The organism is Nonomuraea fuscirosea (assembly GCF_003001935.1).
GTDB lineage: Bacteria > Actinomycetota > Actinomycetes > Streptosporangiales > Streptosporangiaceae > Nonomuraea > Nonomuraea fuscirosea.
Window position 1 is genome coordinate 1 of sequence record NZ_PVNG01000040.1, and the last position, 57,081, is coordinate 57,081.

48 protein-coding genes and 12 pseudogenes (1 of these 60 only partly in view) are annotated in these 57,081 nt (G+C 66.4%); 24 read left to right on the forward strand and 36 right to left on the reverse strand.

Features of this window, described 5'->3' with window-relative positions; genetic code table 11:
* Window positions 1-550: 550 nt before the first annotated feature.
* Window positions 551-715 (reverse strand): response regulator, encoded by a 165-nt coding sequence (locus B0I32_RS61920; protein ID WP_358361619.1) that lies wholly within the window; start codon window positions 713-715, stop codon window positions 551-553.
* Between B0I32_RS61920 and B0I32_RS61245 the strand changes: the two genes are divergently transcribed.
* The gene (locus B0I32_RS61245) at window positions 636-866 is read left to right on the forward strand and encodes a hypothetical protein (protein ID WP_281262679.1); all 231 of its coding nucleotides are present in this window, start codon (window positions 636-638) and stop codon (window positions 864-866) included. The two genes, B0I32_RS61920 and B0I32_RS61245, sit on opposite strands and share 80 nt — an antisense overlap.
* 14 nt (window positions 867-880) lie before the next feature.
* On the opposite strand, the gene B0I32_RS53015 is transcribed toward B0I32_RS61245, so the two are convergent.
* From B0I32_RS53015 to B0I32_RS53045, 7 genes are all read right to left on the reverse strand, one after another.
* The gene (locus B0I32_RS53015) at window positions 881-1,321 is read right to left on the reverse strand and encodes a sensor histidine kinase (RefSeq protein ID WP_146178668.1); all 441 of its coding nucleotides are present in this window, start codon (window positions 1,319-1,321) and stop codon (window positions 881-883) included.
* Window positions 1,322-1,763: 442 nt separating this feature from the next.
* Window positions 1,764-3,146, reverse strand: coding sequence for a purine-cytosine permease family protein (locus B0I32_RS53020; protein ID WP_106252840.1), 1,383 nt, complete (start codon window positions 3,144-3,146; stop codon window positions 1,764-1,766).
* On the reverse strand, window positions 3,143-4,570 hold the full coding sequence (locus B0I32_RS53025) for an aldehyde dehydrogenase family protein (protein ID WP_106252842.1): 1,428 nt from the start codon (window positions 4,568-4,570) through the stop codon (window positions 3,143-3,145). The genes B0I32_RS53020 and B0I32_RS53025 overlap by 4 nt, the downstream gene beginning before the upstream one ends.
* Complete coding sequence (locus B0I32_RS53030; protein WP_106252843.1) at window positions 4,567-5,541, reverse strand: Gfo/Idh/MocA family protein; 975 nt, start codon at window positions 5,539-5,541, stop codon at window positions 4,567-4,569. The genes B0I32_RS53025 and B0I32_RS53030 overlap by 4 nt, the downstream gene beginning before the upstream one ends.
* A 13-nt stretch (window positions 5,542-5,554) precedes the next feature.
* Window positions 5,555-6,565 carry a TetR family transcriptional regulator gene (locus B0I32_RS53035; RefSeq protein ID WP_106252845.1) on the reverse strand — a complete coding sequence of 337 codons (1,011 nt, stop codon included), beginning with the start codon at window positions 6,563-6,565 and terminating at the stop codon, window positions 5,555-5,557.
* Window positions 6,566-7,262: 697 nt separating this feature from the next.
* Window positions 7,263-8,153: a hypothetical protein gene (locus B0I32_RS53040; protein WP_146178669.1), complete on the reverse strand. Its 891-nt coding sequence runs from the start codon at window positions 8,151-8,153 to the stop codon at window positions 7,263-7,265.
* Between the two features lie 81 nt (window positions 8,154-8,234).
* Entirely contained in the window at window positions 8,235-8,471 is a 237-nt protein-coding gene (locus B0I32_RS53045) for a hypothetical protein (RefSeq protein WP_106252848.1), read from the reverse strand.
* Between the two features lie 474 nt (window positions 8,472-8,945).
* Here B0I32_RS53045 and B0I32_RS53050 point away from each other — a divergent pair, with 474 nt between their 5' ends.
* Window positions 8,946-9,428 (forward strand): hypothetical protein, encoded by a 483-nt coding sequence (locus tag B0I32_RS53050; RefSeq protein WP_106252850.1) that lies wholly within the window; start codon window positions 8,946-8,948, stop codon window positions 9,426-9,428.
* 326 nt (window positions 9,429-9,754) lie between these two features.
* Window positions 9,755-9,898, forward strand: a pseudogene (locus B0I32_RS61925) (group II intron maturase-specific domain-containing protein); the annotation flags it as partial.
* Window positions 9,899-10,149: 251 nt separating this feature from the next.
* On the opposite strand, the gene B0I32_RS53060 reads toward B0I32_RS61925, so the two are convergent.
* From B0I32_RS53060 to B0I32_RS53075, 4 genes are all read right to left on the reverse strand, one after another.
* Window positions 10,150-11,355, reverse strand: a complete 1,206-nt coding sequence (locus tag B0I32_RS53060) for an aminopeptidase (protein ID WP_106252854.1) — start codon at window positions 11,353-11,355, stop codon at window positions 10,150-10,152.
* Complete coding sequence (locus B0I32_RS53065; protein WP_106252855.1) at window positions 11,352-12,467, reverse strand: MFS transporter; 1,116 nt, start codon at window positions 12,465-12,467, stop codon at window positions 11,352-11,354. Before B0I32_RS53065 ends, B0I32_RS53060 begins: the two co-directional genes overlap by 4 nt.
* A complete protein-coding gene (locus B0I32_RS53070; RefSeq protein ID WP_219912492.1) occupies window positions 12,464-12,985 on the reverse strand; it encodes an ArsR/SmtB family transcription factor in 522 nt (173 codons plus the stop codon). The genes B0I32_RS53065 and B0I32_RS53070 overlap by 4 nt, the downstream gene beginning before the upstream one ends.
* Window positions 12,986-13,734: 749 nt before the next feature.
* Window positions 13,735-14,694 (reverse strand): LysR family transcriptional regulator, encoded by a 960-nt coding sequence (locus B0I32_RS53075; RefSeq protein WP_219912493.1) that lies wholly within the window; start codon window positions 14,692-14,694, stop codon window positions 13,735-13,737.
* 63 nt (window positions 14,695-14,757) lie between these two features.
* Between B0I32_RS53075 and B0I32_RS53080 the strand changes: the two genes are divergently transcribed.
* On the forward strand, window positions 14,758-15,675 hold the full coding sequence (locus B0I32_RS53080) for an EamA family transporter (protein WP_219912494.1): 918 nt from the start codon (window positions 14,758-14,760) through the stop codon (window positions 15,673-15,675).
* Between the two features lie 136 nt (window positions 15,676-15,811).
* Here the strand turns inward: B0I32_RS53080 and B0I32_RS53085 are convergent, their stop codons facing one another.
* Both B0I32_RS53085 and B0I32_RS53090 read right to left on the reverse strand, forming a co-directional pair.
* Entirely contained in the window at window positions 15,812-17,659 is a 1,848-nt protein-coding gene (locus tag B0I32_RS53085) for a PucR family transcriptional regulator (RefSeq protein ID WP_106252868.1), read from the reverse strand.
* A gap of 146 nt (window positions 17,660-17,805) precedes the next feature.
* A complete protein-coding gene (locus tag B0I32_RS53090; RefSeq protein WP_245956692.1) occupies window positions 17,806-18,825 on the reverse strand; it encodes a DUF4331 family protein in 1,020 nt (339 codons plus the stop codon).
* 742 nt (window positions 18,826-19,567) lie between these two features.
* Between B0I32_RS53090 and B0I32_RS53095 the strand changes: the two genes are divergently transcribed.
* Window positions 19,568-19,822, forward strand: coding sequence for a SigE family RNA polymerase sigma factor (locus tag B0I32_RS53095; protein ID WP_106252870.1), 255 nt, complete (start codon window positions 19,568-19,570; stop codon window positions 19,820-19,822).
* Between the two features lie 466 nt (window positions 19,823-20,288).
* Here the strand turns inward: B0I32_RS53095 and B0I32_RS61510 are convergent.
* Window positions 20,289-20,417: pseudogene (locus tag B0I32_RS61510) on the reverse strand (IS630 family transposase); the annotation flags it as partial.
* Between the two features lie 426 nt (window positions 20,418-20,843).
* On the opposite strand from B0I32_RS61510, the gene B0I32_RS53105 reads away from it, so the two are divergent.
* The 3 genes from B0I32_RS53105 (at window position 20,844) to B0I32_RS53115 (ending at window position 23,443) form a co-directional block, all read left to right on the forward strand.
* Window positions 20,844-21,542 (forward strand): SDR family oxidoreductase, encoded by a 699-nt coding sequence (locus B0I32_RS53105; protein ID WP_106252871.1) that lies wholly within the window; start codon window positions 20,844-20,846, stop codon window positions 21,540-21,542.
* Between the two features lie 261 nt (window positions 21,543-21,803).
* On the forward strand, window positions 21,804-22,322 hold the full coding sequence (locus tag B0I32_RS53110; protein ID WP_106252873.1) for an IS630 family transposase: 519 nt from the start codon (window positions 21,804-21,806) through the stop codon (window positions 22,320-22,322).
* A 296-nt stretch (window positions 22,323-22,618) separates the two neighbouring features.
* Window positions 22,619-23,443: an SDR family NAD(P)-dependent oxidoreductase gene (locus B0I32_RS53115; protein ID WP_146178671.1), complete on the forward strand. Its 825-nt coding sequence runs from the start codon at window positions 22,619-22,621 to the stop codon at window positions 23,441-23,443.
* A gap of 174 nt (window positions 23,444-23,617) precedes the next feature.
* On the opposite strand, the gene B0I32_RS53120 is transcribed toward B0I32_RS53115, so the two are convergent.
* Entirely contained in the window at window positions 23,618-24,325 is a 708-nt protein-coding gene (locus B0I32_RS53120; protein WP_106252877.1) for a winged helix-turn-helix transcriptional regulator, read from the reverse strand.
* Between the two features lie 226 nt (window positions 24,326-24,551).
* On the opposite strand from B0I32_RS53120, the gene B0I32_RS61250 reads away from it, so the two are divergent.
* The gene (locus B0I32_RS61250) at window positions 24,552-24,680 is read left to right on the forward strand and encodes a hypothetical protein (RefSeq protein ID WP_281262680.1); all 129 of its coding nucleotides are present in this window, start codon (window positions 24,552-24,554) and stop codon (window positions 24,678-24,680) included.
* 307 nt (window positions 24,681-24,987) lie between these two features.
* Window positions 24,988-25,575, forward strand: coding sequence for a dihydrofolate reductase family protein (locus B0I32_RS53130; RefSeq protein ID WP_181308788.1), 588 nt, complete (start codon window positions 24,988-24,990; stop codon window positions 25,573-25,575).
* A 494-nt stretch (window positions 25,576-26,069) separates the two neighbouring features.
* Here B0I32_RS53130 and B0I32_RS53135 read toward each other — a convergent pair whose 3' ends face one another.
* Entirely contained in the window at window positions 26,070-26,666 is a 597-nt protein-coding gene (locus tag B0I32_RS53135; protein WP_106252881.1) for a hypothetical protein, read from the reverse strand.
* Window positions 26,667-26,731: 65 nt separating this feature from the next.
* Here B0I32_RS53135 and B0I32_RS53140 point away from each other — a divergent pair, with 65 nt between their 5' ends.
* Window positions 26,732-27,337, forward strand: coding sequence for a TetR/AcrR family transcriptional regulator (locus B0I32_RS53140; RefSeq protein ID WP_106252883.1), 606 nt, complete (start codon window positions 26,732-26,734; stop codon window positions 27,335-27,337).
* 1,465 nt (window positions 27,338-28,802) lie between these two features.
* Window positions 28,803-30,023: pseudogene (locus B0I32_RS53155) on the forward strand (IS30 family transposase).
* Between the two features lie 77 nt (window positions 30,024-30,100).
* Here the strand turns inward: B0I32_RS53155 and B0I32_RS53160 are convergent.
* The 3 genes and pseudogenes from B0I32_RS53160 to B0I32_RS61930 all read right to left on the reverse strand — a co-directional run bounded on the left by B0I32_RS53160 (window position 30,101) and on the right by B0I32_RS61930 (window position 33,349).
* Window positions 30,101-30,664 (reverse strand): hypothetical protein, encoded by a 564-nt coding sequence (locus B0I32_RS53160; RefSeq protein ID WP_146178672.1) that lies wholly within the window; start codon window positions 30,662-30,664, stop codon window positions 30,101-30,103.
* A gap of 836 nt (window positions 30,665-31,500) precedes the next feature.
* The gene (locus tag B0I32_RS53165) at window positions 31,501-31,713 is read right to left on the reverse strand and encodes a hypothetical protein (RefSeq protein WP_106252889.1); all 213 of its coding nucleotides are present in this window, start codon (window positions 31,711-31,713) and stop codon (window positions 31,501-31,503) included.
* A gap of 1,269 nt (window positions 31,714-32,982) precedes the next feature.
* Window positions 32,983-33,349, reverse strand: a pseudogene (locus B0I32_RS61930) (winged helix-turn-helix transcriptional regulator).
* A 110-nt stretch (window positions 33,350-33,459) separates the two neighbouring features.
* Here B0I32_RS61930 and B0I32_RS57130 point away from each other — a divergent pair.
* The 4 genes and pseudogenes from B0I32_RS57130 to B0I32_RS61935 all read left to right on the forward strand — a co-directional run.
* Window positions 33,460-33,897 (forward strand): SDR family NAD(P)-dependent oxidoreductase, encoded by a 438-nt coding sequence (locus tag B0I32_RS57130; RefSeq protein ID WP_146178674.1) that lies wholly within the window; start codon window positions 33,460-33,462, stop codon window positions 33,895-33,897.
* Window positions 33,898-35,095: 1,198 nt separating this feature from the next.
* On the forward strand, window positions 35,096-36,301 hold the full coding sequence (locus B0I32_RS53180; RefSeq protein ID WP_219912495.1) for a DHA2 family efflux MFS transporter permease subunit: 1,206 nt from the start codon (window positions 35,096-35,098) through the stop codon (window positions 36,299-36,301).
* Window positions 36,302-36,437: 136 nt separating this feature from the next.
* Entirely contained in the window at window positions 36,438-36,617 is a 180-nt protein-coding gene (locus B0I32_RS57135; protein WP_146178675.1) for a hypothetical protein, read from the forward strand.
* Window positions 36,618-36,744: 127 nt separating this feature from the next.
* Window positions 36,745-36,891: pseudogene (locus B0I32_RS61935) on the forward strand (hypothetical protein); the annotation flags it as partial.
* Between the two features lie 59 nt (window positions 36,892-36,950).
* Here B0I32_RS61935 and B0I32_RS53190 read toward each other — a convergent pair.
* Window positions 36,951-38,090 carry an aminotransferase class I/II-fold pyridoxal phosphate-dependent enzyme gene (locus B0I32_RS53190; RefSeq protein ID WP_106252896.1) on the reverse strand — a complete coding sequence of 380 codons (1,140 nt, stop codon included), beginning with the start codon at window positions 38,088-38,090 and terminating at the stop codon, window positions 36,951-36,953.
* 523 nt (window positions 38,091-38,613) lie between these two features.
* Window positions 38,614-38,719: pseudogene (locus B0I32_RS59345) on the reverse strand (transposase family protein); the annotation flags it as partial.
* Between the two features lie 1,013 nt (window positions 38,720-39,732).
* On the opposite strand from B0I32_RS59345, the gene B0I32_RS53205 reads away from it, so the two are divergent.
* Window positions 39,733-39,951 (forward strand): hypothetical protein, encoded by a 219-nt coding sequence (locus tag B0I32_RS53205; protein WP_106252898.1) that lies wholly within the window; start codon window positions 39,733-39,735, stop codon window positions 39,949-39,951.
* A 262-nt stretch (window positions 39,952-40,213) separates the two neighbouring features.
* Here the strand turns inward: B0I32_RS53205 and B0I32_RS59350 are convergent.
* Window positions 40,214-40,555, reverse strand: a pseudogene (locus tag B0I32_RS59350) (imine reductase family protein).
* A 173-nt stretch (window positions 40,556-40,728) separates the two neighbouring features.
* On the opposite strand from B0I32_RS59350, the gene B0I32_RS53215 reads away from it, so the two are divergent.
* Window positions 40,729-41,109, forward strand: a complete 381-nt coding sequence (locus tag B0I32_RS53215; protein WP_106252900.1) for a hypothetical protein — start codon at window positions 40,729-40,731, stop codon at window positions 41,107-41,109.
* A gap of 73 nt (window positions 41,110-41,182) precedes the next feature.
* Here the strand turns inward: B0I32_RS53215 and B0I32_RS53220 are convergent, their stop codons facing one another.
* A complete protein-coding gene (locus B0I32_RS53220) occupies window positions 41,183-41,809 on the reverse strand; it encodes a winged helix-turn-helix transcriptional regulator (protein WP_106252901.1) in 627 nt (208 codons plus the stop codon).
* Between the two features lie 89 nt (window positions 41,810-41,898).
* Here B0I32_RS53220 and B0I32_RS53225 point away from each other — a divergent pair, with 89 nt between their 5' ends.
* Window positions 41,899-43,317: an MFS transporter gene (locus B0I32_RS53225; RefSeq protein ID WP_219912497.1), complete on the forward strand. Its 1,419-nt coding sequence runs from the start codon at window positions 41,899-41,901 to the stop codon at window positions 43,315-43,317.
* Window positions 43,318-43,413: 96 nt separating this feature from the next.
* Here B0I32_RS53225 and B0I32_RS53230 read toward each other — a convergent pair.
* Window positions 43,414-44,677: pseudogene (locus B0I32_RS53230) on the reverse strand (IS701 family transposase).
* Between the two features lie 406 nt (window positions 44,678-45,083).
* Between B0I32_RS53230 and B0I32_RS53240 the strand changes: the two are divergent.
* Window positions 45,084-45,626, forward strand: coding sequence for a TetR/AcrR family transcriptional regulator (locus tag B0I32_RS53240; protein ID WP_181308794.1), 543 nt, complete (start codon window positions 45,084-45,086; stop codon window positions 45,624-45,626).
* A 144-nt stretch (window positions 45,627-45,770) separates the two neighbouring features.
* On the opposite strand, the pseudogene B0I32_RS53245 reads toward B0I32_RS53240, so the two are convergent.
* Window positions 45,771-46,916, reverse strand: a pseudogene (locus B0I32_RS53245) (ISL3 family transposase); the annotation flags it as partial.
* Window positions 46,917-47,668: 752 nt separating this feature from the next.
* Between B0I32_RS53245 and B0I32_RS57140 the strand changes: the two are divergent.
* Complete coding sequence (locus B0I32_RS57140) at window positions 47,669-47,851, forward strand: hypothetical protein (RefSeq protein WP_146178676.1); 183 nt, start codon at window positions 47,669-47,671, stop codon at window positions 47,849-47,851.
* A gap of 676 nt (window positions 47,852-48,527) precedes the next feature.
* Here the strand turns inward: B0I32_RS57140 and B0I32_RS61515 are convergent.
* The 6 genes and pseudogenes from B0I32_RS61515 to B0I32_RS57145 all read right to left on the reverse strand — a co-directional run.
* Window positions 48,528-49,113, reverse strand: a pseudogene (locus tag B0I32_RS61515) (helix-turn-helix domain-containing protein); the annotation flags it as partial.
* 287 nt (window positions 49,114-49,400) lie between these two features.
* Complete coding sequence (locus B0I32_RS53255; protein WP_106252906.1) at window positions 49,401-50,246, reverse strand: IS4 family transposase; 846 nt, start codon at window positions 50,244-50,246, stop codon at window positions 49,401-49,403.
* On the reverse strand, window positions 50,137-50,544 hold the full coding sequence (locus B0I32_RS61940) for a transposase domain-containing protein (protein ID WP_106252908.1): 408 nt from the start codon (window positions 50,542-50,544) through the stop codon (window positions 50,137-50,139). The genes B0I32_RS53255 and B0I32_RS61940 overlap by 110 nt, the downstream gene beginning before the upstream one ends.
* Before the next feature lie 205 nt (window positions 50,545-50,749).
* Entirely contained in the window at window positions 50,750-50,992 is a 243-nt protein-coding gene (locus B0I32_RS58525; RefSeq protein WP_245956695.1) for a hypothetical protein, read from the reverse strand.
* Window positions 50,993-51,376: 384 nt separating this feature from the next.
* The gene (locus tag B0I32_RS53270) at window positions 51,377-52,261 is read right to left on the reverse strand and encodes an NmrA family NAD(P)-binding protein (protein ID WP_106252910.1); all 885 of its coding nucleotides are present in this window, start codon (window positions 52,259-52,261) and stop codon (window positions 51,377-51,379) included.
* A 209-nt stretch (window positions 52,262-52,470) separates the two neighbouring features.
* Window positions 52,471-53,001: an SDR family oxidoreductase gene (locus tag B0I32_RS57145; RefSeq protein ID WP_146178678.1), complete on the reverse strand. Its 531-nt coding sequence runs from the start codon at window positions 52,999-53,001 to the stop codon at window positions 52,471-52,473.
* A gap of 110 nt (window positions 53,002-53,111) precedes the next feature.
* Here B0I32_RS57145 and B0I32_RS53285 point away from each other — a divergent pair, with 110 nt between their 5' ends.
* Both B0I32_RS53285 and B0I32_RS61945 read left to right on the forward strand, forming a co-directional pair.
* Window positions 53,112-53,825, forward strand: coding sequence for a winged helix-turn-helix transcriptional regulator (locus B0I32_RS53285; protein ID WP_106252915.1), 714 nt, complete (start codon window positions 53,112-53,114; stop codon window positions 53,823-53,825).
* 163 nt (window positions 53,826-53,988) lie between these two features.
* A pseudogene (locus tag B0I32_RS61945) lies at window positions 53,989-54,358 on the forward strand (DDE-type integrase/transposase/recombinase); the annotation flags it as partial.
* Here B0I32_RS61945 and B0I32_RS53295 read toward each other — a convergent pair.
* The 4 genes and pseudogenes from B0I32_RS53295 to B0I32_RS57150 all read right to left on the reverse strand — a co-directional run bounded on the left by B0I32_RS53295 (window position 54,317) and on the right by B0I32_RS57150 (window position 56,510).
* On the reverse strand, window positions 54,317-54,631 hold the full coding sequence (locus B0I32_RS53295; RefSeq protein WP_106252916.1) for a transposase: 315 nt from the start codon (window positions 54,629-54,631) through the stop codon (window positions 54,317-54,319). The pseudogene B0I32_RS61945 and the gene B0I32_RS53295 overlap by 42 nt on opposite strands.
* A 149-nt stretch (window positions 54,632-54,780) precedes the next feature.
* Window positions 54,781-55,005: pseudogene (locus tag B0I32_RS60690) on the reverse strand (IS256 family transposase); the annotation flags it as partial.
* A gap of 210 nt (window positions 55,006-55,215) precedes the next feature.
* Window positions 55,216-55,524: a hypothetical protein gene (locus B0I32_RS53305; protein WP_146178679.1), complete on the reverse strand. Its 309-nt coding sequence runs from the start codon at window positions 55,522-55,524 to the stop codon at window positions 55,216-55,218.
* Window positions 55,525-55,745: 221 nt separating this feature from the next.
* The gene (locus B0I32_RS57150) at window positions 55,746-56,510 is read right to left on the reverse strand and encodes a hypothetical protein (protein WP_146178680.1); all 765 of its coding nucleotides are present in this window, start codon (window positions 56,508-56,510) and stop codon (window positions 55,746-55,748) included.
* Between the two features lie 381 nt (window positions 56,511-56,891).
* Between B0I32_RS57150 and B0I32_RS53315 the strand changes: the two genes are divergently transcribed.
* Window positions 56,892-57,081: the 5' portion of a hypothetical protein gene (locus tag B0I32_RS53315; RefSeq protein ID WP_106252921.1), read on the forward strand. It continues 50 nt past the right edge of the window; the window shows 190 of its 240 coding nt (coding positions 1-190); the start codon lies at window positions 56,892-56,894; its stop codon lies off the right edge, out of view.

The window sequence follows — 57,081 nt, forward strand, 5'->3', positions numbered from 1 at the left end:
CCTCGGCCACCTCAGCCCGATCGCCTACGAGATGATGGCAGATAGTCTGAGGCCTGCCGCCTGAAATTGGTGTTCGCATTCATGGGGGAAGCCCCACTCTCCCCTGCGGGCCTCCTTGCAAGCGCAACATCAGGGTTTCGAGCGAATCCCCAGACGTGTCCGAGGCCTTCTCCCTGCCACTCTCACCCCCACTGCGACTGTTCACGCCTTCTCAATGGTTCAGCCGCCCCGCCACCCGCCTACCTCTACCTACGTCGCGGAGGTTCGCGCTCACTCGGCGCTCCCCTGGCCGACGCTCCAGCGCCGCCTGGCCCGTGGCCACTCCTGAGGTCGCTCGCCCGGTTCTTGACCGTCGACAGCGACAGGCCGGGTCCTCGGAGATTTGTGCGTTGGACAAGCCGAGGGTCATGAGTTCCAGCACCTGTCGTTCGCGGGACTGAGCGCGGACAGCCCATCGGGCACCCAGCGCTCGGAGCGGGGACAGACGAAGGCCCCGATCACCCGATCAGCCGGGGCGCCACCCCCTGGTGCACGATTCTGATCCCGTCGATCAACTCCTCCAGCCAGACGTCCTTGGGCAGGGAACCCGACGCTCCTGCCCACAGCGCGGCCACGACTGCTCCTCAAGGTCGAAGGTGCTCAGCGCGAGCACCTTGACCTGCGGCAGCTCGGTGACGATCCGCTCCGTGGCGGCCACCCCGTCCATGACGGGCATGTGCAGGTCCATCAGCACGACGTCCGGATGCCGTCGTGGCTTCGCGTACCGCGTCGTGGCCGTCGCCCACCTCCCCCATCTCCAGGCCGGCATCGGTCTCCAGCAGCACTGCGCAACCCATTACCTGGTCGTCAACGAGCAGTACTTTTGATCACGTCTTCTCCATCAGCGGAAGGCAGGCGCGCACGACGAACCCGCCAGAGAGGGAGGGGCCCGCCTTGCGCGCTCCCGCACAGCGAGACAGGCTCGGCCATCCCCTGCCAGACCGAAACCCAAGCCTGACACCAGGCCGGATCCGCCGGATTCGCCTGGCCCGTCGTCGGTCACCTCCATTTCGACGAGTGCGGGCAGGCAGACCAGCCGGACGCGGGAGCAGGCGCCGGCCGCGTGCTGCGGGTGCTGGTGAGCGCTTCGTCGATGCACAGGAAGTGGAAGCGCCACACCCCTGTAGAGGTTGACCACGCTGACGTGGTGGGCGATCACGTCGTGCAACGCGTAGGCGATGCGGCGACGCTCCTCCTGTACGGCTTGCTCGGCCACCTGCTGCTCCCTGCCGCGTGGCAGCTTCGCGCGCGGGCGCACGATGTAACCCGCCGCGATCGGCATCGCCGGAAGCACGAACCTAGAAGAGCCGGTGGAAGGTCACCGATCCGGGAAGGCCTCACCCGGCCGGCGAAGGCCACCACGGACGCGCAGTCCGGGATACGTGCGCGGCCACTGTTCGCGAGATGCCCGCGCAGACGCCCAACGGGTTGCCGGCTACCGCCCGGCAAAGCAACAAGGCCCGGCAGACCGGTGGTTTCACGCCGATCCGATCTCCGGAGCCTTGTTGTCCGAGCCGACTGCCATATCGCCGGAACAGACCGATCGGCATACCGCCGGCTATGACCTGGACGCCCACTGAGTGCTCCACGGCCTCAGCGATATCGCCTTCCCGAGTCCAAGCGGTGCTCGAGCGCCAGGACCGGACCCATCACCGTTGACCGAGCGGTCGACGGCCACTTCCGCAGCACAGTCAGAGAACTCTCACGTGCCCGATCAGGGACTGTCAGGCCGCCTCCCAAGCGGGTTGCGCGCGGGGTAGGCGACGCCGGGCGAGCGCCAGGTACAGCGGGATGGTGATCGCCAGGCTGACGATCCAGCTGATGTCAGCCCCTGCCAGCAGATCGGCGACCGGACCGATGTACAGCGCCGTACTCATGAAGGGAATCTCCACCAGTACACCCACCGTGTAGGCCACGAGGGCAGGTGTGTCATACCTGCCGTATCGCCCGCCGTCCGCCCTGAACAGGTCAGCGACCGCGTAGTCGCCCTTGCGGATCAGGTAGAAGTCGATCAGGTTGACGGCCGTCCACGGGATGAACACGTACTGGAGCATGATGATGAGGTTGGTGAAGCTGTTTAGGAAGTCCTGCGACATGAGCGCAGCACCCGCGGTGGCCAGCACGACGAGGAGCCCGCCGATGGCAGCCCTTCCCCGTGCCGTGGGCAGCCAGTCGCTGCGGAAGGTCTGCACCATGGTGACGACGGTAAGGGTCGCGCCGTAGAGGTTCATGGCGTTGAAGTGCATAATCACGGCGGCGAAGCTGAAGAGCACTATCGTGCTCAGCGGTTCTCCGAGGACAGCCGGCAATCCAGTGAGCGCGTCGCCCTTGACGGAGATGGCCACGATGACACCGATCCCCATCGGGATCATGCCGCCCAGCAGGGCTCCGCCGTACGTCCACCAGAACGTGGACTTCAGACCGGCGGTGTGGGCGGGCATGTAGCGGGAGTAGTCGGAGACGTACGGTGCGAAGGCCAGCAGCCACAGCGCACCGATCGCCATCGTGCCGAGGAAGCCGCGGACGGTAGGCACTCCGAGGGCGAACACGTCCGCGCTGATGCGACCCATGATGACCAGTCCGGCTATCACCAAGGCCAGAGAGGTGATCGACACAGCTGTGATGATGTGGCCGATGAGGTGGATGAGTCGATAGCCGACGAGCATGACCACGAGGCCTACCAGGGCGAAGACGAGGGCCAGCGGGGTCAGCGGCAACGAAGGGAACACCGCGTGCACCGACTGTGCGCCGGAGACGATGTTGGCGGCGTAGATCCCCTCATACATGACGAGCACCACGACCAGGATGACCAGACAGCCGCGGACGCCGAACTGGCCGCGGCTCTGGATCATCTGGGGGATGCCCAGCCGGGGGCCCTGCGCGCTGTGCAACGCCATGAACAGGCCGCCGAGCAGCTGTCCTGCGAGCAACGCGATGATGCTCCACCAGAAGTCGAGTCCGTAGATGACCGGCGGCAGGCCGCCGGTGAGGATCGTCAGCGGCCCGATGTTGGCCGCGAACCAGATGCTGAACAGGTCGCGCGGGCGGCCGGTCCGCTCGTCGGAGGGAATGACGTCGATGGTCCTGTGTTCGACGAAGGTGCTCATGGCAGTGTCCAGGGGGTCGAGGGTGAGCCGAAGTAGGCGACCTTGAGCTGGGTGAATTCGGTGATCGTCTCGAGCCCGCCCTCCTCGCCCTGGCCGGACTGGCCGTGACCCTCATAGGGGACGTAGGCGTGGTCGCGGTAGGGGCAGTTCGTCCAGACGATCCCGGCGTCGAGGCGGTCGGTCAGCTCGAGCGCCTCGGCCAGCCGATCGGTCCACACTGTGGCGGCCAGGCCGTACGGTGTACCGTTGGCGATGCGTACGGCGTCGTCGATGGTGCGGAAGCGCATGACTGACACCACGGGGCCGAAGATCTCCTCCTGTGCCGCCGCCATGCCGGGGACGACGTTGTCCAGGACGGTCGGCTCGAGAAAGGCGCCGACCGCAGAGGGATTTCCGCCTGCGATGATCGAGGCGCCCTCGTCGACAGCGCGGCTGAGATGTTCCTGCACCCTGACCCGATGCTGCCGGCTGATCAGTGTGCCGACCTGGGTGGCCGGGGCCAGCGGGTCACCGACAACGATCCCTGCGGTGGCGCGCAGGAACAGTTCCATGAACTGCTCGGCGATCTCCTCATCGAGCAGGAGACGGGATCCCGCGGTGCAGACCTGGCCCGCATTGAAGAAGGCATGGTGGACCGAGGCGTGGGCGGCGGCCACGAGATCGGCGTTCTTGGTGACGATGTTGGCCGTCTTGCCACCGAGCTCGAGGTGGCAGCTGCCGGTACTCGACTGCTTGATACTGCGGCCGACAGCGGTCGAGCCGGTGAACGTGATCTTCTTGACGCCGGGGTGGGCTGCCAGCAGTGCGCCGGTTCGCCCGTCGCCGTTGACGATGTTGACCACACCGGGCGGGAATCCCGCCCCTAGGCACAGCTTGCCGTAGAGGATCGAAGTGAGCGGCGTTTGCTCGGCCATCTTCAGCACGACCGTATTGCCGGTGGCCAGTGCCGGGGCGGTCTTGGTGACGGCGAAGAAGAAGGGGAAGTTCCACGGGGCGATGGCCGCGACGACTCCATACGGCTCGCGGCGCGAATGGGTCAGGTGACCGGGTTGCTCCGCGTACGTGACGCCCCGGATGTTCTGTGGAAGGGTGGCGTAGTAGTCGAGGAGGTCGGCGCAGATCGTCACGTCATCGCGGCAGTCGGAGATGGGACGCCCGCTGTCGCGCGCCTCGAGTGTCGCGATTTCTGCGGCGCTGGCGCGAATCAGGTCAGCGAGGCGGCGCAGCAAGGCGGCGCGTTCCGCAGCGGGTACCTGGCGCCAGATGTGGCCCGCGCGGGTCGCGGCCTCGACGGCGGCGTTGACGTCCGCCTCGCCACCGAGCGCGACCGTGTCCAGTTCCTCGTCGGTGGCTGGGTTGATGGTCGTGAAGGTTTCGCCTTTCTCGGAAGGCCGCTCTTCGCCGTCGATGAGGTGAGCGTTCATCGGATGCTCCCGTCGACCGCGACCGGACCACGGGTGGTCAGCGACTCCTGCAGAGCCAGTGCCGCGGCTAGGGCGGCCCGTCCCTCCGATCCGCTCACCAGCGGTGGCAGGCCGTCGCGGGCCGTCGTGATGAACTTGGCCGTTTCGGCGGCGTACATGCCGGTGTTCATCGCATCCGGGTACTCGACGGTCCCGGCACCGTTGATGACCACGCCGTGGTCGCGTTCCGTCAGGTAGGCGCAGCCGTCAACGCCCACGTACGCCAAGGCATGGTCGCCGTTCGACAACCCCGCCTGGTCTGGCAGGGCCCAGCTCGTCTCATGCGCGCCGACGCACCCGTTGGCGAAGCGCAACGTGGCCACGATCGATGCGGTTCCCTTCAGTCCGTGGATTTTGGTTTCCGAGGCCACGCCGTACACCTCGACGATGGGCGAGCCGGTAATCCACTGCAGCGCGTCGAGGTCGTGGACGGCCAGGTAGAGCGGCAGTGTGGTCTGGTCCTGTTGGCGGCGTCCCTCGGACGCGGGCCAGTTGCGGCGGGTGAACGTGTGGATGGGAGCGCCCAGAGCTCCCCCCTGGGCACGCTGCTGGACGGCCAGGTAGCGGGGGTCGGATCGCAGCGAATGGCCGATGACCAGGTGCCCCCCGGGATCGGCGGCGATCATCGCGTCGGCGTCGGCGAGCGTGGTGGCGATCGGCTTCTCGCAGAAGACGTACTTGCCGGCGCGCAGAGCAGCGATCGTTGCGTCCCTGTGCAGGCCGTCGGGAGTGCTCACGAAGACGGCATCGACATCGTCCGCGGTGACGATTTCGGCGAAGTCCGCAGAGAAGCGGACCCCGTCGGCTACGAGTCCGGCCGCGTCCGGATCGACGTCGCAGCAGGCGGTCAGGCAGGCGTCGCCGATGTCTCCCAACGCGGCGACACGGATCCTGCCCATCCAGCCCAGGCCGATGACGGCACAGTTCACCATGGTGTTTCCTTCCTTAAACTCGATGGGCAGCGGGGAGCGTGACCCGGAGGCTGTTCTCGGCGAAGTGTCTGACTAGCTCGTGCATGTGCTCGCACGACATCCAGCGGCGGCCCATGACCGCCGCGATGCCGAGGCCGTCGAGCAATCCCAGAAGTTGCTCGACGATGTCCGCCGGGGAGTCGTCGGGTCGGAACTCACCCGATACGACGCCCTGTTCGATCACATCGAAGAAGTACTGCCGGAAGCGGTCGGCCATTCCGGTATCCGCGTCGGCGATCTGCCCGTAGATGGCGACCCGGAAGTACTCGAACCACAGGATGAACTCCTCGCGCTCGACTCCCGACTCCGGAATGGACAGCAGGATCAGGCGAGCGAGCCGTTCAGCCGCGCTCAAACCGGGGGCTGCCATGATCGTGTCGCGGCGGCCGCACGCCTCGTCGTTGGCTTGGCGCAGTGCTTTGACGAGGATCTGGTTCTTGTTCTCGAAGTAGTAGTGCACGACCCCGGTGGACAGGCCGGCGTGCTTGGCGACCGCCCTGATGGTGGTGGCATCGAGGCCATAGGCGACGACAACGGCCCGGGCGGCCTGCAGGAGCTGTTCCTCCCTGCTCTGGCTGGCCTCGTCCGGCTCTGACATGACGAGCTTCCCCTGCCAGGCAGGGGCCAGCGCGTCGAACTCGTCGCGGTGCTCGCGTACCTTCTTCAGCAGCCGCCACGCAGTGGCGTAGGACAGACCCAGCTCGTCGGCCAGGGACTGAGCAGTCAGTCGCCCGCCGGATGCGCGCTCCTTGACGATCGCGGCGAACCACAGGCGCAGTGGCGTAGAGGAACCATGGAAGGGTGTCTTCGCGGTGGGGCTGACCTGCTCGCCGCAGTGAGCGCAGCTATAGACACGGCGATTGTGAAGCCGGTGGAAGGTGCGTTCCTGATCGCAGTGCTGGCAGTGGGCATGCCGACCGTCCGGGCTGAACCGGACGCGCCACAGCTGCTCCAAGCAGATGTCCTCATCCAGAATTGTATCCATCTGACCACGTAATTCTGCGCGAATTGTTCGACGAAACCGGCCTGTGGTAGTTCACAACCAGCCATACGTGTTTATATGAATGAAAGCTTATTAGGTGTTCAGGACCATAGGCTCGTGAGAGCGACAATGTCAAGGGCGGACATATGGCGATCTCTCATGTCCCGTTTCCATGCGACCGACGACTGATCAACTGAACCGAGGAAGGCTGGCGTAGGCGCCGCGACTGGGGTCGATGAGGGCGTGTCCAGCCGGTCAATGACCGCGTACGGTCCCGTCGATGATCCGCTGTGGAGCCATGGTCACGCCCTGCAAATCAGACTTTGAGCGGCTGTGCTGGCGGGTGATTCTGCGGGGCCTTCGGCAAGCTTGCCGTCGATGAAGGCGGCGCCGCACGGACCAGGACGACCGGGCGGCACCGTTGATCGCGCTGATCACCGTCACCTGTTCCAGGCAGCATCGGGTGCCGTGTACTTCCGTCGGGCGACGGTTGGGTGCGGCGAGGGTCTCACCGCGATTGTCAGGTCCGCTGAGTGATTCCGAGGAGGCCGGCGTGACCTGCGACTCGACAAGTTGATCCGGAACCGGGGCTCATGGTCGTCCGAAGTACCTTTTTGGTTTCCGTCTCGTACCAGCGCGCGCCGGTGATAGCCACCAAGCCAGGCCAGTTCCAGGCAGCCCCGCGCACGGTTGCTGCGCCTCAGCGCGTGTTCAGTCCCCGCAGCACGGGCAGCCCCGTACCGGAGTCGAGCACGAGGCGGTCGCCCAGCGGTCGGGCGAGCGTGACGGTGATCGTGGCCGTTTTGCGTATCAATGGGCAAGGCTTGCCAGAGCTGGAGTCCTTCTCGTCCACGTCCACCACCACCAGCTGTTCGGTCTCGTAAGCGCGGGTCCCGTGAACGGTGTCGCAGGCGCCGTACCCATAGCGGAGAAGCAGCTCGTCTGGCTTGCCGGCGACGAGATCGAACGCCATCACCTCTTCGATATCCCCCTGCATCCGCTCGGGACGGGCGGTGACGGCCGAGGAATCGACCGCCACGTGGACCTTCTTCTGCTCGACTCCCTCGACGGTGAACAGCCAGGCGGGCACCTGGATGGTGCCGCGGCTGGTCTGCAGCGGGACCTTACCCAACTCAGCTCTGGTTACCCGGAGGGGCCGGCATCCCTTGGCCGGGCACTCCTCTTCGATGAGATCGGCCGGGTTGCTGAACTTCTCGTAGGCGCTCGCCGCCGTGATGAGCGGCACCTGCGAGACCTCGCCGTCCGGCCATCGCACGTCGGCGCGGTCCGGAGAAGCGGTGGGTAGTTTGGCGGCCAGCCGCCAGGCGCCGTTGTGCGAGCTTCTGTTCACCCAGGCCGGGACTCGGCTCACGTGGTTCCATCCGTGCGGATTCAGCACCTCCAGCGCGACGAACCCTTCACGCCAGGCGCGATCGTCGGCCGAGCCCTGCCAGCGCTCCGCCACCTCCCGGGCACGATCCTCGAACTCGTCAGACGAAAGACCATGAGACCCACCGGTCGACCTCTGGGTGAACCAGCCGCAGGAAGTCAGCAGCAGCGCCAGGGACAGGCATGCGAACATTCGTCGCACGAGACCTCCCTCTGACCGTCACTCCCGGCTCCGAACGCGTGGGCTCATGATCCTCATGCCGGAGTTCCAGGCTGTCCTTGCTCAACGCACGATCTTGAAGCCTTCAGCGTACAGGTCGTCGCTACGCTCCTGCGTCCCGGCGAACATCCGGATTTCATCGACTAGGACCAGCCCTACGCCAGCGTGAGCGGCAGTGGCGCAGACGGCGTTGACGACGTCGGTAAGGTTGGCGCGGTTCGACAGCCGCCGCGGAGCACTCGGCATGGCTCCCGCCAGTACCCCGGCAAGGCCGTAGCAGAAACGATCAGCGCCGTTCATGCCGCGAAGAGCTCTCCTCTGTCCGGGCCAGCCCCACCTGGCCGCCCCACCGGCGGAACCCTCGTCTGTGACTACCTGGACGTCGCGCAGAACCGTGTCTCCGCGTACGCGGGGACCGCCGACTCCACCACCCGGCTCAAGCGGCCTGGCCACCACCGACTCCCTGCATCAATACCTCTTGCGACCGCGGTCATGACCGGATCCGACACGTACATGTCCCGCAGCGGATCGGGCTCACCCCTGGCACCCACAACCGCCGCGTCGGCTCAGCGCCCAAGCACTCCAAGCGAATGATCGAGGAGACCCTGTGAGCCGATCTGGGTGCCGCCGCAAGCAGGGGCACACCACCGAGCGACGGTTTCCCGGTAGGGCTTGCCTTACCTTCGACTGGGGGGCGTGCGGGCATGAACCAGCACTCTCACCTGGTGAAGACTCTTCCGCATCAGTCAGCACTCGCCGTTTGAAGAGGTCCTCATGTCCGCGCAGTTCCTGGTCAACGCGCCGCCCGTCCCCCCTTCCGTCAAGACTGCATCGTCGCTCTGGTTCACCGCCGTGGGCGCCGGTGTCTTCGAGGCAGCCTTGGCAGTGGCCGGCATGCTCGCCGAGGGATCGGCCTCTCTGATCGGCCTGGCAGGGGGCCTCGGCATTCGGCTGGCGGTCTTTGCCGCGGCGATCTTCATGGCGGTGCGCCTGCGTCAGGGGCGAGGCTGGGCGCGTATTGCTCTCGCGTTGACCTTGGGGGTATTCGGCACCTTGTCACTGGTGATCGAGCCGTTTCAGTGGCTAATGGACGGGAATGCGATCGGTGAGTTCTTCGCCGACGCCGACGTCATGACCCTCGCCTTCACCCTCAGCCGGGTGCTTCACCTGGTGGCAGTGTGGGGGGCGATGGTCCTGATGTTCAATCCCGCGTCCAACGCCTATTTTCACAGTACCCCTCGCCTTCGTCAGCGGTGAAAAGATAAACATAGGACATCGGTAGATGAGCCGAACTCGGTGAAGCAATCTTGGCAATTCCAGGGAGCCAGTAGTGCTCGAACGTACGGGCGGCAGCCCGTCATTGGCACAGTGCCTGAGTTCGACGTCGTAGCAGTCCGCGATCCAGGTCGCGATCTCAGCGAGCCCCTGCGTGAGTGCGAAGTGGTGGCGGTGCACGAACTCGACCCTCAGGGTGCTGTTGAGCGACCCGATAGCTCCCGCTCGAGCGCGCGCCCGATCCAGCCCATGCTTGCGGTATTCGGCCTGGTAACGCGCGGCGACCAAGTATTAGCCCTTTCCGCCGTATTCGGTCTACCTCCTACAGGCACACCTGCAAGCAGATTCTGACTGCCCTCCTGAGCGGGTTCAATCAAATGCTGGCGGGGTGGGCGCACAGCTTCCGCCATGGCGTGCGCGAGAAGACCTTCGCCGCGATCGACCGTCACGCATGGCAGAGGGTCGGTGTCGTCCGCAGGGCGTCCAACGTCGCGATCGTCCCTTGCGGTGAGAGCCGCACGGCGCGTTCGGGACCGCGGCTCGGAGAACAGACCGGTGACACCGGCACCGCGCTTCGAGCCGAACACAAGCCCCGTCAGTGCCCTCCGCTCACTGCCCCTTGCGGCGGTACGGGAGCGGAGAAGCGACTCTCGTCGAGACATTGGCTGGGAGGATTCACCGATATTCAAGCCGGGATCCAGGCTCAGATCTGCCACTCGTCGTTGCGGAGCAGCTCCACCCGACCGCCGCCGCGGGGGATGCCAGTGACCGTGACATCCGGGCCGCCCACCATGAAATCGACATGGACCATAGAGGTGTTCACGCCCGCCGCGTCCGGGCGGCTGCGCAGGTGTTCCGGTACGCCGGGCGGGAGGCCGGCGCCCCAGGCCAGATGGCAGGTAGCGTTCTCGTCCAGCAGGGTCTCCAGGTAGGTGATGCCGGTCTGACCCACTCGGGACAAGCCGTCGACCAGTGCGAGCTCGCCGAGCCGGGCCGCTCCTGGGTCGGTCGCTTGGTGGGTGCGGACGATGTCGGCTCCCATACTCGCACGCACCTTGGTCGCCACGCCGTCGGTGAAGGTCAGCTCCAGGTCGTGGATGATGTTCCCGTCGAGGGCGAGAGGCCGGGTCGAGCGTACGACGCCGTTGACGCGGCGATGGTCGGGCGTGGTGAAAACCTCTTCGGTGGGCAGGTTTGCTTGGAAGGACCTGCCTTTGGAGTCGTTGAGCCGTGCCGCCGTCCAGTGGGCTTGGGGCAGCAGGCCGATGGTCAGGTCGGTGCCAGGGCCCTCGAACCGTACCGCGTCGAGCTGCATGTCCCTCAGCGTCTCGGCCCGCCGCACCAGCTCGGTGATCCGACTCTGCCAGGCCGCACTGGGATCGCGCTCGTCGAGGCGGAGGATGCGCCGCAATTCTCGCCACAGGCCATCCTGGTCGGGCTCGCCGAACACGGCGCGCGCCCACTCCGGCGTCGCGTACGGGATGATCGTCCATCTGGCCAGGTTGTTGAGCTGAAGCCGCAGCCGGGACGCCAGCTGGGGCATGCGGTCCTTGCCGGCTCGGACCTGATCCTGCCCGGCCAGAAGGTCGGGGGTCGCAGTGCCGCGGATGTTGACGAGCACGCCCGTGTGCCGTTCCAGGCCATCGTTGCGGGCGTCCAGCCAATCCGGAACCTCACTCAGCGTCTCCGCAGGAGCGTGCTGGACGCGGGAGCGTTTGGCGTACGGGTCGAAATACCAGATATCGACATAGCGGGCGCCCCGCGCGTACGCTGCCTCGGCCAGGGCACGGGCAAGCGGAGCGTGCTCGATCTCGGCGTTGACGAGCACCCGGTCGTCGGCCTCGATGGGCACGGCGACGTCGAACACCACGTCGGCGTAGCGGGCCAGCTCAGCAGGGGAAATAGTCACGATGTTCTCCTTCGCGAGGGGAGGGGGATGACGAGCGGCACCGCGGCGGCCGACACGAGGGCGGCCACGGCGAATCCGCCGGCCAAGCCTGAGGTCTGCGCAAGAGCACCGAGCGCGAGAGCGGCGCTCAGGAATCCGAGGTCGAAGAACGCCGTCGTCGTGGCAACGGCGGAGCCGCGTTCCGTCATGGGTAAGCCGGTCACCGCTATTCCCAGGAACGCGGGCAGCCCGAGCCCCTGCCCGGTGCCGATCACGGCGGCCGCGCAAAGAGCTCCGGCCGTCGAGGGCCAGAGGGCAAGCAGAGCGAGGCCCAGAGTGGTGACGATGAGGGCGGTGGTGGCGGCAATCCTTGGTGGCAGGCGGTGCGGGATCAGTCGGATGCCGATGAGGACCGCGCCGTAGATGAGGAAGTGGTGACCGCTATCACCCCCGCCGAGCGTGGCGACGTGCAAGGGAAGGAAGGCCGTGAACGCTGTGTAGCCCCACACAGATGCCAGGTAACCGAGGCCGGGACGGATTCCCGCACGGTGGATCAGCGCCGAGCGTTTCGGCGTGCTGGTGGTGACGGGCAGGGCGGAGGAGAGGGCCGCGGCGATGCCGGCCGCGAGAGCGGCGAGGACCCAGACGGCGCTGAAGCCCGCGAGTGCGTACAGTTTTTCGGCGATCACGGGCCCGACAAGGAGGCCGGTGTTCACGGCGACCGAGAAATGGTTGATTGCCCGGTTCGGACGATCATGATCGCTCGACGCCGCGGCCAGGCCTACGTAGGTCAGCGCCTCTCCAGCCCCGGCGACAATCCGGCAGGCGAGGAAGAGCGAGAGTGAGTCGGCGGCGAGGAGTCCGAGCGACGCCGCGGCCAGCGCCAGGGCTCCGGTGCAGGTGGTGGTTCGGCGTCCGACGCGGTCGGCCAGGCGTCCGGCGAACGGCCGGACCAGCACGGCAGTGATTCCCGTGATCGCCAGTGAGACGCCTACCGTGCCGGTCCCCGCGTCCAGGGGGCCGGTGAGGTATCTCGGCACCGTCGGAATGAGCAGGCCGATCGCGAGGAAGCAGGAGGCGGTGCACGTGAGCAGGCGCGCGTCCGCGGACGTGGGCAGGGGTGCGGTGGTCACTCGTGAAGTTCCAGCAGCAGCGCCGTTATGCTCACTTTGACCGCGTCCTGGGTGCGGGGCGGGTCGGCCTTGTCGTGGACGAGGGCCACCGCCTGATCGATCAGGCTGACGACCTCCTCCCAGACCGACTTGTTCAGCCACACCTCCGCGTCCATCGACATGCGCTGGCGCTGCGTCTCCCGCAGCCGTCGGGCCAGATCGGTGCTCAACGCCTGGTGCATGACCTGCCTGCTGTCCGAACGGTCCAGTCGGGCACCGCTCGACGGGTCGTAGCGGTAACGGCGCCGCGGCCGGCCTTTGCCGCCCTTGCCCGGCTCCTCGTCGACACCCTGCAGGAAGCCCGCCTTGGCCAGGGTGCGCAGGTGATAGCTGGCGGAGGCGTGGGCGATGCCCAGTTCGTCGGCGACCTCGGTGGCCGACAACGACGTGCCTGTGAGCAACGACACGATGCGGATGCGCAGCGGGTTGGCCAGCGCCCGCAGCGGCACCAGATCTTCGGCCTCACTTTCCCAAGACATATTGGGAACTATATCCCAACATGCCTTGGGAAAGTAGGTTGGGCAACGCCCGCAGACTTTCCGCAGGCTCTGGACAATGGGCTGACCGCGGGCAAAGAGGGTCCGGCTTCACCATCGGCCGGGGATGCATGAGATGCGGACACCCGGGGGTCGATGCGCCACAGCCGTCATCAACTGATCACGCTTGACCGCTGACCGCAATGCCGTCATTGACGAACAGGCAGGCGTCGGACACGATGCCCGGGCGGATTCTCTGCCTGAAACGTGGTGAGCGGCCGGATCCAGGGGACCTGGCTGGCTCCGGCCGCGCGGTCGACCAGGGCGGCGCGGCGTCGCTGCTCATCGCCGTGCCGTAACCGTGCAGACCCGCTGAGCGCTCCCGCGTTTCGTCGCCCGGGGCGCGGGCCACTTCCGCTTCATCTCGGTCTCGACGAAGGCCAGCGGCGCGGTGCCGGGGCTGGTGACCTCGTGTTCGCTGCGGTCGGACGGAGATAGGACTCACCCGCCCGCAGCTGCGAGGTGCGACTATGCCACCGTCGGTGAGCACGTCGGTTCAGCCTTTAGTGACGGGGCGACAACGTGCTCGTGTACCTGGCGGTCGATGCTGTGAGGGCTCGAAGTCCCAGCGGGTGACCCGCGCCCGCTCGTCCTCGTGCTGCTCGCTCGCGTGGGTCGTGCCTGTCATGGCCGAACGCCTTGCTGTCGGGTTGCCGCACCGGTTACGCGAGCGGGGATAGCCGCGTTGCAGGCTATCTGGCAGATTGTCGCGGAGACAGTGCGGGCATGTCACCGGCGGTGGTCGCGGTGCGTCGGGCGAGCAGATCAGTGACCAGCGCCAGCGGGGGCCAAGTGAGGCGGCCGCGGTGGGCGACGGCGTAGGCCCGCAGCGTCACCCGGGGACTGGTAAGCGGTATCAGGCAGACCTGAGGGAAGGTCGCAACGCCGATCGGCAGCAGTCCTACGCCCAGCTGTGCGCTGATCATGCCCTGGACCAGGTCGAGACTGTCAGCCTGGTGCGTGATGCGGGGGGTGAATCCGGCCATCGAGGCCAGGATGCGAATGACCGTCTCGTCGGCGGTGTTGCGGGAGTTGACGATCCAGTCGTGCGCACTGAAGCAGGCGAAGACTTCCAGCGTGTCCGCGGTCTGGGGCACATCGGCGTGGGTGGGGATGCCCAGGCCCCACGGGGCTGTCCACAAAGTGGTGACGTGCACCGTTGGATCGGTTTCGGCCGGGGCCAGGTTGTAGTCATAGGTCAGGGCCAGGTCCGTCTCGTCTGCGGCCAGAAGGTGAAGGGCCTCAGCGGGTTCGTGTTCGCGCACCAGGACGCGAAGCCGCGGATGGTCACTGGCCAGTTCAGTGACCAGGGGCAGCAGGTGGGCTCGGATAGCGGTGGCGAAGCCGGCCACCCGCAGGGTGCCGTTGGGATCGGCCTCGGGGGCGAGATCGAGACGGGCGGCTTCCACCGCGGCGAGGATCGTCACGGCGTGCTCGGCCAGGCGACGGCCCGCCGGCGTAAGCCTGACCCGCCGACCATCCGGCTCGATCAGGGCAGCGCCCATCTCTTTCGCGAGGACAGTGAGCTGCTGCGAAACCGTCGAGGTGGCGGTGCCCATCGCGTCGGCGACCGCGCGCATCGAGCCCAGCCGGGACAGTTCCAACAGAAGTCGCAGGCGCCGTGTCTCCATGGTCCTATTGTTCAGGTTCACCGAACGAATTGTCCATGATTGGCATGTGGACGCGAACGATAGCCGCGACCTTTACTGGAACCCATGAGTTCGCTGTCATCTCCGAGCCGACCGCGTACCAGCGGCACCCAGGCCGGGTTCCTCATGGCACTGGCCTCCATGTTCACCGTCCAGGTCGGCGCGGCGTTGACGGTGCCCTTGTTCGGCCAGCTCGGCGCGCTGGGCACCGCCGGACTGCGCCTGGGGTGGGCCGGCGTGCTCCTGCTTCTCCTCGTCCGGCCCCGGCGCCGCGACTTCACCCACCGGGACCTGGCGGCCTGCACCGTCCTGGGTGTGGCGACCGCGGGGATGATGCTGTTCTTCATGCTCGCCTTCTCCCGCCTGCCGCTGGGCACCGCGAGCGCGCTGGAGTTCCTCGGCCCTCTGGCCGTCTCCCTGTACGGGCCCGGGCGTGGGCGCAAGGTCTGGACGGTGGCGGCCACGATCGGCGTGGTACTGCTGACCGAGCCCTGGCACGGAAGCCTCGATCCGCTCGGGATCGGTTACGCGCTGGCCGCCGCGGCCTGCTGGGCTGCCTACATCCTGCTCACCCAGCGCGTCGGCGACAGCGTCACCGGCCTGAAGGGACTGGCCCTCTCCATGCCCGTCGCGGGCATCGTCGGCATGCTCATCGCCGCACCCACCCTCTCCGCTCACGTGACCTGGCCAGCCTTGTGGACCATGCTCGCCCTGGCCGCCCTGAGCCCCGTACTGCCCTTCGCCCTCGAATTCCTCGCCCTGCGTCGCTTGACGACCTCCGCCTTCGGCACCCTGATGTGCCTCGAACCTGCCATCGCCACGCTGATCGGCCTCCTGGTACTCGGTCAGACACCCGGCCTGGCACCCGCGGTCGGCATCGCCTTCGTCGTGATCGCCGGCATGGGCGCAACCCGCGCCGGCGCGCGCCCGGCGCCCGACACACTGCCCGCGCCGAAACCCTGCGTCGAACAAGCGTCGTCGTGATCACTAAGCATCGGTATCAAGCCGGTGATCTCAGAGAGGACCAGCACGGCCGCGAAGCGGGGGTAAGGGCTGCGGATGCCGTCCGTAGTCCTTACCAGGGCTGCCCTACCATGGGGGCCTATGACAGTGGATGACCTCAACCGGTGAGGAGTTCATCACAGGCACCGCACACGCGCAGGGCGAACCACAGGTCGTAGCGCGCGGACGGGCTGTCCAGCAGCGAACGTCCCAGCACCTCCTCGATCCTGGTCAGGCGTTTGCGCAACCCGGGTGCCGAAATGCCCAGCGCTGCCGCGGCCGGCTCCAGCCGGGCGTTGTTGGCCAGCCACATCCGCAGGGTCTCCAGGAACGCCACCGCATCGCGACCGGTCAGCGGGGACACCTGCATCGCGGCCCACTCGCGCACGTCCGTGGTGCCGAGAACGCGTTCCAGGGTGGTTTCGTTACCGGCACCCCTCGGCCCCTCGAGCACGCAGAGAGCAAGATGCAGCTTCGCCTGGACTTCGAGGTCGTCCAGACTGAGGCCGAGCACGTGCTCGATGAGCCGCAGCCGAGCTGACAACGTGTTGCGGTGGATCTTCAGGTGGCGGGCGGCGCCGCCATGGAAGTCGAGCCAGGATCGGAGCGTGGCGGTGAGTTCTGCGGCACCCGGATCTTGCAACCGGTCCGGCCGGTACACGCGCAGCGGCTCGAGCAGGGCGCCGGCCCACGGGTACCCACCGGCGCGCACCAGCGCCGCCAGATCTCCCCGGGGGTTGAACTCGGCGTAGTGCCCGGCTCTGCCCCGAGCGGTCGCCAGGGCGTGGAATGCCTGCCGGTAACCGGAGGACAAATCCCGCAGCGGGACGGTGCTACCGCGCCCGACGTGGATGTCGGCCGATCGGCCGGCGTGGAGCCGGAGCGCCCGTTCCATGGCGTCCGCCGTGTCATGGGCCGGGGCGAGCACTATGACGTGGCCGGCGTAGACGGGACAGCGGACGATCCAGGCCTTGCCCTGCGACGCGCGGTCGCACTCGGCCACCGATCGGTCCCTGAGATCGGCCGGGCACTCCACGACATAGACGCGGATCTCCTCCGCGAGGCTTGGGCCCATGGTCTCGGCGACGCGATGTGCGGCCTCCATCTGGCCAACCAGGAGGAGGTGCAGCACCGTCTCTCGGATCTGCGCCTCCGCCCGGTCCACATCGTCGTGCCGGCGGCGCGACTCCTCGACGTTCCAGCTCAGCGAGAGCAGCCGGGACGCGTCGCCGATCAGGTTGCGGAGCGAAGCCGGGAACCGTTGCGGCCGTGCCACCATGAGGGCCGCGTTGTGGCTGCCCGCACCAAGGGCCTGAACGTGCACCACGCCAGCCTCGACATCCGCGGCCGCGGCGCCGGCCGCACCGCTGACCACGCGTTCGATGGCGGCCGAGGCCTGCTGGATCATGTTCTCTGGAACGGCGGGAAAGGCGCGGCGGGGCGTACCGGACCGGTCCAGCAGAACCACGCTGCCCCCCACCTGGCGCGCGAGCCAGCGCAGAAGGTGGCTCACACCGTCCGGGCGGGTCACTTCCCGATGCAGCTCTTTGAGGTGATCGGCACTGTGCTCCCGCTCCTCGCGGATGATCTCCATGGCCTCCGCCCATACGAGATTCTGCTCGCCTCTCGCCAGCATCAGAGGCGTTTCCTGCGCCCGCGCCCAGGCGGTCAGGGCCTCGACCACGCGCGGGCTCGGATCCGAGGCGGTGACCAGGACCACACCCCCGGCGTTCACTCTGCTCAGGGCGCGCATCGTCTCCTCGGCCCGGCTGGCGAACGTTCCTCCAGCGAAGGGCAGGATGACGAGAGTCCGCCGGAGGATCTCCGGATGGGCCGCAGCCCACGTGCGCAGATCCGCCTTGGACACGATCAGCGCGGAATCGAGCCTGTGCGTCTGAACGGTTCCGGCCGACAGGACCCGCATCCCGAGCCTGGACCGGCCCACCAACGTGCTCACCGTGGGCATCGGCACCTCACCTCGTGTCTTATGACACCCGTATGGTTCGGTTCAGGATAGTGCCCGCCGCCGGAGCAAAGCCACGAACATGCAGGTCATGCGCTGTGACTGCCCCGATACGTCACAGCGCATGACCACGTGCGCGGCGGTCGGTCTTACACGGGAGGGGCCAGGTAGGGAAAACTCCGGCCCGGCTCCGCGGTGTTCGATCGGCTGTCGAGGCCCAGCGGCACGGCCTTGTTGAGTACCAGCGCGAACATCACCTCGGGCGCGCAGTCGGCGAGGCCGCGACCGTTGCGCCCGGCGAAGCCGAACCCGGCGGAAGTCCCGATCTCGTAGCGCAGAATGTCAGGGAAGATCGCGTCGACGACCCGACTTGCGTGCGCGCCAGGGTCGTCACTGGTGTGCACGGCGGCGACCGCCTGGCTGACGAGGTCGTATACGAGCGGCCCATACAGGTCCCGGTCCTGGCTGGGCTGGGTGGTGTTGTAGTCGCTGGCCTCCGGCGAGCCGTCCGGATAGAAGAGGGTGTTCACGAGCGGGTGCGCGCAGCGGTTGATCTGTCGCCAGCCACCTGCGTCAGTGGCCAGAGCCGTCGTTCCCCAGAAACCGATGGCGTCGGCCTCGAAGTCTTCGTCGGGGATCTCCAGGACGATGGCGTTGACGTTCGTGCCGGCGAACAGGTTCGCCGGCTGCTCATAGTCGATCGCGGTCAGGTCGAACGACTTTCCGTCCACGACGGCCTCCCTGACCGCGCCGACCACGGCTCCGTTGATGGAGAACGGATCCGCCGCCGGGCCGGCCCAGAGCCGCGCCCCGCTCTGTGTGCCCAGCTTCGTGCCGGTGGTGCCCCGCAGCAGTACGGTCCCGGCGGCGTCACGGTCCCGTGCGTCTTCGCCGTCGAGCCGGCTCAGCTCCAGTGCCTGGCGCCCGTCGCTGTCACGCTCGCCGAACGTCACGCAGTATGTGCGATCCTCGACGGCGTCACCATCCGTGTCGATCTTGAACTCGTATCGCCCTTCCGGATGGAATGCCCCGGCACCGGACAGCGGATTCACGTTGATAATGAACGTGGTTCCGATGGTGCCGCGGAAAAGGTAGACATCACTGATATCGAGACGCGGGTCCTGACGGGCGAGCGGCGAGTCGAGATGGTGGGACATGATCAGCTCCATCTACCAGCTGGTACGGATGCCTCCCGACCTTAGAAGCGCCGGACCGGGGACAGCCAGCATCACCTTGCACAGTGACGTGCTCACCTGGTTACGAAACGCTGCGTGAGCTGTGCGACCGCGCGAACATCTCACTGCGGCCGTCGTCGTCGTACGCTGGGGTTCTTTTCCGTGGCAGCCTTCGCCGGCCGGTGAGGTGCCCGTGGGTCGGTGACCTCACGCCGACTCTTCTGATGTTCCTGCTGGACGTGCCCCTCTCGGCTCGCAGCCCGTAGCCATGGTGGTGACGGTGGATGTCGTGAGCTCAAGGTGCTGAGCCCGCGGTAGGCGATTCGCGTGACGCCGCTGATCGGTGTGCAGTACGTGGTGGGTACACAGGCCTGGCTACGATGCTCCGGTCAGTGGCGGCCGCGTAAGCCGGGATCGCGGTGGCGGGCGGGACAGCGTGCTGGTGGCTCCACGGCAGGTCGATCGTGCAGGAGCATGTGGCGATGGCCTTGCCGAGCGTGCTGATTCCGGCGATGCCGGTAGCGGCGGGTTACATCGTGCACCTGCACGCGAAGGTGTCGCGGCGCAAGTTCCCCGCCTCCCAGTAGGCGAGGTTGTTGCAGGAGGCAGAGCAGAAGGGATGGTTCACTGCCCAGCACCCGCTCACCCGCCTTGTGCGGGGAAACAGCGGCGCCCAAGCAACTTTCCGCGTATGGGTGGCGTAGTAAAGGCGAGCACTGTACGAGAGGGAGCACGGGTGGTGGAGCGGGCGGCGTCCGCCAGGTTCGTCGCGGCAAGCTGGCAACGGCTGCTCAGGACCGCCTATCTGCTCGCTCAGGAAGAGGCAGCGGCCGAGGACCTGGTGCAGACGGCGCTGTTGAAGGCATGGCTCAGGCCGCGGCTGGGCAACAATCCGGAGGCGTACGTTTCGGAAGCTCATTGTAAATCCGCATATCTCGTGGCGGCGGCGGCGCTGGAGACGTACGGAGATCACCACGGGTTCACCACCTGACTCCAGCAGGCAGCAGACCGGATCGGCGCGGTGGACGAGCGAAAGGTGGTCTGGCAGGCGCTTCGGCGATTGCCGGCGGGTGTCGCCTGAGGCACGCCCGTCCAGACCGCGAGGACGGAACGGACTTCCTCGGCCCGCCGGTGACGGACCTGCGTGGCGCGATGCCACGCGGCCGCCAGCGCGACCTCGCCGTACACGGCGTCCAGCGCGGGGAGGGCGGCCAGGTCAGCGGCCAGGACCCAGTTGCAGGAGCGCCTTCTCCGCCGCAGTGCAGGCGCGGGCGGCGCGACCTGGTGCGGGCCTGGGACCGCTGTAGTGCGCATCGCAGATGGAGGCCGCGTCCGGCGCGACCGGGGGGTGCTCAGCGACGATCTCCTGGCCAGATCAGTCGCGGCGTTCAGCGGCAGTACGTCGGATGACGGGCATGAGCGTTGCTCCAGCGCAGCTAGGCGTGCAAGTGGTCGATGCCCTCGCGGGCTGGGTTGACGCCCCACAGCAGGTCGTCGCCGACGGAGTAGCAGCCGTGGAAGTAGGTGATGCCCTGCGTGCCGCGGTAGGTGGCTGGCAGCCGGTCCGGCTGGCCCTCAAGTGCCCAGGTTACGCGGCGGATCAGCAGGGCGCGGCCGAGCCTGCGGCCCCTGACCGGTTGCATCACCTGGCCTCCTGAGCACTGATCGCACGCGATCAGCCGATGCAACCGGCATGACCATTCTGCGCGCCAACTCTGGTGATCGTTTCCGGTCACCGCACTAGGCAACCGCGCGGCGATGGCGGCGCCCAAAGCCTGGCGAGGGATCAGCGACTCTTTGGACATCACCGCTCATCCGATTCCTTTCGTCGAGCCGCCGAGTCTATAGAGGTGGCGGAACAACGACGATCGACAGGGAGCGTCCACTCCTGTGTCGGTTCGGCAAGGGTCGCTGCAGGGCACCCCGGTAGTTCCGAGCGCGACGACACGGTCGGCTCATTAAGGGTCTGCCGACTTGCCAGGCCCGAGCCCTCATCAAGCTTAGGAGAATCGATGAAGATAGCCGAAAGCACGGCATTTGTCACCGGCGCCAACCGCGGGTTGGGCCGGCGTTTCGCAGAGCAGCTCGTGGCCCGGGGCGCCATCGTGTACGGCGGCGTCCGGAACCCCGCTTCGCTCGATGTACCTGGCGTGATCCCGATCACGATCGATGTCACTGACCCCGCGTCGGTGGCCGCCGCGGCGAAGGAGACGTCGGGAGTATCGCTGCTGATCAACAATGCGGGGTCATACACGGGGGCGTCTGTGTCTGATGGCTCTTTGAGTGACATTCGCCTGGAGATGGAGACACACTATTTCGGCACGCTCGCGGTGAGTCGTGCGTTCGCCCCGCAACTGGCCGATAACGGCGGCGGCACGATCCTCAATGTGTTGTCCGTGTTGTCCTGGGTGACCTATCCCGGATACAGCGGCTACGCTGCGGCAAAGGCGGCGCAGTGGTCGCTCACCAATGCCCTGCGACTCGAACTCGCGGCGCAGGGCACCAGCGTGGCCGCCTTGCACGTGGGCTTCCTGGACACCGACATGGTGGCGTCGGTCGACGCTCCCAAGAACGATCCCGCAGTGGTCGCCGCGCTGTCGCTCGACGCACTGGAGGAAGGCACCGTCGAGATCCTCGCCGACGAGGACTCACGACAGGTCCAGTCGAACCTGGCCGGCGGAGTTCCACGGCTGTATTCGAACGCCGGCTGAGCAGCCGACGTCCGGGACGGACGAACACTCATTCGCGACCGACTCACTACGCCTACAACCGATGAGTGCTGTCAGCTCTGGTTGTACGGCGTGGCCCACCAGATGCTCTTGATGAACGCCGATGAGCCTCTGCGCGTGGTAGGCGTACACCGCAGAGGCGTTGATCTCATCCGTTCATAGGTTTTCGGACTTTCTCCGGGTGGTTGTGGGATTCGTGGCGAAGTTGGGGCGGCAGGCCAGCTTTGAGGAGCGCCTGCGGGCGTGTCAGCTGATCGAGAGCGGAAATCACCGGATCTGGTCGCGGAGATTCTCGGCTTCGGGCGGGCGACAGTGTTCGGATGGTTGCAGGAGTATCGCGCGCTAGGCCCGGAAGGGCTGCACGCGAAGAAGGCTCGCGGACCAGCGGCGCAGTTGGACGACGCGCAGCTGGCGCGGCTGTATGCGTTGATCGCGGGTAAGGATCCGCGTCGGTTGAGTTTCGGGTTCGCGTTGTGGACGCGGGCCATGGTGGCCGAGCTGATCCGACGCGAGTTCAAGGTGAAACTGTCGCTGGTGAGCCTCGGCCGCGTTCTGGCCAAGCTGGGCATGTCACCGCAACGGCCGCTGTATCGGGCCTACCAGCAGGACCCGGCCGCGGTTGCCGAGTGGAAGCAGCACGCTTTCCCCGCGATCGCGGCCGAGGCCAAACGGCTCGGCGCGGCGGTGTTCTTCGCTGATGAGGCGGCGGTACGCACCGACTACCACGCCAGCACCACCTGGGCCCGAGCGGAGTCCACCTAGCTGATCCCGCAAATAGGGGCCCGTCACGAACTTGAGACGAGGGGCCTCGAACTGCCTGCCGCTCTCCCACAGGTGCTTCCCACCTGCATTCCACGACATCCTCTTTCCCGCCGGGCGGCGAGCCGGCTTGCCTGCCAGACCACCGGCAAAGCCAACGCGACCATCTAACTAGACTTATGAGTATGGTCTAATGGACTCAACCGGAGCCGCATTGCTCATGGGCGGCCGGGAGTGGCCCAGGCGTGCCGTGTAGGGCCGCAACGCGTTCGCAGACCGGATGGCAAGGATGCCGATTGATGAAGACTTATGTGATCACCGGTGGTACCGACGGCATCGGTGCGGCATTGGCCCGTACATTGTTCTCTCGCGGCGATCGTGCCGTGATCATAGGGACGAACCCGGCGAAGGGCGAGCGACTCATGGCCGAGGCCGCCACGGCGCCGGGCAGCGCGGCGTTCATCAACGTCGACCTCAGCTTGGTGTCGAATAACCACCGCACCCTCGACCAACTCGCTGAGGAGTATCCGGCCATAAACGGCGTGGTGCTGTGCGCCCGGTTCATGCGGTCCTACCGGTCGGTGACCGCCGAGGGGTTCGAGGACAACTTCGCCCTGTTCTACCTCAGCCGCCTCCTGTTCAGCTACGGGCTCCTCGGTCCGCTGCAGAGGACGAATCGGCCGGTGATCGTGAACGTAGCCGGTCCCGGCCATGCCACACCCATCGCCTGGGACGATCTGCAGAGCACCCGCCGGTACGACCTTGTTCACGCGATGTTCATGACCGGACGGTTGAACGACCTGCTCGGTGTGACCTTCGCCCAGCGGCACGGCACCGGACCGGTGCGATACGTACTCTTCCACCCCAGCACAACGGCCACCAGTTACGCGGGAGAGTTCGATCCGCAAACCGCCGCCCACCTCCGGCAGCAGCGGATGATGGCCAAACCCGCGACCGACGTGGTCCCACCGCTCCTTCGACTGCTCGACAATCCGCCGGCGCCACCTCTGAGCGCGTACAACCTGTTCACCGAACTCAATGTGCACAGCAAGCTGTTCTCCGCGACGGACGCGGAACGGCTGTCCCGCCTCACCGACGCATTGCTGGCCGAGGTCGGGAAGTAGCCCGAGACGTCGAAGCCAGCGGTTCACCGAGCCTGGCAGCATGGCCCGCATGACCGGCAGGACGCCGAGCGCAACGGGTCGGCCACGACGTGGACCGCCGCCAGGCCTCGGTTGGTGCGGCGTTCACGGCCAGGAGCCCGCGCGCTTGGGGGACGAGCGGCTCAGGAACAGGCATCAGCGGTCAGAAGGATCTTGCTGTTGGCAGCGCATGACGGCCGGCTGAGGTGGAGGGGTCAACGGCACCAAGAGAAAATCTATGAGGCGGCGCTTGGCGTGCTCGCGACCGCCGAGGTCCAGAGAGCCCGAGTCCATTGCCTCCGCCACGGTGATCTGGCGGCGGCATACGGCTCGGAGGGTTTCGAGGTCGGTGGTGACGGTCGCGTCGGGCGGCTGTGGCGCGGTCGCGCGGCTGATCTGCACTGAGTCGGCGGTGACTTCGGCGTGGTAGGTGTCGCCGTCGATGTGCAGCTCGTAGACGCCACCCAGCTCGGTGGCCCGAGTCGGGTCGAAGCCGGCTTTGATGCTGAGCAGTAGGGAGTCGATGCCGAGTGGACCGTCGGGGGTGGTCGAGGCTTGACCACCCCAGCGTCCGAGGTGCAGAAGACTCGGTTCCAGGGCGCGGCCCCATTCGGTGAGCTCGTAGAGGCGCACGCGGGTCGGGGGTGGCAGGTCGCGTCGTTGTACAACGCCGTGCTCAGTCAGGTCGCGTAGCCGCTGGGTGAGCACGTTGGGGCTGATGCCCGGCAGCCCGGCGTGCAGCTCATTGAAGCGTTTGGGGCCTAACAGCAGGTCTCGTACCACTAACAGGGACCAGCGTTCGCCGATGACGTCCAGCGCGCGGGCCACGCCGCACGGGTCTCCATAGCTGCGCATGCCACTCATGCTCTTCAGCTTACCTGAGAATCCTAAATTAGGAGTGAGGCTTGTTTTTTAGGAGTAGTTTCTCTAGTGTCTGCCCCATGAGCTTCTGTGATACCCAGGCTGTGGGTCGGCCGCAGGACGATGTGGAACTGCTGGACACTCCGACCGCACCGCCCTGCTCACCGGCCCGATTCCGGTGGCGCGGCTGGCCTACGTGGGCAATAACGGCTCACCGCGGCGGATCCCGGTGAGCTCACTGTGGAACGGGGACGAAGTGGCCATCTGCTTCGCCGACGGCTACAGGATCCACGACCTGCGTGCCCACCCCGACGGAGCGGTCACCGTCAACGCCCCCGACAAGCCTCGCAACTGCTGACGCTGCGCGCGATCGGCACCATGGCCGAGGTCGAGGCCGTCCTGCAGCGAGTACGCCGCCATCTGAGCGGAACATGGCGCGGAGTCGGGCGACGCCCACGTGGGGGCGATCAACAAGCCGGCCCGCGAAGGTCCAGATCGCCCCGCTCCCGGCCCGAGTCGGAGTCGTGTTCAAGGAACGGTTCTCGGGATCGACAGCCGAGCCCGTTCTCGCAGCTCACAGCGTTCACCACTAGTCGTCGCGACCGAGAGGTTCGTGGCCGGCCGGTATGACACCAAATCCAACACACCGCGACAGAGAGTGGAACATGCGCAAGATTGTTGTGTCGATGTGGACGACCATCGACGGATTCGTCGCTGGCCCGCGAGACGAAATGGACTGGTTGCTGATCGACGACCAGGTACTGACATACGAGCGCAAGCTAGTGGAGGGCGCCGGCAGCCTGTTGCTGGGGCGGATCACGCACGCCGACTTCGCCGGGCACTGGCCACAAGCCGCGCAGGACCCTGACGAGACGGAGGAGATGCGGGCGTACGCCCGGCGGGTCGACATCATGAAGAAAATCGTCGTCTCCGCCTCGGGGAACATCGCGGTGTGGCAGAACACCCGCAGGCTCGAACGCGTCGATCCGGACGAGATCATCGAACTCAAACGTGGCCACGGTGGGGACATCGTGGTGTACGGCAGTCTCGAAGTGATCCGCTGCCTTGTTGAACTCGGGCTCGTTGACGAGTTCCACCTGCTGATGCACCCAACCTTCCTGCGGGAGGGCAAAGCCCTGTTCGGGGTCGGCGGGCCACCGCAGCGGCTGGAATTGCTCTCCGCGGAGCCGTTCACCTCCGGCGTCATCCTCTTGAAGTACCAGGTGGCCGATCGTGTCCCCCCTTCCTCCTGACTCCCACCGCGGCTGCTCGGGCGGCATCGTCGGCGCGATCAGCCTGGGCGACCATACGCGTTGACAGAGCAACCAGCAGACAACAGTCAAAGAATCCGTGATCTGGTTGCGTCCACGGAAGTGCCGCTGGTCCCGGAACCACCCGGCTTGGTGGTCATGGCTGTTGGGGACTACGGCGACCGCCTTGATCACGAGCGTCCGGCCGGCCAGGCTGCAGCGGAGGGGCGGGGACGGTCGTGCCCCTGTCCCCCGATGACGTGGAGATGGAGGAGGTGTACAGATCCCTGCGTGTGTATCGGTGCCAGGCGATGCATCGGTGTCTCCGGCCGCGGGGTGCACGAAATTTCAGCTCAGGCTACGGGCTGGCTATGGTTGCACGTGGAGCGGATCCCGATCGATCCGGCGACGGGGCCCGCAGGCGGTGAGCCTCCCGCCGGCGCCATGGACCCGCTGGGGATGAACGGCCCGGTAGTAAGGAGACCGCTCGGTGATCATTAGGCTCTGCGTGGGGCAATGGTGTAGCTGAACGACCACAAGAAGTCAATGACCAGCACCACGGCCCATGGCAACATCGGCCCCCACAGCACGGCTGCCTGATCGCGATCCCCGGCCAGCAAGGTGAAGGCGCCGAGCATCAGCGCGGCGATCGTATAAGCGAGCAGGTGACGCAACCACATGGCCCGCTCGCGGGCGGCATGCGAGCGCCTGGCCCGGCTGCCGCGCAGCAACGGTCCGGGGCGCCTCTCCCCTAGGGCGGCTTCGCGACCGCGGCCGTCCCATGTCCTCGCCGCGAGGCCGGCGCGCCTCGAAACCGTGGCCCGAGCCACGCGCTCGTCGGCCCAGCGGATCATCGTGGGACCGAAGGCGATAGTGACTCCCAGGTAGATAGCGGCGAGCGCGTGTCCCAGGTCAGGCGCGGCGCCGCGATACAGGTCGGCGGCGGACAGGACGAGCAGCATCACGTCAATCACCGGCACACAGGCGAGGAGGACCGCGCTCATCCGTGGTGCACGCAGCAGGTAACGACCCGACAAGCCGAGCCCGAGCAACACCCAGAAGGCGACTTCGCACCCGACGATCAGTCCGATCACCAGGCCCTCCCTATTTCGTACGATCGTCTTGCATCTTTATAACACGACCGTGCAATAATAGGGAAATGCCGAAAGTCGTGGATCATCAGGCCCGTCGGATCGAGCTGGCCGAGGCGGTCTGGCAGGTCATCGCCCGCGACGGAATCGCCGAGGTGTCGGTCCGAGCAGTCGCCGCCGCGGCCGGATGGTCCACCGGAACCCTGGGCCACTACTTCCGCTCCCGGGCCGACCTTGTCGCCTTCGCCGCCGAACTGGTGGTGGAACGCGTCACCGAGCGCGTCGTCGCCCGCCTGCAGGACCTGCCGACGCGGCTCACCCCGATCGAGCGGGCCCGGGCACTGCTGGTGGAGACCATGCCCGGCGACCCTGAACGCTTCACCGAGTCCTCGATCGCCTTCGCTTTCCTGGCGCTGGGCCTACGCGATCCCCGCTTGGCGGCCATCCAGCAGCGGCACTTCGGCGGCATGTACGACCTGTGCCGCACCCTGGTGCACGACCTCGCCTCCCACGGCGCACCCCTGGCCGGCTCATCACCCGACAGCGCAGCCCGCCGGCTACATGCAGTGGTCGACGGGCTCTCCGTACACGTGCTCGCAGGACACCTCACCGCCGAGGACATGGCCACCGAACTCGACGCCCACCTGGCGACGCTGGCCTCCTCCCCAGGATGACAGCCCTCGTTTCGGCCCGTATACGGGTCGAAAGCCGGATCGTTCGCCTGAGCCCACCGGTGCGACCGTCCCGCCATCCCACCATCACGCGCTCGCGTACGGCGGGTACGGCAAGAGGGGCCCTTACATGTTCCAGATCGTGGGCACGGTGAGCCCGCACCCACCGCGCGCCGAGACAGACATCAAGCCATTCTTGGCACTATTTCGCCTGGCGCTGCAGTCGCGAACTCTTGACGAGCCGCCTCTGCGCCAGGAACCTTTGATACATCCTCACACGTTGCCGTCCCGGAGAACCATGACGCGACGTTCGGCCACGGTTTCGACAGCTGTTACCGGAGTGAGCATGGTCGGCTTTTGCGCAACGGAAGCAGCGGACTTCACTCTGGCGGACAGCACAGAATCGACCTCTTGGACGCCCCCTGGTGCAATGGTAATCATCCCCGATGTCACCGGCATGACAGTGCACGACGCCCCCTCGAGGCGTTACGCGCCCAGGTACACCTCAACGTTCTGCACCCGGCGCCCCTGCGGCTCTGCACTCGACGGTCGCCGTCTGGCTGCTTCGCACCGCCGCACTCCACCTCGTACAAGCCGCGCTGAGGTCTTGACCGGATCATCGGTGGGCGGCCTTGGAGAAGTGACGGTTCCCGGAACGCGGCTCTCCAAGCCGGGGAAGCTCGGCGCTTCGGCGACGGCACAGCCGTTCCAGGTTCAGCGCACGCCGCCGATCAGAGGGTGTAGGGACGAGCGTTGTGTCGCTGCCATGTCGATCAGGGGTCTGTCGGGTCCGCCTCTCTCGATCACCGCGCGGCCTGGGCTCAGGGCATGCATGCCACCGACGACCTGCCCGTCGAGCTTCCAGATCAGGGTTCTGTCGGGCGTCTCGTACAGACCCACGATCAACGTGCCCGGCATCTCCAGAGTCGGGACGACGGGCTAGGTGGCGGCTTCCTGGGAGGGGGTGCGCTGCCGCTCGATTCGCGTGGTCGCTTCCCCCCGTGACCCGTGAGCTCGAAGGCCGTCGCCTTCTTGGCCGAGGGGACAGTGACAGTCCAGATTTTCTGGGGGTGTCCTTGAGGTGGTGAATAGTCCCCGGGACCTTGCCAGCATCGGTCACGGCGGTGACGCGGGCGACATTGTCCCGTGCGGTGCCGAAATACATCAACTGCCGCGCCGCCGGGCCGGGGAAGGTCTCGGTGTAGCCCTGCTCCGTCACCACGGCGCCGAGGGGCGCCAGCAAGGCGTTGAGTTGCCGCCGGTCCTGTATGTCACCCTCACACACAAGGCGGTGACGTCGTCGATTCTGGCGTACCAAAGCGAGATGGCCCGGTTCTCGGAAGGATTGTTGATCAGCAAGGCCTCGCCGACCCGGAACTCGTCGGCGGTGAGCTCCTTGAAAGAGACCCTTGGGGTGATGGTGCCTCCCTTCTAGCGGTCGTCGCAACACCCCAGGTTGGAGAGTGCGATGGAAGAGTTCGAGATCCGCAAGATCCGATCTCCGCAGGGCCCGAAGAAGCTGACCCGTGAGAGGGAGGAATACTTCCGGCTCATGGATCAAGGTTTCAGCAGCCGTGAAGCGTGCCGGATCGTCGCGATCAACATCCGGACCGGGAAGCGGTGGCGGAACGGCTGGAATCGCACCAAATGGAACAAGGGGGCACCGCCCGAACCACGGACGGTGCCCCCACCAGGCGAGTCCCGCTATCTGCGGGAAGACGACCGGATCTACATCGCCGACCGGGTCCGAGAGAAAGCGGCGATCCGCGAGATCGCCCGCGAGCTGGGCCGTGCGCCGTCCATCATCAGCCGGGAGATCCGCCGCAACCGGCACCCCACCAACGGCCAGTACCGGCCACACGCCGCTCAGGCCGAGCCGACGCCCGCCGGCCCCGCCCCAAGCCCAGCAAGATTGGCCAGAACCCCGAGTTATCAGCCTACATGCAAGAGCACCTGCACAAGCGCTGGAGCCCAGAGCAGATCGTCCAGAGCCTGCGCCGGACCTTCCCCAAGCGGGCGGAGATGCACGTGTGCCACAAGACCATCTACCAGGCACTCTACGTCCAAGGCCGCGGCGAGCTGCGCCCCGAGCGGACCCGGGCGCTGGGCACCGGCCGCGCCATACCCAAGCCGCGCCACCTGGCCCAGCAGCGCCAGCCCCGCAACAGCATGCCCATGGTCATGATCAGCGAGCGGCCGCCGAAGCTGCCGACCAGGCCGTCCCTGGCCACTGGGAAGGGGACTGCATCATCGGCAAGAACGGCAGCTCGGCCATCAGCACTGGTCGAGCGCACCACCCGCTATGTGATGCTCGTCCCACCTACCCATCGACCGCAGCGCCGAGCGCATGCGCGACACCCTGCTGGACACCGTCGCGACGCTCCCCGCGCATCTCAAGCAATCGCTGGCCTGGGACCAGGGCAGCGAGATGGGCCGCCACCACGAGTTCTCCGTCGCCGCCGACATGCCCGTCTACTTCTGCGACCCGGCCAGCCCATGGCAGCGCGGCTCCAACGAGAACACGAACGGCCTGCTACGCCAGTACTTCCCCAAGGGCACCGACCTGTCGGTCCACACCCGCGACCAGCTCGGCGCCGTCGCCGCTGAGCTCAACGCCAGACCGCGAAAGACGCTCGATTGGGATACCCCAGCCGAGCGTCTCGCCATGCTGCTCGCCACCAGTAGCTAAGAGAGACCCTGTAGGTCTCTACCCGCCTGATGGCGCACCTGTTGCGTGGTCACGGGGTCACCACAGCCAGCCCCGCGTCAGTCTCTGATCCTGACCCGGGTGTGCTCTCGTGCCAGCCATTGATCGTCGAAGGCGGCACCGACGAGCGTCTCACCTGCCCTAAAGGCCGCTATGCCGTAGTCGGTACGCCAAGCCTCGACCCCGCCGGGCGTGGTGGCCATCCACCGTTCCACTGTCTCGACGTCGGGTGTGGCGTCGTACTGCCAGGCGATGCCGTCGAAAGTCACAACGACTTGTCCTTTCTCCAGATAGGTGACCTCGGCAGGGATCTCATCGCCCAGGGCGACGCCGAGGCATACACCCGCATGGGAGAGTCGCGCCAGCGTGCTATCGCTCATGCAGTTACTTGGTGCCATGACCACGACGCCGTCACCGAGTGCACCGACAAGGACGAACCTGGCGGTCTCGCCCTGGTCGTAGAGTTCATCCGCGGTGACCCATGTCTCCTTCAGCGTGGCAGCCGCGATGGCGTCTGGACCGGGCTGGAACCCTGCGATGACGTCGCCCACGCTGGTACCCGTGCACCAGGCCATCGAGGTGATCTCGGAAAAGCTGTCCGCCACAAACGCATATTCGTTCACAACACGAAACGTGTCAGGTGGCGATGACATCGGCAAGTCGGCCGTTGCCCGTAAATGCCCCGGTGACGTACTCTGCCGAGCATCTCGGTATCCTTCTTCCCAGTAGTTGATCTCCGTGTTGCGGCAACCCCTGGAATTCGCTGTGCTCATGGGGGCGATAGTTTCGGTGGCGACGTCGCCGCGGTCTGTACCGCCTGGGGCGACCAGGCTGCTCACGATGGCGATCGCGGTGACGCAGACACTCGCCACCAGCGTGTTCCTTGCCGCGGCACCTCGCGGAGGACCTCGCGCTGACCGGGGCGGTGGTCCTCGTCGGAGACACGGCCGGAGCCGCAGGCGCACTTCGGCGGCCGTCCCCAAGCGTTGTTCCCGACGTTTCGAGCGCGGACCCTCGATCGCCACCACGTAGAACACGTGAGCGGGGTGATGATGCATGTCTTCGGCTGGCTGCCACTTGCACGGAGCCGTTCACGCGGCGGGCTGGCCAAAGGATGCCGCTCGCCCGCGCTGTCCCGTCAGGCCGTGGCCAAGCCTGCACCCGCCTAGCCGACGGCGGTGTTCTGCCCCATCTGGCGCGCCGCCACCGGCCGATCCCACCTCGTCACCCCATCGCGATCGGGCCGGCGTCGTGCGTGACATCGTCGTTGGGTCCGGTGAAGGCATGTGGCCACGGAAACGATTCGGCTTGACGGTCGGCTGCTTGAGGATCGGTGCGGGGCGAGCAGCGCCGCCGTGTGGCTCGATCGGCCAGAACGCTGCCAGCAACACGACGGCGAGGACACCCGCGAGGATGCTCCGCTCGGTGAGAGCGTGGACGACGGCCAGCCGACCGCCAGTCAAGGTGATCGCGCCGGCACGTCAAGCTTGACCCGGTCAGGCACCTTGGTTTCGCTGATCAGGAGCGGCGTGAGGACGACGACGATCACCGGCACGAGCACGTTGATGACGAACACCGCACGCCAGCTCAGCAGGCTCAGCAGCGTTCCGCAGAAGAGCGCACCGACGGTGAAGCCACCGGACATCAGCGCGCCGTTCAGGCGCAGGACCAACCGCGCGTCGCGCCTACCTGGAATGTGGTGGTGAGCGGGGACAGCGTGGCCATAACGGACAGCGTCTCGCCGAGGACCTGAACGACGAGAAACGACGGGCAGCCTATGCCGCCGACGTGCCGACAGGTCCGCCTGAGCAAGGGAGTCCTTTCTGTGGCGCAGTTCCAGACGCGCCGGTGGCACCGCCTCCTGGCGCGGTGGGACGACCTTGGTGATCAGCCGGCCGGAGATCGGCTCCGGGTCCGTCGCGAGTACGACCCGGAAACTCGCGGGCAGGCAGGGAGACACCCCGTTCTTCCTGTCGGTGGATGAGATCGGTGCCCCGTCGCCGACCTGGGTCAGCGGGTTTCGAGACCATGCCGCGACAGGTACGCGAGCGCCGGGTCGACCATCTCTTCGACCTGCAAGCGCGGCAGCGGGACTACGACGATGCATGGCACGGCTGGTGCCACCCCCGCGAGGCGGGGGGCCGCGCCCTGGCCGGTCTTCTACGAACGTCGCTCACGTAGCAGACGCCACCTCCGGTTCGAAATGGTGAAGCCAAGAGCACTGTGGCAGCCGACGGCACCATGCTGCCAGCATGCGCTGCGCGGCCTCGTCCGGCCAAGACAGTGTCGTCGAATTGCCTTGCAGACGAGGAGTCCGCGACCATCGTGATTTCGTACGCGCGTGAGATCCTCGGCGCTATCGCGGGCCGTCGAAATACAGTAAAAACATCGCAACACCGATGAACAGGAATACCCCGAACAACAGAACGCTCAAGAGAAGGATCAAGATCCGACGCCACAGAGGATCCCTCTCGTGCAAGGAATCATCCCGAGAGTGGCCCTTCAAAGAATTCTCCTCCGACGCTGTCATCACAATGCCCTTGCCAGAGCTAGTCCACCGGTTCATGCATCTAACAGAGCGCTGGAATAGTGCCATGCTGCGGTCGGGCGACGTCGGCGGAGGCCACACCCATCCTCCCGAGGGGCTCACCCATGCTCGCTGTCTTCGCCACGGCAGGCAAGACGTAATTCTGCCAACCTCGCCCGATTCTCGACATTCGATCGCCGCGTCCTCGCCCGTTCACGCGCGATCTGGCGAAACAACCCCGACAGGCCCGCCGCGCCGGAGGTTGGCCCTTCGGCCCGGCTCCGGCGTTTCCCACCAGAGCCGGCGAGGGGACGTGGGGTGTGCCACTATCCGCCTCGATGGCCACGTACTGACCGCAGTCACCGCAGACAGTCTGCTGGTGAAGTTCACCGCGACAATGCTCATGCCGGGAGATCACGGGAGATCACATGGCGCGGCCCAGCGGTCGCCCCAGTGCACGAAGGCCACGATGACGGGCAGCAGTTCGCGGCCCATGTCGGTCAAGACATAGCCGTGGTAGCGCGGCAGAGGGTCGCCGCTCCATTACCCCTACTTCGACGAACCGATCACGTCGCGCCACAAGTATGTTGCGGGTGACCCCGAGGCTGCGCTGAAAGTCGCCGAAGCGGGTGGCACCGCGAAAGAGCGCATGCCGGATGATCAGCAGACTCCAGCACTCACCCGCGATCTCGAGCGCCCGCGCCGCAGAGCTGTTGTGCGTTTCGTAGGTCCGACCAAGCACAACTCCACCGACCTCATGGTGGTTGCATGACGATAGCACCGAATGCTACGTTCCCATAGTTTCATCACGCAACCTTGCAGGTGGGTCGCACTCAGCCAACGGCCTATACCGGCTCGGCGTGCAGGCAACCCCATGACCAGGAGCAGATAGTGCTGCTTGGAAAGAAGACCGCGATCACTTACGGAGCCGCTGGGGCCGTTGGGAGCGCGGTCGCTCACGCCTTCGCCGCGGAGGGCGCACAGGTCTTTCCCACCGGGCGCACCAGCGCCCTGCTGGATGCGGCCGCCGAAAAGATCCAGGCCTCCGCTGGTATGGCTGACGTAACCACGGCGGCCAGGCTGGACGAGGACGCCGTCGAAGCGCACGTCAGTGGGGTGGAAAACGCCGGATGGCTCGACGACTCATTCAACGCTGTCAGCCCGATCCCTGCATCTCCGTCACGGACTGTCGTCCCGCTCATGGGAGGCGTGGCGTTCGCATGGGCGGCGGCCGAGGAGTTATCGCGGCGGGCTGGTCGCCGATCCGGCCCCGTGGTGTCCGCGTCGTGCGCCGGAACGCGGCGGGGAGGCCGTAAACGCCGCAACTGAGCGAGGTGTACGGCCCGCACGCCGATGCCTAAGGCATCAGCCGCGCCCGCATGGCTGACCGCACCCTGCGCAAGCATGACCGCAGCCGTCTTGGGTCGAATGATGAAGGCTTCCCCGTCTCCTCATTCCCCGGCGCCGGGGTTCGCGGCCCAATCGCGGGCGGATTCAGGGAAGACGTACGGGGGCCGCCACCCATGATCGGCCGCGAGAACCCGCCCTTGGTGCGTGGGCCACAGCGCCGCATCGCGACTGGCTTCATCGGCGCGCGCAGGAGTCAAGGCATCGATAAGAGAGATTTCATCGAGAGAAGGAGTCCCCATGCGAGGGATCTCGTCAGTGGGAACGCCGATACGCCGGCTCTCCCCACACGCTCGACCGAGGATCGGTCGACGCTTGGGCGCAGAGCCGAGGTTCGAGTGTGGGATCGACGGTTCGGAGGTCTCGTTGCCCGAGACATCACACCGACGGGCGGAATGGAGGCCGCAGGAGACCTACCTCGACGTGCTGCCTGGCCAGGTGACCGGACGCGGCGCCTGGGCTGGAGGCGCCATGCGGAAGCTCAGTGCGGCTATCGACGACGACGCCCAGACGCGATGAGAGCTGCACAAGTGCGCGGGGTCGTCACCGGCCTGGAACTACGCTTCGCAAGCTTCGCAGAACGCTAGAGCGTGGGAATTCCGGCCACGGGCCGAGGCCGGAGCAGCCCACGCGATGCCGGCCGCTTCACCGACAGCCGCACAGCTGACCATGCCGTCATTCCCACATGCGCACGAAATCTTCGTTCCGCCACTTACCGGCGACCGGATCCCCCGCCGCTCATTCTCTCGGCAGTCCATCACTTCGAGCGCCGGAGACCCGCCATCGCGACTCACCCCACTCTTGCACAGGGACTCGAGCCCGAGCGTTCAGGAACGCGTGGGAACACGTGGCAGAAACAAGCATCTGCCGACACCTCCTAGAAGGTTCTCTAAAGGAGAAACGGTCACCGCCCACAAGGAACGGATGACGTCCAAACAGGCCTGGAACTTGGGACTCGCGTCACTGGCTTCCTACATGATGACCTTGGACAGCTTGGTCGTGACGACGACGCTTCATTCGATCCGCCAGGACCTCACAGTCTCGATCGAATCCCTGGAGTAGATTGTCAACGCCTACAACCTGACGTTCGCGGTACTGCTGCTGACCGGAGCGGCACTGGGTGACCCGTTTCGGCCGCCGCCGGATGTTTATCGCCGGGCTAGCCGTGTTCACCATCGCCTCGATGGGCTGCGCCCTGTCGCCGGATATCGGCACCCTCATCGCAGCCCGCGCTTTGCAGGGCCTCGGTGCCTCAATGGTCCTGCCACTCTCGCTCACCATGATCAGTGCAATCTTCCCGCCGCAGCAGCGCGGCAAGGCGATGGGACTGTACCTGGGCTTCACCGGGCTGGCAACGTTCAGCGGTCCGTTCATCGGCGGCGTCATCGCCGAGGGGCTGGATTGGCACTGGATCTTCTGGCTGAACCTGCCGGTCGGCCTGATCGTGATTCCGCTCATGGCCTGGCGCGTCGACGAAGGCGTCGGCCCGAACAACCGCTTCGACCTGGCTGGAGTGGTGCTCTTCACATTGGGCTCGTTCGGTATCGTCTGGGCTCTGGTCCGCGGGAACATGGCAGGCTGGGGCAGCCTGGAAGTTTTGAGCGCGCTGGTGCTCGGTGTCACGCTGGTCATTGCCTTCGTCGCCTGGGAGGGACGCGCGCCGGCCCCAATGCTGCCGATGCGGTTTTTCAGGCTGCGGGCGTTCGCCACGGCCAACCCGGCGAGCGCCGCCGCGTTCGCCTCGTTGTACGGCACGGCGTTCTTTCTCGCGCAATACTTCCAAACGGTGCACGGTGAAGGTCCGCTCGGCGCCGGCTTGCGGCTGATGCCGTGGACGGCCACGCTGATGGTGTGCGCGCCGATCGCCGGGCGGTTGGCCGACAGGGTCGGCGAGCGGAAGCTCGTGGTAGGCGGGCTGCTGCTCCAGACGATCGGCATGGGCTGGATCACTCTGGTCGCCGACACCGACACCGGCTATCTCGAGTTGCTGCCCGCACTGATCGTCGGCGGTGCCGGACTGACCATGGCCATGCCTGCGGCACAAAAGGCGGTGGTCGGTGCGGTGCAGCCCCAGGAGATCGGTCAGGCGTCGGGCGTGTTCATGACGCTCCGGAAGTTCGGCGGCGTGTTCGGCATCTCTGTCACCGTCGCCGTCTTCGCCGGCGTCGGGGGCTACACCTCGGCCCAGCAGTTCAGCCATGGGTTCACGGCCGCCATGGGCGCCGTAACCGCGATCGCCTTCATCGGCATGCTCATAGCACTGGGCATCCCGGGCCGATTGCCGCACACGGTGGTGGCACCATCGCGGGCGAACGCCGTGCCCTAAGGCGAGGGTGTCGCTTAGAAGTGCGCTGAATCAGACTTCTGGCGGATCGCCCGCCGCACCGCCCGCAATCGGATCATCTCCACCAAGCCGCAGGCGACGGCAACCGGGTGGCCCAATTCCACCACCGGTACGCCGAGTGCTCGCTGCGGTCGCGGTGCACCACCGCCAGGAGCGGCCGCAATCTCGCCTGCGCTACTTCGGCATGATCAGGAACAACGTCTGGCTCCACCCCCGCGCCACCACACTCAACCTGCGCACCTTGATGAACCTCGACCTCACCTGGACCCACGACGTTCGGCCCCCGGCCGGCGTCTGATCACCAGCCAGAGCAACCGGCTCAGCTCCTCCCACCCGCGCACTCCCCGCGCGGCACCCGGCGGTCGGTCCCCGCGGCAGTTCGGTGCCGTCCAAGACGCTTGGCCATACTCCTCATCCGCCTGGGCGTGGCCCCGCCCCGCTCCCGGCCCCGGACCTCCATGGACAACCCGCACGTCGAAGCGAGTTTCAAGTCGCTGAAGTACTGTGCCGCCTTCCCAGGCCGGTTCCGCTCGATCGAGCACGCCCGCCTCTTCTGCCAGGGGCTCTCCACCTGGTACAACCGGCTCCAGATCGGCCACCACCATCCCCTCGACGTGCACTACGGCCCTGATCAATCTGACAGGTTCCGGGCGTCTTTGTGCTGCCATTCCTGCCACGCTTGGGCGAGCGCGGCCATCCCATCGGGGAACAGTGCCCTGCCCATGCCGAACCGCAGGTGCTGTCCAGCATGCTGGAACATCACATCAGGAGCCAGCAGCACACCGTGACAGTCGACCAGCCAATCGGAGAACGCCTGCGCCTCTGTCGCCGTCAGCCACGGGTAGGCGCAGGTTCCACCTACCGGTGGCACCCAGTCCCACCCAGGCGTGGATTCCACGAAGGAGGCCAGCGCCCCTGCATTGGCGCGGACCAGGCTGTTGGCCCGATCCATGAGAGCAGGAGCCGCTTGCAGGCCCGCGATGGCGAGGACCTCGCTCGGTGCGCTCGTGGCCAGCGTTGTCCAATAGCGGTAGTCCAGCAGGCGCGCCGTTACCGCTGCGTTCTGCGTGACTGTCCAGCCGATCCGGACTCCGGCCATGCCCAGCACCTTGGACACGCCCGTAACCGAGATCGCGTTGGGCGTCAGCGCGGCCGCGGACTGGAGCCGACGCTGCGGCTCTAGTTCGATGCCTCGGTAGATCTCGTCGCTCAACAGGAGGATCTCCGAGCCGTCCACCAAACCCAGAAGCTCCTCAAAAACGGACGCTTCCGGCAAGGCTCCCGTGGGGTTGTGAGGAAAATTCGCCACGATCAGCTTGGTATTCGGCCGCAGCGCCCGCCTGACCTTGTCCACGTCCAATTGCCAACCGTCCTCCCGCCGGAGGCGGATTTCGGTGACCTCCGCCCCGATCGCACGTGGCACATCGATCAGCAGCTGGTACGTGGGCCCGATGATCACCACGTGGTCCTCAGGACTGAGGATGGCGTTGAGGAGCACGTACACCGCCTCGGTGGCGCCCGCGAAGACTTGTACCGCCGATCCTGATGAGAGACCGGATGAGTGGGCGGCCAGCTCCCTCAACAGTGGGTGACCCGCGGAGTCGGTGTAGCCCAGGGTCAGGGACTCATACCACCGACGTGTGCCCTCCGGCGCGACCTCCCACAGCGCACCCAGCGACAGTCCTTCGGTATCTGATCCGGTCAGGTTCACCCGGCACGTGAACTCATGCTTGGCGAACATGCGCTCGATCAAGAACGGAGGAAGCTGCATGTCGCGATCCTGTCTGCTGGTAGATGCGTCGACTTAGCGGCTGATCCTAGCTCTAGGACGCTTGGTGTAAGCAGGTCATCCTCGCTGAGGATTCGGGAGAGCTCAGTGGATGGCGCTATGCAGCAGCGTCGGACTCCGTGCTGATCCGCCGGGGCCGAGACGATGCCGAACACCGCCATGCGGGCGAGGTTGACGGCGGCGGCCAGGGGCGAGAAATCGGTGTCATCTTGGATATGTCCCGGACCCGGGCGTGGCGTCCGTCATGCCGCCGTACCGTCCTACGCGCGATCTTGCGTTCGACCTTCGTCCGGGTCGTCCGGTAATGGGCCAGCCAGTCCGGATCGGCGCTGTTGGTCCGACCGCAGGAGGCGGCATCACCATAGGCCCTCGGCCTTCTCGTCCCGCCCAGCGAGGATGCCGGTCAAAAACTGGGCGGCGAGGCTCAGCATCGCTGATGTTGCCCGCGGTCATCTTCGTGGTAGTGATGATCTCCTGTTGGATCTTGGGCGATATGCTCCGGGCACACCCCGAACAACGGTGCGAGCTGCCGCATCGTCAGGTTGGTGCGGTAGCCGACGGCCACCAGCAGCAGCCGCTCCGGCAGCGCAAGACACCCAAGGATGCCCTCTTCCACGCCCTTCGCCAGGGCTCTCACCGCCTCGCTCCCCCATCACCCGCAGCAGTCGCTTGACCGGCTCATCCGCAGCCCAGCGAAGGTCTTCACCCCAACGGATCAGCGCGCGAAACCACATCCATACGCGGAAGTTGCCCGCCCAACCACTTTCTGCGACAACTCTGAGGCCGGTGAGTTTGATCCGCGCCACACCCGCTCTGCAGCCACCGTCTACTGGACAGACCCGCCGGTTTTTTCAGGACAGGTTGAGGCATAAACCAATCGTGAACGGCCGACTACTGGTAGACAGGGGTTCGGTCGGCTGCTGGAGGGGTCCGCCGCGCAGAAATGGCGGGACTGAGTCTTCGAGCATGTGCGGTCCCAGACCCGTCATGTCGCTGACGATCGAAATCTAGCTGGAGGGTCACCCTGAGCGGCCCGCCGGCTCGATCCGGCACCGTTTCGCTTCCGTCCCAGTTGTGCTGCCGGGGTGAGGGGAGGGGGTCTGGCGTGGATGGCAAGCCGCTGTTCAGGATTGCGCGGAGGCTGAGGGGCCGCGGCGTATGCGGGATGCGGCGGAGCGGGGTGGTTGGGTGCGCATGTGGTCACGGACGCGGGTCATGATGGCGCCGAGGTGGCGGACGTCCTCGTCGGCGAGCGGGTCGAATAGCAGGCGGCAGGGGAGCTGGCCGTGGCCGGACAGCACGTGGTCGAACCGGGCGCGGCCGCTGTCTGTGAGGGTGACGAGGGTGGCAGGTTCGTCGTCAGGTGAGGTCGCCTGCGGCGCGTATGTGCTGCTCGACGGCGTGCTGGAGCAGGCCCACGGCCTCCAGGAGCACGAAGCAGGCCTCTAGTTGCGGGGGTTCGAGGGGCGGAACGTCACCAGGGCCGGCCGCCACGGGATCGGGCGCTGGGGGTCGGGTACCGTCATGCCCCAGCCTATGTGTTTCGAGTCCGAAGCGCTGTGTGACAGAGAGGTCCCCTGCATCAGCAAGGCGCCTGGAGGGGCGAACTCGCTGGAGCGTCCCCGTGGATCGACGCAAGCTCGGCATGAAGCGGGCCGTGCCGGTGGAGGGCTACGGCATCCCGCCGGGCAGGGTGCTGACCCTGGCCAACCGCAACGACTCACCTCTCCTGGTGCCCAACCTCGACCGGTTGGAAGATCTTGGCCCGTTACTCGACAACATCACTGTTCACCTGGACGCGGGCTATGACTCCGACAAGACCGGCGACCTGCTGAGGCCGTGATCTCCAGGCGAGATCGCTCGCAGGTGCGTCAAAGGCCCGGTGCAGGTGACTCAGCGCTGGCACATCGAGCGGATCAACACCTGGGCAGAACGCCATTACCCGGCTGGCGCGCTGCTACGAACCGTGGACGCGCGTCGTCGAGCGCTCTTCGACTTGGCCGACACCATCATCACCGTCCGTAGCATCATCCGCGCTCGGACTTTCCACCGCTGGAACGAACGCCCTACCAGGCGACCATGATCCCGCGCCCGTTGCGCGAGCTTTAGCCCGGTTGCTTGATGCTCTCGATGATTCTGGCGAAGCCTTCCTCTCCGTGGCCCGCATCAATCTGGCGTTGGATGAGCCACTGGACCATGGCGACTACCTCGGTGCTGATGCCCTGATCCGAACTGGCGGCCAGGAGGTGATTGAGACTGGAGAACGTGAGGCTCTGTTGCCCCTCGACGGTGTAGTCCCCGCCGTCGATGACTGCGGCGAACTCTTGGAAGGCGCCGGTCATCGCGGTCAGTCAAGGTGTGGCCATGGCAGCGAACCGGCTCGCCGTCACGCCGGCCGGCGTCACCATCGCGGCGCCGTGCATGAACCCGGCGAACATGACGTACATGCCCGCGAGCAGAGCGAGGTCGTAGAGGGACGCCAGCCCGGCATCCTCCCCGGAGTAGGTACTGGTCCCCCTTAGGTCGAGCAGCGGCGTGCACTCGTTGAAGACATCGGCCGATCCGCTGTCAGCCGGCCACCCTGGCTCGCCTGATCACCGCCGCCAGACTGCGCTGGCCGGTGGAAGAGAGCCTTCAGACCGGCCAGGACCTGTCCGGCCTGGAAGAGTCCCAGGTCCGCCTGCACGAGGCGTTGCTGCAGCACCTTGTCCTGGTCATGGCCGCCTTGGCCGTCTGCGTGGTCACCACCGCCACGACCCGGCACCGCACCGACACACAGGCCACACCACCCACCCGTCCCGACCAAGCACCACCCACCGACCCCGGCCCGATCCCGCTGACGGTCGTAGAGATCAAGCGCCTGTTCAACGCCGTCACCAGCCACACACCAACCCTGGAACAGGCTGCTCACGGGTCAGCCTGGCGACGCCGCCATCAAGCACGCACCCGCTGGTTCCATCACCGCACCCACCTGAGCACCACAAATATCCAGCTCAACTAACGAATGGCGACTGTCGCACTAGGGCTGGAGGCAACGGGGAACGGCCACCCGCCGGCAAGGACGAAATTCTCGCTCACAAGGTCGAGAAGAATCGCCAGGCGGCCTCCTGGTCTCCCTTGACGTCCGTCGGCAACGCCTCCTTGGGCGGCGCCTGCCTGACCAGTGTGGCCAGTGTGGGCAGGTCTGTGTCGATCACCACATCCGGATGCGCAGGGTCACCACGCTCGATGGTCAGGAAGCCTTTGTCAACCTTCACGCTGAACAGGTCCTGCGCCAGCCGGATCGCCATCACCATTGACAGCGCGGGATCGGCCTCGGGGCGGAAACGGCTGCGCATCGCCAGCATGAGCGCGTCCACGCTGGAGGGTGTCTCTCGATCCCGTACGGGCGAGCGTCTTCCCCAGCGACCCAGGTGGATGAGGATCGGCTCGAGATCCTTGCCCCACTCCGTGAGTTCATAGACCCACACGGTGGCGGGAGACCCGTATTTGCGACGGCGTATGACGCCCGATTCCTCCAGGTCCTTGAGCCGCAGCGACAGCGAGTTAGAACTGGCGGCGGGCAGGCCTTCCCGCAGGTCGGTGAAGCGTTTGGGGCCGAGCAGCAGTTCTCTGACGATGAGCAGCCCCCAGCGTTCACCGACGAGATCAAGGGCATGCGCCGCCGCGCAGCCGTCGCCGTACTTCCGCCTTCCTGTCACGGAACCATTCTATCGAAAAAGTACCGCTCAGTTGCTTTTTAGGAGCAGATAGTCAAATAATACAAGCAGCAATTCAAGGAGGCACGGCCATGGCCCTCGACGTAGGCCAGCGCTGGGTGATGTCCCTCTCATCCCTGGCTTCGTTCATGATTTCGCTCGACAGCCTCGTGGTGACGACGGCGCTGGGCGCGATCAAGCGAGATCTCGGGGCCTCGCTCGAACAGCTGGAATGGACGGTCAACGCCTACAACCTGACCTTCGCGATGCTCCTGCTGACCGGGGCCGCGCTGGGTGATCGCTGGGGAAGGCGCCGCGTCCTGGCCGCAGGGCTGGCCGTGTTCACCCTCGCCTCCGCCGCCTGCGCCCTGGCACCGGACGCGGCCACGCTGATCGCCGCACGGGCGGCTCAGGGAGCCGGGGCGGCCTTCGTCATACCGTTGGCGCTCACACTTCTGTCCGCGGCCTTTCCCCCCGAACGCCGCGGCAAGGCGATCGGCCTGTTCAGCGGTGTGACAGGACTGGCGACGTTCATAGGGCCCTTCCTCGGAGGTGCCATCGCGGCAGGGCCCTCCTGGGAATGGATCTTCTGGATCAACGTGCCGATCGGGCTCGTCACGATCGTCTTGGTGCTGTTGAGGATCGAGGAGAACAAGGGACCCGACAACCGACTGGACGTTGTCGGCCTCCTGCTGGTCACCGGCGGCGTTCTCGGGCTCGTCCTGGGACTCGTGCGTGCGCCCAGTACAGGATGGGATGACAGCGAGGCGCTCTTCCCGATGGCGACCGGCGTCTTGCTCCTCGCAGCATTCGCTGTCTGGGAACGGCGCGCCACCGTGCCGATGATACCGCTGCGCTTCTTCGCCATCAGGGCCTTCACCTCGGCCAATCTGGCGAGTTTCGCCTTGTTCGCCACACTCTTCGGGATGTTCTTCTTCCTCGCTCAGTTCTTCCAGTGGTCCCAAGGAGTCGGTCCCCTGGAGGCGGGGCTTCGCCTGCTCCCCGCGACGGGACCGGTGATGATCGTCGCACCACTGGCCGGCATGCTCGCCGACCGCATCGGCGAACGGGTGTTCATGGTCACCGGGCTCATCCTCTGGGCAGTGACGCTCGCATGGCTGGCACTCATCGCCGAACCCGCCCTGCCGTACTTGTCCGTCCTTCCTCTGCTCATCGTCGGGGGATGCGGGGTTGCGATGGCAACCCCGGCGGCTCAGAAGGCGGTGGTGGCCGCAGTTCCACCCCACGAGATCGGAAAGGCCTCAGGTGTGATCACGACGTTCCGTTACCTCGGCGGCGTGTTCGGGGTGACCGTGCTCGGCACCATCTTCGCCACTACGGGAGGGTACGGCTCACCACAAACCTTCAGTGATGGGTTCGCCGCCGCGATGGGCGGCGGAGCCGTCATAGCCCTGGCCGGCGCGGTGGCAGCGTTCGGGTTGCCGGGTAGAAGGTCAATCAGCCCGCCCTCAGCACAACCGAAGGCCGGCGCGAAGACCCCTGTGGCATGACGCCGATGTCCCACGCCGCGCTCCGGGCAGTTCAGGCGTCACCTGCGCGTCGTTCATCTGTTCGTCCGCGCCTAGTACTCCAGTGACACTTCGCGATCATGGTTCGGATCTGCGCTGGTAGTGGCAGTGCCGGGCGGTGGCCTGGTGGCGTCGGCGCCAGTCTGACCAGCGCAGAAGATCCGTGACGGAGCGGTGCCGGGTCAGCACGAGTGCGGCGAGCAGACGGCGGATCTCGGGCAGGGTCAGCGGGATGCGGTCGTCGGCGGTGCTGGGTGGCTGGCGGCGGCGATGGCCGTCAGCACGGCCAGGGCGAGCAGAGCCAGGGTCATGTGACGGTGCCAGGCCGTCCAGCCGCGCATCTGGTAGTGGTCCAGGCCGACCTGGCCCTTGGCAACCTGGAAGGACTCCCTCCACTGCCCACCGGGCTCCTGCGATCTTGACCAGGGCCATCAGCGGCTGCCGAGTGGGCGCGTAGCAGCGGTAGAACGCCAGCTCGCCGGTGGTCAGGTTGCGCCGGATCAGCAACCACCGACAGCCCTGGGCCTCGCCTTCGTCTCCTTCGTCGATTCGGGCCCAGGCATACCAGCGCGGCCCTTTGGCTCCCTGGCCGGCGCGATAGCGGTGCCAGTGCCGGTCGGCCACCCGGGCTGCGACCTCGGCTGCGCTCACCTGGACGCCCTCAAGCTCGACACGCCGGTTGCCCGCAATGGCCAGCACGATCCCATCCGGCGCTGCTCCAGGGCAGTGCGCAGGCGCGGGTCCTGGCCGTAGACCTCATCGCCGATCAGCCAAGGAGCGCTCACTCCCGCCTCCAGCGCGGCCGGGCACCATGGCGGTGGCCAGCGCGGGCTTGTGGCGAAGCCGGTCCCGTCCGGGACGCCGGCCGCCCGGCAGCGGCCGGGATCGGCCAGCCAGGTGTGCTCCGGCAGGCAGAGCCGCCGGTCCAGCAGTGCCCGCCAGGCCGGGGTGGCGTAGGCGAGGAACACGCCGACCGGGGCGTTCTCGATGCGGCCCGCGGTGCCGGTGTATTGCCGTTGCACCCCGGCCGATCCGGTGCCCTTTTTGACGAAGCCGGTCTCATCCACGATCAGCACACCGCCGGGGCCGAGCCGGTCGACGACGATGGCCCGGACATCATCGCGCACCTGATCGGCGTCCCAGCGGGCGGTGCCCAGCAACCGCTGCAACGTCTGTCGGCCCGCTCAGTCCAGCGTGTTCGGCCACGTGCCGGCAGTTCTTACGGTCAATGTCGGCCAGCAGCCCGCGCACGTACGCGGTCGCGGCGCGGCGGGGCGGGGCGGGGTTCGACGCGGCCGAACCGGCCGGCGATCCGGGCCATCAGCTCGTTGAAGATGACCATCAAGCCGTCAGGGTCTACGCTGTGGCTCGCGGCCACCGCACGATCATTGGTTGTCTTCATAAACTCCGAATGATCACGCGGTAGCCGTCGCATGTAACCCCAACGCTTCAAGATCGCGAAGCGTCTGGAGTGGTCGGAGCGGGTGACCAGTCCGATCAGGTGTCCTTCAGGATCGGTGAACTTGCCGATCTCGATGCCGGGCTGAAGCGGATCAGGGCCCTGCATCCGGGTCTCGCCCAGGCTTTCGGCCTGCTGGAGGGCGATGTCGACGTCGTCTACCTCGACGAAGACGGTTACATGCCCCGGATAGCCCTCGTCTCGTTTCGGACCCCGCCACGATGGCGAGGGCTGATCGGGCACTCTGCTGATGGCACCGGCGATGCCGCCACCGTCCCCCCGCGCCTCGATGGCCGAGATCGCCACCCACGCCGGTGTCGGCGTCGCCTCGCTCTACCGCCGCTTCGCCTGCAAGGACGACCTGGTGCACCATCTGTGCCTGAACGCGATGACCGCCATCACAGCCACAGCGCAAGCCGCCCTGGCCACAGCAGACCAGGACCCGTGGAATGCCTTCAACGACTTTCTGCACACCGCACTCACCGTCGGCGCCGGATCCCTCACCCCCCTGGCCGGCACCTTCCACGCCGGCCAGACACTCAACAACGCCGCCCAGGACATGTACACCGCCGTCGGCAACCTACTGGCCCGCGCACAGGCCGCAGGAGCCGTCCGCAACGACATCACCGCCCGCGACATCTTCCAGATCTTCGAAATGCTGCACGCCATCTACACCGGCGACACCACCCGCCGCGAGGCTCTTCGCCGTCGCTACCTTCAGCTCATCGCCCCCGCACTGGCCGCACCCGCCGCCGCACCTCTCACCGAACCACCCCCCACCTGGCAGGAGACCATTGCAGCATGGAACCCTGCTCACACAGACCACCCCTGACTGCAGATGAAGCGGCCACCCGAGGGGGACTGTACAAAGAACGGCTCTGTCTCTTATCCGGTGGTGGCGGAGCGTTAGCCCATGGAGGCGGTGGCGGAGCAGCGCGAAACTGGCTCGGCCGTGCATCTGGCGCATGATGCGTTTGGTCTTGGTGTTCACTCCTTCGGTGCCGCCGTTGTGGAAGGGCAGCGTGACGGCGTCGCGGGCGGCGTCGCGGTCCTGGTCGAGGCCACGGGTGAAAGCGTGCAGGTGAGGCAGGTCGGCGGCGCGGGCGCCGGCGATCCAGGCGTCGAGACGGTTGGCGTTGTCTTCATGCGGCCGCAGGAGGCCGGCGAAACCGCGGATGAGCCCGGCCAGGTCGGTCATCTCGGGGCAGGCGGCGGTGAGGGCGTCCAGCAGGCGCCGGTGCTCATCCTTGAGGTGATCGGGGTGGGTGAGCAGGAGCCGGGCAGCGCGGCGAGGCGAGATGGGCAGCCGGTCGGCTTCGACTCTCGTCCTTGGGTGATGTCGCGGTAGAGCAGGTTGAAGCTGCCTGGGTAGCCGAGGGCTTTGATCTCGTTGAACAGGTGCAGGATGGGCACGGCGGGGTCTTCGGCCCGGCGGCGTTTGAGGTGGTCGCGGTAGGGATCGACGAGGGTGGGCCGGTAGGCGGGGGCGCGTTGGAGGCGTTCGGGTTCGGGCACGCGGGTGTAGCGTTTGACGGTGTTGAGGCTCAGGTTCAGGCGGCGGGCGCATTCCAGCAGGCCGACGCTCTTGCCGAGCAGGTCGTGGACGTGGTGCCGGCGTTCGCGGGTGGTCTGCGCGCTTGCCGTCGGTGATCGGCGGGCTGGCTTTGGCCCAGCAGGCGCTGTGGGCGGCCACTTCTTTCAGCACGGCCTCGCCGACGTTGTGCCACAGGTGCCAGCGATCAGCGACCTGGACGGCGTCGGGCAGAGTCCGGCGGATCGCTTCGGCGTAGGCGCCTGACCCGTCCCGGCAGACCACCTGCACCTCGGAATGTGCGCGCAGCCAGGCCACCAGCACGTCGATGCGTCGGCGAGTCTCGGCATCGATAAGCACGGTGGCATAGCGATGCCGCCGGCGCAGCGCGAAATCGTCCACACCCAGCACTCGAAGCACCGGTAACCGCGGCAGCGGCAAACGCAGCAGCAGCCGCAGCGCGGTATGCCGCGATAGGCGGACGGCCAGCGCGGCCAGCACCCGTGTACCGGCGCGGCCGGCCGGCTCACGCACCACCGCGCCGACCTGCGTACTCAGGCGGGACGTGCGACGCTGATAGCGTTCCAGCACCCCCAGGCACCTGTTCGCGGAAGGTCTGCCGGCAGCCGCGGGTCGGACAGACCAGGCGGCGGACTTGGCGTACCAGGGCGTCGCGGGGGTGCAGCTGCAGGCTGCGGCCGTGCTTGCTCATCGTGCAGCCTTCCCGTGACGGGCAGGAGCGGCAGGCGATGCCAGAGACCAGATGGCGGGTGGCGGTGATGTTCCGGCGACCCCCTGGGATAGGTAACCGTGCCGGCGCTCTCGTCAACGGCAAAGTCGCCGATGGTGAAGCCGCAGGCGACGGCGGGGCGCAGCGGCGTGGGCTTATGGTGACGCTGTGCCCGGCGGTGGTCAGCGTGGCACGGGCCTCGCCGTGGCGGGGCCGGTGACAGGGCCGGTGGACGGCGCGCTCAGCAGGTCCACGCCAACCATCGCCTCATGGTTGCCGGCGGTTTACGACTACTACGCCGAGTCGGGGGCGGACGGAAAGTCCCAACGTCTGCATGACCTGCTACGCGAAGCAGGTCCGGGAGAGCAGGTCCGGGAGAGCAGAGGGCGTGCTGCCGTACCTACCGCGACGATCATCGATGCGAAATGCGCTTTCTGCCGGGCTCCTCTAGTCACGGAAGCGGCAGAGGGGCCCTTGGCTCCGTATGTCCGACCAGCAATGATAGGGGGCCATGAGGATCCGGAGCTGCAGCGCCAAGGAGGAGGTGCGGCAAGGACGAATGGCAGGATAAGGACGAATATAGACAGTTAATGGCCTGGCCTAAACGCCCAACATGGTGAAGATTCTGTACGTCAAATTGCAACCAGAATCGGAGGGACCCATGAAGCGTGTCCTCATGGCTATGATCGCGGCCGCACTGGTGGCCGGCGGGGTCGGTGCTGCGGTCGTCGCACCGGCGAGCGCGGACTCTGTGCACATCACCGCAGGTGAGACGCCCGACAACCGCGACATGTAACGACACGCGAGGAGCCGCCCGCTCGACCACTCTCGCGTGGCCAGGCGTGCTCGATGTGGTCTCTGTATGATGATCAGGACTACAGCCTGACCGATGGCCCCGGTGTGCTGCTCGCTCTCCACTCAGTGCTGCCGGCAGCTTCGCCGGTGAATGGGCCACGACGACAAGAGCGGCAGGGATCATAGGAGCCGTCGCGCCGTTCACGGTGCCGCGAGGTGTGCAGTAGATGACGGCGACTGCGCGAGGTGTGCAGATAGGCGGCACAGCAATGTGCCGCCTATCTTGGCATGACTTCCTGCCTCTGAGCGATGGCAGCCTCTGCTCCCACGTACGCTGCTTCATGGAACCGCCCGTAGGCACGGTGCGGGACCAGCGCAACCGCACCCACGCCACCTTCGGGACCTGCACCTCGCGGTGGACATGACCCGGCCCGACGTTGCGCCAATCCGAGACCCGGCAGTTGGCTCCTGGGCCGGATCGACGCCCGCGAGCACTCCCTGTCCAGCCAGCTCGAGCAGCCCCAGGCGGAGATCGACACTCTCACCGCACGTCTGGGCGAGTGCAGCCGCAGGTCGAGCATCTGCGAATGAGCCCGCAAGATCCTCATCTCCCTCGCCGAGGAGACGCCCGTCCGGCCCTGACCGGGCCGCAGGGCAGCCTCCGCTCGCGGAACCGTCAGAACGTAGATCGGGGCGCCGTCTGGGCGGGCGGCGCGGATGGACTTCAGCGCAGCCCAGGTGTGGTCGCTGCTTTTGCGCCGGTGGTTGATGCCCCACAGCAGGTCATCGCCGACGGAGTAGCAGCCGTGGAAGTAGGTGACGCCGTGGGTACGGCGGCTGGTGGCCGGCAGCCGGACCGGCTCGCCCTGCGGTGCCCAGCCGGAGCCGGCGGTGGGGCGAATACCCAACGGTCCGAACTCATCGAAGGCGAAGGTGCGCTCGGGCCGCTGGGCGAGGGCGTATTCGATGCGGTCCAGCTTGGCCTCGAAGTCCGGGTCCAGGGACTCCTTCCAGGTCTTGGTGCGCTGGAAGGTGATCCACCGGCGGGTCAGCAGGGTGCGTAACGCTTCCTGGCCGATGGTGATGGCGCGTCCGGGAAGGCGGTGCAGATAGTCGAGGAGTTTGCGGATGGACCAGCGGGTGAAGGGCTGGCCGAGCTTGGCGGGTCGGGTGGTGGCCATCTGGGTGATGAACTCTTCGTCGTCAGGACTGAGCAGGCGGGGACGGCCTCCCGGCCCACCGAGGGTTTAGGCAGGCCAGCCCAATGCCGGTGAGTTAAGGCATCTACGCTGGTGAAGGTGCCTTTCTCAAGAGTTTGATCTTGTAGCTGGCCTTGGTGGCCGGTTTGCGCAGTGTCACGCTTCTTGGTCGGGAAGGTGTTCTTGGCTGGCTTCTTGACGCGCTCGCACTGACGGTCGCGACGACGTGGAAGCAGGTCGTCGAGAATGTCGCGGACAGCGTTGCGGCGGGCTTGGGCGGGTTCTGCTGATGCGCTAACCGCGTGGTCGCGGGCGACGCGGACCGTCACAGTGAAGGAAACGCGGTCCGGGTCAATGCCGACGGCCAGGGCCGCTTCGCACTTCAGCGTGCACAGCGCTTGGTAGACGGCGAGCAGCGCGAACAGTTCCTGGCAGACGAGTTCCGGAAGCTTGGAGCGCAGGATGAACGCCGCCTCCGCGGAGTCGGGTCTTGAGCTCGCCGTACCCGTTCTCGATCTCCCAGCGCTCGTGATAGACGGCTGCGATCTCGGCGGCGGGCGCTTGTTCGTGATCGGGAAGGGTGGTGACGAGCCGGAACGGTTCGGTCCTCGTGCGGCCGTCCGCTGTCTTGATCGTGACGGTGTATTCGATGTATTCGATGTATTCAATGATCCGGACGAGGTGGCCGTGCGGTGTCCGTCCAAGGCTGCGGCCGTGTGCTCGGGCGATGCCGCGCCGCCGGTTCTCAGCAGGGGTGGGCATGATGGACGACAGGAACGACCCGTCCGGCAGGATCTCGACCGCGGGGAACACCAGGTTCTTCTTGATCCGCCACAGCATGTCGGATCCGGTCGCAGTGACCATGCCCCACAGTTCGTGGCCGGCGAAGTTCCGGTCGGCCAGCAGGAGCATGCCCGCGTTAAGCGCGTGCAGGAGCCTGCGCGCGAGCTTGTGCTCGCTGGCCTTGGTGACACCGTCAAAGGCGGCATCGATCAGCGCGTGGGTGCCGCATTCGATCAGCGCCAGCAGCCGGACCTGTGGATTTCCGCCCTGTGTGACTCCGAACTCGGCCGCGTTCTCGGGGGTGTCAGCCGCATCCAGGCCGGTGCCGTCCCCAGCGACCAGGCGCAGCCCGAACGCGAAAGCGCCCTTCGTGCCCGGTCCGGCCAGTGGCCCGCGCCGCCGATCGAACAGCAGCCCAAAGGGGCTTGGACCCGAGCCGCTGCCTGGCCTTGGTCAGTGCCGAACTGGTCGGCAACGCCAGCCCATGCAGATGCCGTAGGCCGTTGGTGAGCCACCTCATCACCGACCGGTATCCCGGCGGTGCCGCGCTGCCTGCGCCGCTGAACAGGCATAACCCCACAACGAAGGACACCACCGCCCGCGCGGGCAGCAGCCGATGCCGCTTCTCGCGACAACCCGACAGTTCGACAACCTCATCGACGAACTCCGGCGGGATTTCCTCGGTCAAGACCCCGAGCCCGACCGAGCACATCGGCCGATCCAGAGCCTCCTCTACGGATGATCTGGGCGTGGCAAACTGAGCGAGCAACGAAGCTCCTCGGAAGGAGGATAAAGCGATCTTGGTCGACCGCTGTCCTATCGAGGGCTTCGTTGCTCAGGCGAGCCGACGCACTATCCGTCACCGAATCGCGACGATCCGCGCTGAGGCCAGCTACGCCTAACACCAGCAAAAGCACTCACCACCTGCGCAAATGCCTTAACTCACCGGCATTGCAGGCCAGCCCCACTTCGTTGAAACGGTGGATCACATCGCGCACGGTGTCCTCATCGGCCAGCACCGACGGGCGATGACCGGGACGGTGTTGCCGCCGGCCGAGGCCAGCAGGATCATCTTCCGCCAGTAACGCACCGCGCTGGTGGTGCTGAGCCGCGCGATCCGCTGCAGTTCCTGCCCTTCCTGATCCGTCAATCTGCTTCACACTTTTGACCATAGCGAAAGGGACCGGGCGATGGGAGCACAGGTCTTCGGCTGCCCTGCCGGGGTCCATGAGTGCCTTCCCACCTGGCGAGCCCAGTGTTTCGGGCTCTGATCACCGGAGCCAGGTTCATACCGGCGGGGGAACGAACCGTCAGCGATCCCGGGCGCCACCCAGTTGTCGTAGTGCCCCGCGTTCTACGCTTCACGGAGAGGCTTCCGCCGATCGCTGTCGAAAGCCGCTCGGATCCGGGACACCCTGCCGAAGCTCGAGATGTGCGAGCCTTCGCCGTCGTCACTGACAGGCTTGCGCATGATGCGGCCCAAGGGTCTGCCCGAGGGAGAAGCTAAGCATGCTGGACGGATGTTTGATGCAGGCGTATCCGGTCTATGGGCGCGTCGTGTGCACCCTCTCATACAGCGGCCGGACGATTTGGTTGGCGAACTCGGTCAAAGTGGTGGGCGTGGTATTTGATTCGGAGCGCGCCTCTCCAGCCCAGGGGATGCCGTCGTTGAACGTGCGGGCCGTCTCGAGCACTGCGTCGATGAAGCTGGCGGACATACCTGCCGCGAGCATGTCCCGCTGTGCCATCTCGAAGGGAATCTGCAGGTAGCGTAGGTCCGGACGACCGATCGCAGTGCCGAGGATCCGGGTGGCTTCCACCATCGTGTAATCCTGCGCGCCGAGGAGCTCGCGCACACGCGGCTGGGTAAATGTCGACTCGGTCAGCGCACCGGCAGCGACCCTGCCGATGTCCGCTGCGGCGATCATCGGCGTGGCGAAGTCTGGCCGGAAGGGCGTGGCGTACAAGCCGGTTGCGGCCTGGTCGACGAAGCTGAGGTTGAGGTGGTTCTCCATGAAGAAACCGCCCCGCAGGTAGACGCGTTCAGGGATGTCGAGGCCGTCAAGATGTCGTTCCGCGATGGCGGCGCCCGTGCCACTGCCGATGTTCGTGCCTATTCGGACACTGGTGCCGCTGAGGAGGACGACGCGGCGCAAAGCGGCTTTCTCAACAGCGTGGGCGAGCGTGGCGGCCATGGCCTCCTCGCGCCGGTGCAGGTCATGAGCGTGTTGGTCGAAGGGGATCATGAGGAAGGCGCCGTCGGCTCCGTGGAACGCTTCCACCATCGCGGCTGGATCGTCGAGGGATATGCCGGTGCGGCGGGACACCGGGCGGACCTGATGGCCTTGGCGTGACAGAAGGTCTGCCACGACCTTGCCTACCGCGCCCGTGGCACCAACGACTACGTATGTGAACGAATGTTCATGCATAAGGATACTCCTGAGGTGTGCTGGGTTGGTGTTGGTGGTCAGTTATTTGTCGAGCATGACGCCGCCGTCGACTGCGACGACCTGGCCGGTGATGAACGTGCTCGTCATGAGCTGGAGGTAGGCCGGGGCCCGCCTCAGGCACGGTGGCAATCCGGCGCAGGGGTACACGCTCGGCAAAGCCTGCCTGCACGCCCTCCACAGCTCCGACGTCAGGCCCCTCCAGAACGCAGTCCGGGTTCCCCTGAAGAGAGAAGCAACGGCGTTGACCTGGCGGTCGGGCGCCATCTCGTAGGCAGGCATTCGACGAGAGCGCCGCGACCGAGATTGGCGACGTAGCTGGCCGAGCTGTCCTGGGTCCGTTCACCGGCGCCGGAGGTGAAGCTCAGGCCGTCCCCAGTGCGGAGCACGCCGGCGACATGCCGTGCGATGTGTGAGTTCGTCCAGAACGTCGAATAGACGATATGACGCATGGACTCCATGGCCGAGGTCGGGAACCCGCAAGACGGAGTAGTGAGATGGCGACAGCGGCCACTGCGGTTTTGTTGTGCCGCGTCCAGGATGACACTCGCGCTCACGGAGAGCTCCTTGGCAGCGTGTACCAGCCGGTCCGGCTCTCGCGCGATGATCATTACGTCGGCACTGAGCTCCCCGGCTTGCCGGGCGATCTCTCGGCCGATACCGGCGCTTCCGCCGATCATGGCGACGGACTTGTCCGTCACCGGCGTGGAGTTGGTGTACATGAGAGTGGATCTCTCCGGAGCGTACAGCTCCAAGTTCGTGGTCTCGGCATGATTAGTACGAAAAATGAACTACCATATATATATACTGTAGTTCTTGCTATTATGAAAGGATGGATGGGAAGCGCATCTACGATGATGGCTGCGGCATCGCGCACGCGATGAACCTGATCGGGGAGCGCTGGGCAATTCTGATCATCCGCGAACTGCTCCTCGGCCCCAAGCGCTTCACCGACCTGCGCTCCGGGCTGCCTGGCATTGGGCCCAACATGCTCTCGCAGCGCCTGCGCGACCTGGAAGCGGCCGACGTACTGCGCCGCGCTGCGCTCCCGCAGCCCGCCGGGTCGCGCGTCTACGAGCTGACAGCATGGGGAGCGGAACTGAAGGAGATCCTGGCCGCGCTGGGGCAATGGGGGAACCGCACACCAGTGATCAAACCTTCCGGAAGGGTCAGCGCTGATTCATTGATGCTGGGGCTCAGAACTGGATTCCGCCCGGCAGGCGATCAATCAACAACTGCGACATTCGAGATCGGCTTGGGGGAGGATCGCTATATCGTGACCGTCGCCGACGCCCGGATACAGGTGGAGCGGGGCATAGCTCCCGCCCCGGACACGGTCCTGCACACGGACACCGACACGTTCAAAGCCATCATGAGCGGAGAGGAGAAGCTGTCGATGGCCCTGCAGGCCGGCCAAGCGACCGCAGCCGGAGACCTCCAGGCGTTGGAGCGGTTACTCGCGTGCGCCGGCCCCGCTCCTTCACCGGCAGATACGCCCTCCTCGTCCTCGCGCGACGAACCTGCCCAGGCGACCAGTAGTGGATGATCTTCAGGCTGAGCTGCACTCGTCACCGCCGTGACTGCACCTGTCGGAGAGTGGCGACGGTGGGGCTACATCGAGAGCAATAGTCAAGATCTGTGGGTCATGAGGTTCTAGGCGGCTGGGACGGGTGATTCGGTTGGGCGTTCGACGAGTTTGCCGTTGAAGCCGGGCCTTCGCCATCGCCGGCACCCGCCTGCGCCGGCGCGTGCGAACCACCGTTCCCGAGCCGGCCGCCACCCCGGTGCCGGACCTGTTCACCCGCGACTTCACCGCTGCAGAGCCGGGCCACACGTACATGGGCGACATCACCTACCTGCCGCTCGGCGACGGGACCTTCCTCTACCTGGCCACCGTGCTGGACTGCTTCAGCCGTCGGGTGGTGGGCTGGTCGATCGCCGATCACATGCGCACCGACCTGGTCGCCGCCACCCGCAACGCCCGCCCCCGCAAGAGTCTCGGCTGGAGAACCCCCGGCTGAAGCCTTCAACGATCATCTAAACTCGCTCCTGAGCAGCAGCGTTGCGACGACCCCTTGAACTCAAGGCCGCTTTTTTCAGGAAGATCACCTTCTCGCGCAGCTCGGCGTTCTCCCGTTCCAACTCCCGGATCCTGGCCCGCTCCGGACCCGAAACCGCCTGCCGCTCCTCCTGCGCACTCGCGATCCGGTGCCGGTTCACCCAGCTGCCCAGCGTGCTGGCGTTGATGCCGAACTCGCGCGCCACCGACGCGACCGTCCGATCGCCCTCCAGCACCATGCGGACGGCTTCTTCCTTGAACTCCGGCGAGAACTGCCTGCGACGCCTTGCCACGTACCTACCTCTTCCAGACTTCTGTCAGCTTATGTAGCCGACTGTCCGGAATCTGCTGGGCACCTCAGACCGACTAGCCTGACCCTGGCTGCATGACACCCCACCGCGTGTCCACTTCCGTGGGGAAAGGCCCCACCTCGATCGCACCCGCTGGTCAGCACGGTGCGGGGTTGGTGGTGGCCGTTGCGCACGACCAGGCGGCGGCCGGCCTCATCACGCTCGTCGGCGAAGGCGGCGATAGAGGCGTCGACCCCGGCCTTGAGCGCTTCGGCGAGCATCCGGCGGGCGCCTTCACGCACCAGCTCGTCGATCAGCGCGGGCGAAGCGCCGGAAGCGGACGCGTCGCGGTCACCGCCAGCGGGGTCAGGGACCACGGTGACACAGATGTGCCTTCCCGACCGACGTTGGCGCGTCGGGCATGTCTGGAGAACTCACATGATCATCGGGAAGGTACACCCCTTCCCGACGGATCCACAGATCTCAAGCATTGCTCACGCGAATCTATCCCTTGCACATCTCATGCTCGTTGCACTAGGGCGATGCCTCGTGGACGACGAGGAGGTGACGCGTCCCGGCCAAGGTGATCACGGTCGCGAGGTCAAGCGGGTAAAGGCACGCCGGTAGATCACTTCGATGCTCACGCCTCGTCCAGCCAGGCGGTCGGCCACCGTCAGGGCCTGGTGCAGGATCAGCTGGGTGGCCACGATGGTCAGGTGATCGCCGCGGCGGGTGACCCCGCGCCTTGCCGACGGAATCGGTGTCACCTTCACCGGCCTCTTGACGTTGCACAACGCCTTGTTCTCGAAATCGCTGGATGCGGGCTCCGCGGATGAACGCAACCCGTTAGTGCCGACGCAGCTGGCACGTGGCCTGAAGCGGGCCAACATGCTCATGCTGGAAGGTACTGCGTGCCACCGCACCAGCCCCTAAGCGCTCTTCTGCACGAGGATGCTCGACCGCACCGAAGAAGTCGACGCCTGGTCACACACCCCCGACAGCCAGAGCGGGGCGCAGGGCGTACCAAACCTTAAGCTCGGCGTGAGGTACCCGCGCCGGTGAGTAGGCGAGTTCTCTTCCACGATGAGGAGGGGTGCGTCTGCGGCCAACGGGGAACTCAGGCGGGGTGCGCGGTAACGGTGACAAGGTTCCACTGGTGGTCGTCGGGCACGCTGGAGCCGACGATGACGGGGCCGGGGGCCGTGGCCGGTTCGGTTAGACGTTGCACCCAAAACGTGTCGCCGACGTCGGTGTTCACCGTCTCGCTGACGATCGATTGGCCAGGCAGGAGGGTGCGTGGCACGGCACCGTCCCAGTCGTTGCCGACGGCGAACACCAGGGAGCCCGCATCCGCTCGGGCGACGGCCTGGGGTGCGGTCCCGGAGCCGCTGGCCTTGCTGAAGGTCACCGAGCGACTTGCGCCGCTCAGCACTGCGACCGTGATGCTCGCGGCGTATCCGCCGGTACCGAGACGTGCTGTGACGACACAGTCAGTGAGAGGCTTATAGCTGACGGCATAGTACGCCGCAGCGACGCCGTCTTGGTCATTGGCGTGATTGTCGACCCTTTCCCCACCGCTGCCCAGCCAGCTGAGGCCACACCCATTAACGCCAAAGACTGTCTGTCGGGAACCCGCAGGACCGTCGGCGGCCACGTACGCGACGACTACTTGCGGGGCCGTTCCGCTGGTGGCAATGGCAGGAGCGGCGATGGAACTGACGCCGTTCTCGCTGGTGCTGACTACCCGATCAACCGCGACGCCACTGACGGCCGATACCGGCATCGGCGCTGCGACAACTCCCGCCAGCGCCAGCACGGTTGCCGCCACCATCGGGGCGGGCCGCAGCCGCCGGGACGAGCTCATGCCGGACAAGGATGCCATCTGACCTCTTTCTGGCTGACACAGTGATCAGCTGCGCTGCTTCGGTATCGCTCGCAGCGAATCCCGGCAGGGCGGCGCGGAACCGTTGATGATGAGGCGCTTCCTGGAGTGGCACTCTGCCTCCCAGGCATCCCCGTGATCAAGATAGTCGGCTGCCAATCCCCGCGGAATCCTGCCATCTGCGTCGGGTGTATTAGCCGACGCGTGACTGCTCTGGACGTGCTCACCCGGTCGCTACGGGCTCTGCCCAGCAGCGGCGCCCCTGGGACGATCGGGATCGCCCATCCCGAGAGTCGCCCGCCGAGCACATACTCGTGACAGGTCTGCGGGAACGCTGTGGAGTCACGCGACTGTCAGGGGAGACACCCGCGTCGAGGCCCAATGGCGCACGTCCACCGTGTCGAGTGGAGGTTCGAGGACCGCTTTGCCACCTCCACCCACGCTGTCGGCGAGTTCGACCGGTCCCGCGAGGTCGTCCCGGCCGACGGGAACTCGAAAGCACGGACCGGATCGCCGTCGTGGATCCACGCGATGTGCGCCGCCGGCCACCAGAGCGTCGAGCCCGAGCCGC

Excerpts from the sequence above, each read along its gene's own strand:
- B0I32_RS61920 (WP_358361619.1), bottom strand. The coding sequence starts at position 715 with ATGCCCGTCATGGACGGGGTGGCCGCCACGGAGCGGATCGTCACCGAG.
- B0I32_RS53015 (WP_146178668.1), bottom strand. The coding sequence starts at position 1,321 with ATGCCGATCGCGGCGGGTTACATCGTGCGCCCGCGCGCGAAGCTGCCA.
- B0I32_RS53020 (WP_106252840.1), bottom strand. The coding sequence starts at position 3,146 with ATGAGCACCTTCGTCGAACACAGGACCATCGACGTCATTCCCTCCGAC.
- B0I32_RS53025 (WP_106252842.1), bottom strand. The coding sequence starts at position 4,570 with ATGAACGCTCACCTCATCGACGGCGAAGAGCGGCCTTCCGAGAAAGGC.
- B0I32_RS53030 (WP_106252843.1), bottom strand. The coding sequence starts at position 5,541 with ATGGTGAACTGTGCCGTCATCGGCCTGGGCTGGATGGGCAGGATCCGT.
- B0I32_RS53035 (WP_106252845.1), bottom strand. The coding sequence starts at position 6,565 with ATGGATACAATTCTGGATGAGGACATCTGCTTGGAGCAGCTGTGGCGC.
- B0I32_RS53045 (WP_106252848.1), bottom strand. The coding sequence starts at position 8,471 with ATGAACGGCGCTGATCGTTTCTGCTACGGCCTTGCCGGGGTACTGGCG.
- B0I32_RS53050 (WP_106252850.1), top strand. The coding sequence starts at position 8,946 with ATGTCCGCGCAGTTCCTGGTCAACGCGCCGCCCGTCCCCCCTTCCGTC.
- B0I32_RS53070 (WP_219912492.1), bottom strand. The coding sequence starts at position 12,985 with ATGTCTTGGGAAAGTGAGGCCGAAGATCTGGTGCCGCTGCGGGCGCTG.
- B0I32_RS53080 (WP_219912494.1), top strand. The coding sequence starts at position 14,758 with ATGAGTTCGCTGTCATCTCCGAGCCGACCGCGTACCAGCGGCACCCAG.
- B0I32_RS53085 (WP_106252868.1), bottom strand. The coding sequence starts at position 17,659 with ATGCCCACGGTGAGCACGTTGGTGGGCCGGTCCAGGCTCGGGATGCGG.
- B0I32_RS53090 (WP_245956692.1), bottom strand. The coding sequence starts at position 18,825 with ATGGAGCTGATCATGTCCCACCATCTCGACTCGCCGCTCGCCCGTCAG.
- B0I32_RS53105 (WP_106252871.1), top strand. The coding sequence starts at position 20,844 with ATGAAGATAGCCGAAAGCACGGCATTTGTCACCGGCGCCAACCGCGGG.
- B0I32_RS53115 (WP_146178671.1), top strand. The coding sequence starts at position 22,619 with ATGAAGACTTATGTGATCACCGGTGGTACCGACGGCATCGGTGCGGCA.
- B0I32_RS53120 (WP_106252877.1), bottom strand. The coding sequence starts at position 24,325 with ATGAGTGGCATGCGCAGCTATGGAGACCCGTGCGGCGTGGCCCGCGCG.
- B0I32_RS53130 (WP_181308788.1), top strand. The coding sequence starts at position 24,988 with ATGCGCAAGATTGTTGTGTCGATGTGGACGACCATCGACGGATTCGTC.
- B0I32_RS53140 (WP_106252883.1), top strand. The coding sequence starts at position 26,732 with ATGCCGAAAGTCGTGGATCATCAGGCCCGTCGGATCGAGCTGGCCGAG.
- B0I32_RS53190 (WP_106252896.1), bottom strand. The coding sequence starts at position 38,090 with ATGCAGCTTCCTCCGTTCTTGATCGAGCGCATGTTCGCCAAGCATGAG.
- B0I32_RS53225 (WP_219912497.1), top strand. The coding sequence starts at position 41,899 with ATGGCCCTCGACGTAGGCCAGCGCTGGGTGATGTCCCTCTCATCCCTG.
- B0I32_RS53240 (WP_181308794.1), top strand. The coding sequence starts at position 45,084 with ATGGCCGAGATCGCCACCCACGCCGGTGTCGGCGTCGCCTCGCTCTAC.
- B0I32_RS57140 (WP_146178676.1), top strand. The coding sequence starts at position 47,669 with ATGGTGAAGATTCTGTACGTCAAATTGCAACCAGAATCGGAGGGACCC.
- B0I32_RS61940 (WP_106252908.1), bottom strand. The coding sequence starts at position 50,544 with ATGTGCTCGGTCGGGCTCGGGGTCTTGACCGAGGAAATCCCGCCGGAG.
- B0I32_RS53270 (WP_106252910.1), bottom strand. The coding sequence starts at position 52,261 with ATGCATGAACATTCGTTCACATACGTAGTCGTTGGTGCCACGGGCGCG.
- B0I32_RS57145 (WP_146178678.1), bottom strand. The coding sequence starts at position 53,001 with ATGTACACCAACTCCACGCCGGTGACGGACAAGTCCGTCGCCATGATC.
- B0I32_RS53285 (WP_106252915.1), top strand. The coding sequence starts at position 53,112 with ATGGATGGGAAGCGCATCTACGATGATGGCTGCGGCATCGCGCACGCG.
- B0I32_RS53305 (WP_146178679.1), bottom strand. The coding sequence starts at position 55,524 with ATGAGCATGTTGGCCCGCTTCAGGCCACGTGCCAGCTGCGTCGGCACT.
- B0I32_RS57150 (WP_146178680.1), bottom strand. The coding sequence starts at position 56,510 with ATGGCATCCTTGTCCGGCATGAGCTCGTCCCGGCGGCTGCGGCCCGCC.